General features: G+C 56.0%; 55 protein-coding genes, 2 tRNA genes and 2 rRNA genes. 32 read left to right on the top strand and 27 right to left on the bottom strand.

Going from position 1 to position 56,223, the window contains the following annotated elements; genetic code table 11:
• Window positions 1–6: 6 nt before the first annotated feature.
• Window positions 7–999, bottom strand: a complete 993-nt coding sequence (locus tag ACLQMU_RS05620) for a 2-hydroxyacid dehydrogenase (RefSeq protein ID WP_422148484.1) — start codon at window positions 997–999, stop codon at window positions 7–9.
• Window positions 1,000–1,071: 72 nt separating this feature from the next.
• Complete coding sequence (locus ACLQMU_RS05615) at window positions 1,072–1,587, bottom strand: hypothetical protein (protein ID WP_422148483.1); 516 nt, start codon at window positions 1,585–1,587, stop codon at window positions 1,072–1,074.
• A 667-nt stretch (window positions 1,588–2,254) separates the two neighbouring features.
• On the opposite strand from ACLQMU_RS05615, the gene ACLQMU_RS05610 reads away from it, so the two are divergent.
• From ACLQMU_RS05610 to ACLQMU_RS05600, 3 genes are all read left to right on the top strand, one after another.
• Window positions 2,255–3,364 carry a PEGA domain-containing protein gene (locus tag ACLQMU_RS05610; RefSeq protein ID WP_422148481.1) on the top strand — a complete coding sequence of 370 codons (1,110 nt, stop codon included), beginning with the start codon at window positions 2,255–2,257 and terminating at the stop codon, window positions 3,362–3,364.
• A 195-nt stretch (window positions 3,365–3,559) separates the two neighbouring features.
• Window positions 3,560–4,762 carry a pyridoxal phosphate-dependent aminotransferase gene (locus tag ACLQMU_RS05605; RefSeq protein WP_422148480.1) on the top strand — a complete coding sequence of 401 codons (1,203 nt, stop codon included), beginning with the start codon at window positions 3,560–3,562 and terminating at the stop codon, window positions 4,760–4,762.
• 151 nt (window positions 4,763–4,913) lie between these two features.
• The gene (locus ACLQMU_RS05600) at window positions 4,914–5,867 is read left to right on the top strand and encodes a UbiA family prenyltransferase (protein WP_422148479.1); all 954 of its coding nucleotides are present in this window, start codon (window positions 4,914–4,916) and stop codon (window positions 5,865–5,867) included.
• Here ACLQMU_RS05600 and ACLQMU_RS05595 read toward each other — a convergent pair.
• Window positions 5,864–6,646: a helix-turn-helix transcriptional regulator gene (locus tag ACLQMU_RS05595; RefSeq protein WP_422148478.1), complete on the bottom strand. Its 783-nt coding sequence runs from the start codon at window positions 6,644–6,646 to the stop codon at window positions 5,864–5,866. The two genes, ACLQMU_RS05600 and ACLQMU_RS05595, sit on opposite strands and share 4 nt — an antisense overlap.
• Window positions 6,647–7,581: 935 nt before the next feature.
• On the opposite strand from ACLQMU_RS05595, the gene ACLQMU_RS05590 reads away from it, so the two are divergent.
• A complete protein-coding gene (locus ACLQMU_RS05590; RefSeq protein ID WP_422148477.1) occupies window positions 7,582–8,742 on the top strand; it encodes a PAS domain S-box protein in 1,161 nt (386 codons plus the stop codon).
• Window positions 8,743–9,035: 293 nt separating this feature from the next.
• On the opposite strand, the gene ACLQMU_RS05585 is transcribed toward ACLQMU_RS05590, so the two are convergent.
• Window positions 9,036–9,377: a hypothetical protein gene (locus ACLQMU_RS05585; RefSeq protein WP_422148476.1), complete on the bottom strand. Its 342-nt coding sequence runs from the start codon at window positions 9,375–9,377 to the stop codon at window positions 9,036–9,038.
• A 161-nt stretch (window positions 9,378–9,538) separates the two neighbouring features.
• Here ACLQMU_RS05585 and ACLQMU_RS05580 point away from each other — a divergent pair, with 161 nt between their 5' ends.
• Both ACLQMU_RS05580 and ACLQMU_RS05575 read left to right on the top strand, forming a co-directional pair.
• Window positions 9,539–10,750 (top strand): YcaO-related McrA-glycine thioamidation protein, encoded by a 1,212-nt coding sequence (locus ACLQMU_RS05580; protein WP_422148475.1) that lies wholly within the window; start codon window positions 9,539–9,541, stop codon window positions 10,748–10,750.
• Window positions 10,713–11,366 carry a TfuA-related McrA-glycine thioamidation protein gene (locus ACLQMU_RS05575; RefSeq protein WP_422148474.1) on the top strand — a complete coding sequence of 218 codons (654 nt, stop codon included), beginning with the start codon at window positions 10,713–10,715 and terminating at the stop codon, window positions 11,364–11,366. The genes ACLQMU_RS05580 and ACLQMU_RS05575 overlap by 38 nt, the downstream gene beginning before the upstream one ends.
• Window positions 11,367–11,725: 359 nt before the next feature.
• Here the strand turns inward: ACLQMU_RS05575 and ACLQMU_RS05570 are convergent, their stop codons facing one another.
• From ACLQMU_RS05570 to ACLQMU_RS05545, 6 genes are all read right to left on the bottom strand, one after another.
• Window positions 11,726–12,322, bottom strand: coding sequence for a CDP-alcohol phosphatidyltransferase family protein (locus tag ACLQMU_RS05570; protein WP_422148473.1), 597 nt, complete (start codon window positions 12,320–12,322; stop codon window positions 11,726–11,728).
• Window positions 12,319–12,831 carry an adenylate kinase family protein gene (locus tag ACLQMU_RS05565; protein ID WP_422148472.1) on the bottom strand — a complete coding sequence of 171 codons (513 nt, stop codon included), beginning with the start codon at window positions 12,829–12,831 and terminating at the stop codon, window positions 12,319–12,321. The genes ACLQMU_RS05570 and ACLQMU_RS05565 overlap by 4 nt, the downstream gene beginning before the upstream one ends.
• Window positions 12,828–13,883 (bottom strand): pyridoxal phosphate-dependent aminotransferase, encoded by a 1,056-nt coding sequence (locus ACLQMU_RS05560; RefSeq protein WP_422148471.1) that lies wholly within the window; start codon window positions 13,881–13,883, stop codon window positions 12,828–12,830. The genes ACLQMU_RS05565 and ACLQMU_RS05560 overlap by 4 nt, the downstream gene beginning before the upstream one ends.
• Window positions 13,855–15,006: an aspartate aminotransferase family protein gene (locus ACLQMU_RS05555; protein ID WP_424039244.1), complete on the bottom strand. Its 1,152-nt coding sequence runs from the start codon at window positions 15,004–15,006 to the stop codon at window positions 13,855–13,857. Before ACLQMU_RS05555 ends, ACLQMU_RS05560 begins: the two co-directional genes overlap by 29 nt.
• A gap of 112 nt (window positions 15,007–15,118) precedes the next feature.
• Window positions 15,119–16,036: a glutamine-hydrolyzing GMP synthase gene (guaA, locus tag ACLQMU_RS05550; protein WP_422148469.1), complete on the bottom strand. Its 918-nt coding sequence runs from the start codon at window positions 16,034–16,036 to the stop codon at window positions 15,119–15,121.
• Between the two features lie 14 nt (window positions 16,037–16,050).
• Window positions 16,051–17,631 (bottom strand): CTP synthase, encoded by a 1,581-nt coding sequence (locus tag ACLQMU_RS05545; protein WP_424039246.1) that lies wholly within the window; start codon window positions 17,629–17,631, stop codon window positions 16,051–16,053.
• Window positions 17,632–18,105: 474 nt separating this feature from the next.
• Here ACLQMU_RS05545 and ACLQMU_RS05540 point away from each other — a divergent pair, with 474 nt between their 5' ends.
• Window positions 18,106–18,849, top strand: a complete 744-nt coding sequence (locus ACLQMU_RS05540) for a tetratricopeptide repeat protein (protein WP_422148466.1) — start codon at window positions 18,106–18,108, stop codon at window positions 18,847–18,849.
• A 351-nt stretch (window positions 18,850–19,200) separates the two neighbouring features.
• Here ACLQMU_RS05540 and ACLQMU_RS05535 read toward each other — a convergent pair whose 3' ends face one another.
• A complete protein-coding gene (locus ACLQMU_RS05535; protein WP_422148465.1) occupies window positions 19,201–19,617 on the bottom strand; it encodes a PaaI family thioesterase in 417 nt (138 codons plus the stop codon).
• Window positions 19,618–19,793: 176 nt separating this feature from the next.
• Between ACLQMU_RS05535 and ACLQMU_RS05530 the strand changes: the two genes are divergently transcribed.
• From ACLQMU_RS05530 to ACLQMU_RS05510, 5 genes are all read left to right on the top strand, one after another.
• Entirely contained in the window at window positions 19,794–20,024 is a 231-nt protein-coding gene (locus ACLQMU_RS05530) for a hypothetical protein (protein ID WP_422148464.1), read from the top strand.
• A 98-nt stretch (window positions 20,025–20,122) separates the two neighbouring features.
• Window positions 20,123–20,830 (top strand): dolichyl-phosphate beta-glucosyltransferase, encoded by a 708-nt coding sequence (locus ACLQMU_RS05525; RefSeq protein ID WP_424039249.1) that lies wholly within the window; start codon window positions 20,123–20,125, stop codon window positions 20,828–20,830.
• Complete coding sequence (locus ACLQMU_RS05520) at window positions 20,827–22,641, top strand: tetratricopeptide repeat protein (RefSeq protein ID WP_422148462.1); 1,815 nt, start codon at window positions 20,827–20,829, stop codon at window positions 22,639–22,641. The genes ACLQMU_RS05525 and ACLQMU_RS05520 overlap by 4 nt, the downstream gene beginning before the upstream one ends.
• Window positions 22,622–23,911, top strand: coding sequence for a BREX system ATP-binding protein BrxD (brxD, locus tag ACLQMU_RS05515; protein ID WP_424039251.1), 1,290 nt, complete (start codon window positions 22,622–22,624; stop codon window positions 23,909–23,911). Before ACLQMU_RS05520 ends, brxD begins: the two co-directional genes overlap by 20 nt.
• Window positions 23,912–23,959: 48 nt before the next feature.
• Window positions 23,960–24,493 (top strand): hypothetical protein, encoded by a 534-nt coding sequence (locus tag ACLQMU_RS05510; protein ID WP_422148460.1) that lies wholly within the window; start codon window positions 23,960–23,962, stop codon window positions 24,491–24,493.
• Window positions 24,494–24,536: 43 nt separating this feature from the next.
• On the opposite strand, the gene hisD is transcribed toward ACLQMU_RS05510, so the two are convergent.
• On the bottom strand, window positions 24,537–25,820 hold the full coding sequence (hisD, locus tag ACLQMU_RS05505) for a histidinol dehydrogenase (RefSeq protein ID WP_422148459.1): 1,284 nt from the start codon (window positions 25,818–25,820) through the stop codon (window positions 24,537–24,539).
• 106 nt (window positions 25,821–25,926) lie between these two features.
• Window positions 25,927–27,054: a putative sulfate/molybdate transporter gene (locus tag ACLQMU_RS05500; protein ID WP_422148458.1), complete on the bottom strand. Its 1,128-nt coding sequence runs from the start codon at window positions 27,052–27,054 to the stop codon at window positions 25,927–25,929.
• A 337-nt stretch (window positions 27,055–27,391) separates the two neighbouring features.
• Between ACLQMU_RS05500 and ACLQMU_RS05495 the strand changes: the two genes are divergently transcribed.
• The 3 genes from ACLQMU_RS05495 (at window position 27,392) to ACLQMU_RS05485 (ending at window position 28,662) form a co-directional block, all read left to right on the top strand.
• A complete protein-coding gene (locus ACLQMU_RS05495) occupies window positions 27,392–27,592 on the top strand; it encodes a hypothetical protein (RefSeq protein WP_422148456.1) in 201 nt (66 codons plus the stop codon).
• Window positions 27,593–27,604: 12 nt separating this feature from the next.
• Window positions 27,605–27,790 carry a hypothetical protein gene (locus ACLQMU_RS05490; RefSeq protein ID WP_422148455.1) on the top strand — a complete coding sequence of 62 codons (186 nt, stop codon included), beginning with the start codon at window positions 27,605–27,607 and terminating at the stop codon, window positions 27,788–27,790.
• An 83-nt stretch (window positions 27,791–27,873) separates the two neighbouring features.
• On the top strand, window positions 27,874–28,662 hold the full coding sequence (locus ACLQMU_RS05485) for an MBL fold metallo-hydrolase (RefSeq protein WP_422148454.1): 789 nt from the start codon (window positions 27,874–27,876) through the stop codon (window positions 28,660–28,662).
• A 5-nt stretch (window positions 28,663–28,667) separates the two neighbouring features.
• On the opposite strand, the gene ACLQMU_RS05480 is transcribed toward ACLQMU_RS05485, so the two are convergent.
• Both ACLQMU_RS05480 and ACLQMU_RS05475 read right to left on the bottom strand, forming a co-directional pair.
• Window positions 28,668–29,741, bottom strand: coding sequence for a response regulator (locus ACLQMU_RS05480; protein ID WP_422148453.1), 1,074 nt, complete (start codon window positions 29,739–29,741; stop codon window positions 28,668–28,670).
• Between the two features lie 70 nt (window positions 29,742–29,811).
• Window positions 29,812–31,005 (bottom strand): hypothetical protein, encoded by a 1,194-nt coding sequence (locus ACLQMU_RS05475; protein ID WP_422148452.1) that lies wholly within the window; start codon window positions 31,003–31,005, stop codon window positions 29,812–29,814.
• A gap of 164 nt (window positions 31,006–31,169) precedes the next feature.
• Between ACLQMU_RS05475 and ACLQMU_RS05470 the strand changes: the two genes are divergently transcribed.
• Complete coding sequence (locus tag ACLQMU_RS05470; protein WP_422148495.1) at window positions 31,170–32,825, top strand: ATP-dependent DNA ligase; 1,656 nt, start codon at window positions 31,170–31,172, stop codon at window positions 32,823–32,825.
• A 4-nt stretch (window positions 32,826–32,829) separates the two neighbouring features.
• Here the strand turns inward: ACLQMU_RS05470 and ACLQMU_RS05465 are convergent, their stop codons facing one another.
• The 3 genes from ACLQMU_RS05465 to ACLQMU_RS05455 form a co-directional block, all read right to left on the bottom strand.
• The gene (locus ACLQMU_RS05465; protein WP_422148451.1) at window positions 32,830–33,972 is read right to left on the bottom strand and encodes a hypothetical protein; all 1,143 of its coding nucleotides are present in this window, start codon (window positions 33,970–33,972) and stop codon (window positions 32,830–32,832) included.
• Window positions 33,973–34,041: 69 nt separating this feature from the next.
• Entirely contained in the window at window positions 34,042–34,311 is a 270-nt protein-coding gene (locus ACLQMU_RS05460) for a hypothetical protein (protein WP_422148450.1), read from the bottom strand.
• Between the two features lie 5 nt (window positions 34,312–34,316).
• The gene (locus tag ACLQMU_RS05455; protein ID WP_422148449.1) at window positions 34,317–35,459 is read right to left on the bottom strand and encodes a glycosyltransferase family protein; all 1,143 of its coding nucleotides are present in this window, start codon (window positions 35,457–35,459) and stop codon (window positions 34,317–34,319) included.
• A 231-nt stretch (window positions 35,460–35,690) separates the two neighbouring features.
• Here ACLQMU_RS05455 and msrA point away from each other — a divergent pair, with 231 nt between their 5' ends.
• Together msrA and ACLQMU_RS05445 are read left to right on the top strand one after the other, a co-directional pair.
• Window positions 35,691–36,173 (top strand): peptide-methionine (S)-S-oxide reductase MsrA, encoded by a 483-nt coding sequence (gene msrA, locus ACLQMU_RS05450; protein WP_422148448.1) that lies wholly within the window; start codon window positions 35,691–35,693, stop codon window positions 36,171–36,173.
• A 402-nt stretch (window positions 36,174–36,575) separates the two neighbouring features.
• Complete coding sequence (locus ACLQMU_RS05445; protein WP_422148447.1) at window positions 36,576–36,839, top strand: hypothetical protein; 264 nt, start codon at window positions 36,576–36,578, stop codon at window positions 36,837–36,839.
• 396 nt (window positions 36,840–37,235) lie between these two features.
• Here the strand turns inward: ACLQMU_RS05445 and ACLQMU_RS05440 are convergent.
• Window positions 37,236–37,309, bottom strand: a tRNA-Val gene (locus ACLQMU_RS05440).
• Between the two features lie 170 nt (window positions 37,310–37,479).
• Here ACLQMU_RS05440 and ACLQMU_RS05435 point away from each other — a divergent pair.
• Complete coding sequence (locus tag ACLQMU_RS05435; protein WP_422148446.1) at window positions 37,480–37,809, top strand: DUF4389 domain-containing protein; 330 nt, start codon at window positions 37,480–37,482, stop codon at window positions 37,807–37,809.
• A gap of 419 nt (window positions 37,810–38,228) precedes the next feature.
• On the opposite strand, the gene serA is transcribed toward ACLQMU_RS05435, so the two are convergent.
• Window positions 38,229–39,833, bottom strand: coding sequence for a phosphoglycerate dehydrogenase (gene serA, locus ACLQMU_RS05430; protein WP_422148445.1), 1,605 nt, complete (start codon window positions 39,831–39,833; stop codon window positions 38,229–38,231).
• Window positions 39,834–39,978: 145 nt separating this feature from the next.
• Here serA and ppsA point away from each other — a divergent pair, with 145 nt between their 5' ends.
• From ppsA to ACLQMU_RS05400, 6 genes are all read left to right on the top strand, one after another.
• Window positions 39,979–42,267, top strand: a complete 2,289-nt coding sequence (ppsA, locus tag ACLQMU_RS05425) for a phosphoenolpyruvate synthase (protein WP_422148494.1) — start codon at window positions 39,979–39,981, stop codon at window positions 42,265–42,267.
• Window positions 42,257–43,354, top strand: a complete 1,098-nt coding sequence (gene mfnA / locus ACLQMU_RS05420) for a tyrosine decarboxylase MfnA (protein WP_422148444.1) — start codon at window positions 42,257–42,259, stop codon at window positions 43,352–43,354. The genes ppsA and mfnA overlap by 11 nt, the downstream gene beginning before the upstream one ends.
• Window positions 43,347–43,895, top strand: coding sequence for a hypoxanthine/guanine phosphoribosyltransferase (gene hpt / locus ACLQMU_RS05415; RefSeq protein ID WP_422148443.1), 549 nt, complete (start codon window positions 43,347–43,349; stop codon window positions 43,893–43,895). The genes mfnA and hpt overlap by 8 nt, the downstream gene beginning before the upstream one ends.
• A complete protein-coding gene (gene dph2, locus ACLQMU_RS05410; RefSeq protein ID WP_422148442.1) occupies window positions 43,873–44,832 on the top strand; it encodes a diphthamide biosynthesis enzyme Dph2 in 960 nt (319 codons plus the stop codon). Before hpt ends, dph2 begins: the two co-directional genes overlap by 23 nt.
• Window positions 44,829–45,452 (top strand): METTL5 family protein, encoded by a 624-nt coding sequence (locus ACLQMU_RS05405; protein ID WP_422148441.1) that lies wholly within the window; start codon window positions 44,829–44,831, stop codon window positions 45,450–45,452. Before dph2 ends, ACLQMU_RS05405 begins: the two co-directional genes overlap by 4 nt.
• Before the next feature lie 115 nt (window positions 45,453–45,567).
• A complete protein-coding gene (locus tag ACLQMU_RS05400) occupies window positions 45,568–45,747 on the top strand; it encodes a hypothetical protein (protein ID WP_422148440.1) in 180 nt (59 codons plus the stop codon).
• A gap of 91 nt (window positions 45,748–45,838) precedes the next feature.
• On the opposite strand, the gene ACLQMU_RS05395 is transcribed toward ACLQMU_RS05400, so the two are convergent.
• Both ACLQMU_RS05395 and ACLQMU_RS05390 read right to left on the bottom strand, forming a co-directional pair.
• On the bottom strand, window positions 45,839–46,582 hold the full coding sequence (locus ACLQMU_RS05395; protein WP_422148439.1) for a TylF/MycF/NovP-related O-methyltransferase: 744 nt from the start codon (window positions 46,580–46,582) through the stop codon (window positions 45,839–45,841).
• Between the two features lie 306 nt (window positions 46,583–46,888).
• Entirely contained in the window at window positions 46,889–47,344 is a 456-nt protein-coding gene (locus ACLQMU_RS05390; protein WP_422148438.1) for a hypothetical protein, read from the bottom strand.
• A gap of 146 nt (window positions 47,345–47,490) precedes the next feature.
• Here ACLQMU_RS05390 and ACLQMU_RS05385 point away from each other — a divergent pair, with 146 nt between their 5' ends.
• Entirely contained in the window at window positions 47,491–48,804 is a 1,314-nt protein-coding gene (locus tag ACLQMU_RS05385) for an MFS transporter (protein ID WP_422148437.1), read from the top strand.
• 20 nt (window positions 48,805–48,824) lie between these two features.
• Here ACLQMU_RS05385 and ACLQMU_RS05380 read toward each other — a convergent pair whose 3' ends face one another.
• Window positions 48,825–49,487 carry a hypothetical protein gene (locus ACLQMU_RS05380; protein WP_422148436.1) on the bottom strand — a complete coding sequence of 221 codons (663 nt, stop codon included), beginning with the start codon at window positions 49,485–49,487 and terminating at the stop codon, window positions 48,825–48,827.
• Window positions 49,488–49,650: 163 nt separating this feature from the next.
• Between ACLQMU_RS05380 and ACLQMU_RS05375 the strand changes: the two genes are divergently transcribed.
• The 4 genes from ACLQMU_RS05375 (at window position 49,651) to ACLQMU_RS05360 (ending at window position 52,693) form a co-directional block, all read left to right on the top strand.
• Window positions 49,651–50,289: a DUF2115 domain-containing protein gene (locus ACLQMU_RS05375; protein WP_422148435.1), complete on the top strand. Its 639-nt coding sequence runs from the start codon at window positions 49,651–49,653 to the stop codon at window positions 50,287–50,289.
• Window positions 50,290–50,400: 111 nt separating this feature from the next.
• On the top strand, window positions 50,401–50,847 hold the full coding sequence (locus ACLQMU_RS05370; RefSeq protein ID WP_422148434.1) for a hypothetical protein: 447 nt from the start codon (window positions 50,401–50,403) through the stop codon (window positions 50,845–50,847).
• The gene (locus ACLQMU_RS05365) at window positions 50,844–51,281 is read left to right on the top strand and encodes a hypothetical protein (protein ID WP_422148433.1); all 438 of its coding nucleotides are present in this window, start codon (window positions 50,844–50,846) and stop codon (window positions 51,279–51,281) included. Before ACLQMU_RS05370 ends, ACLQMU_RS05365 begins: the two co-directional genes overlap by 4 nt.
• Before the next feature lie 122 nt (window positions 51,282–51,403).
• Window positions 51,404–52,693, top strand: coding sequence for a hypothetical protein (locus ACLQMU_RS05360; protein WP_443673598.1), 1,290 nt, complete (start codon window positions 51,404–51,406; stop codon window positions 52,691–52,693).
• Window positions 52,694–52,875: 182 nt separating this feature from the next.
• Here the strand turns inward: ACLQMU_RS05360 and ACLQMU_RS05355 are convergent, their stop codons facing one another.
• On the bottom strand, window positions 52,876–53,703 hold the full coding sequence (locus ACLQMU_RS05355; RefSeq protein ID WP_424040259.1) for an SDR family oxidoreductase: 828 nt from the start codon (window positions 53,701–53,703) through the stop codon (window positions 52,876–52,878).
• Between the two features lie 234 nt (window positions 53,704–53,937).
• On the opposite strand from ACLQMU_RS05355, the gene ACLQMU_RS05350 reads away from it, so the two are divergent.
• Together ACLQMU_RS05350 and ACLQMU_RS05345 are read left to right on the top strand one after the other, a co-directional pair.
• Window positions 53,938–54,825, top strand: coding sequence for an alpha/beta fold hydrolase (locus ACLQMU_RS05350; RefSeq protein WP_424040261.1), 888 nt, complete (start codon window positions 53,938–53,940; stop codon window positions 54,823–54,825).
• A 314-nt stretch (window positions 54,826–55,139) separates the two neighbouring features.
• Window positions 55,140–55,523: a class II SORL domain-containing protein gene (locus ACLQMU_RS05345; RefSeq protein WP_422150511.1), complete on the top strand. Its 384-nt coding sequence runs from the start codon at window positions 55,140–55,142 to the stop codon at window positions 55,521–55,523.
• A 189-nt stretch (window positions 55,524–55,712) separates the two neighbouring features.
• Here ACLQMU_RS05345 and rrf read toward each other — a convergent pair.
• From rrf to ACLQMU_RS05330, 3 genes are all read right to left on the bottom strand, one after another.
• Window positions 55,713–55,834: ribosomal RNA gene (gene rrf, locus ACLQMU_RS05340) — 5S ribosomal RNA — on the bottom strand.
• 94 nt (window positions 55,835–55,928) lie between these two features.
• Window positions 55,929–56,000: transfer RNA gene (locus tag ACLQMU_RS05335), tRNA-Cys, on the bottom strand.
• 84 nt (window positions 56,001–56,084) lie between these two features.
• Window positions 56,085–56,223 (bottom strand): 23S ribosomal RNA (locus tag ACLQMU_RS05330); the annotation flags it as partial.

The following is a 56,223-nucleotide window of genomic DNA, read 5'->3' as shown; positions in this document are numbered from 1 at the left end:
AACCCGTCACGCTTCCGTCAGGCCCGGTCCCGCTGTTCGCAGCCGAGCGGGTGCATTGGCAAGGTACAGCGGCGTCTCACCGGCTTTGTATCTCCTGATATTCTCCGCGAACGCCCGGGCGATGCCTTCGTAGGATACATCGGTCACACCGGCAATATGGGGGGTGGCAATCACGTTCTCGCGAAAGACCGGGTGGGTCATGTCTACGGGTTCTTCCCAGAAGACATCGAGACCGGCACCTGCGATATGCCCGCTTTTCAGGGAGGAGAGCAGGGCGTCCGGGTCGAGCAGGCCACCTCTCGCGACGTTGACGATAAATACCCCGTTCTTCATGGCGGCAATCTCCTTTGCGCCGATGAGGCGGAACCGATCCGGGGTGTAGTTGATACAGAGCGCGACATAATCGGCTTCCGCGAGCGCTTCATGGAGCCCGGCAAGGGAGAAGGAACGGGCGATCTCCACACCGGGGACGGTCCGGCCGGGGTGATCGTCCACCGTGATGATCCTGGCCCCGAACCCGGCGAGCCGCCGGGCCAGTTCCCTTCCTACCCCGCCAAGGCCGACGATGCAGACGGTTTTTCCGGGCAGTGCCTGGCCGGGCGGCGACCCCCACGTGGCCTGAACACCCTGTTTTTGCGTGCGTACGATCTCGTTCCATCTCCGGGAGAGCATGAGCATGAGGAGGACCGCGTGCTCGGCGACCGATGCGGCATTGCCGGACTCTTCGCTCGGGATGCGTGCGACCATGACACCATTCCTGGTCGCAGCTTCGATATCCACGGTCTCGAGCCCGACCCCGTACTGCTGGACAAGACCGAACGTGCCCTGCCGGATGAACGCCTCGTCCACCCGGCTGACGAGCGGCACGACCACGTCGGCCTCTGCGACATGGGCGCCAAGTTTGTCGGGGGGGAATGCGAGGATCTCATCGTCCGGCAGGAGTGCGGCGAGCCTCGTGCGGGCCTCGGGGAAAGCCTCACCGCAGAACAGGATCTTCATAGGTACTCTTGGTAGGCATTCCCGGGTGATCAGTGCATCGGTTGGCGGGAACTTTTAAGGAGGGCAAACCTCTTATTGCAGTGCCGGAACCGTTTTAGCCCATGCCTCGACCCGTTTCTTGGCTGCGTCGTCCTTATAGGCGGAGATTGTGATCCGGTCGCGGGCGACACTGAAAAACCAGAGCGTATCGTCCGGGTCGTGGCACTGGAGGGTCACGGAGAACAGGTCGGCAGCGGGGGCGTGTTTTGCCTTCCCGCGGTGCGCCAGTGCATTTGCGGTGTTCGAGACAACGGCAGCGATCCCGTCCTCGTACCCTTCGAGAGTATCGTAGATCTCAGAGCCCGAGCCTGTCTGGAGGCGGCCGGCACCGATGTACACGAACTTCGCGGTATACATCTCCCGGATTTTCTCGACCGGCGGGTGATTTTTGCGGCCGGTCATGTAAGGAGTGCACCCGAACGGGTTTTTCATAATGACGGACTGGACGAGCGCAGTAAACACGCTGATGTCGGGAAAAGGCGTGGGGAGGTAAAGGACGGCGCTTCTCTTCTCTGTCTTCTGGTTGAATGCGGCCACGGTAATCAGCACGGGTTTTTCATGGAGCGGGGGGGCCGTTTTGTTCCCTGCCGCCTTTTGCGATAACAGATAAACGGCTGGTTGTATTACATAGTTTCCGGTCACTTTTCCGGAGCGCCCGGAGCACCCGGCTCATCTCTGAAAACTGCACCTTTTGCGGGGCAAAATGAGGGGGGGGTCACACCAGAAATGGCATGACCCCCCATGGTTTTGGGAATGGATCCGGCCATTACGGGAGCATATCGATCCCCCTTTTTCCGTCCGGTTCAAAATATGTCCAATGCGGAAATTTACAGGGAAAATCAGGACCAAAGTATGCTGAGCTGGCGGACCCGGGATCGCGGAATTTGCATGGCCCGGGCCGGTGTCCCAAACAGGGCATGACCCCCCTCATGATTTTGGGATCCCGGGCTTATTTTTCGTGGCATTTTACGATGTTAAAATAAAGATTATCGAGGCTCAAAAATGGCATGTGCTGATGGGGGGGGGGTCGTGCATGATCCAAATGAGGTCCCCCTGTATGCCCCTCACCTGGCACTGATGACGATGCTTCCGGTACTCGCGGTTGCCACCCTCGTGTTGTAACGCACCCGGCAGGGATGCCCGAGGCTGCCCCGCAGGCCCCCGTAAACAAAAACTCATATCATACTCTTTTATTACCTACCGCAGAATACCCAGTATGGTTATTCTCCACCTGAACCAACGATTCCTGCTCGTTATCGGGGTCATTCTGGTCTGCCTCGCCGCCGGTGCTGCACCGGTCGCAGCAGACAGCACTGCTCAGTTCCTTGTGTATACCACCCCCACGGGGGCCTCGGTATGTTTCGACGATCACTGCGGGTATTCTTCAGGAGACAGCTACACCTTTTCGCCCAACACCTGGCACACCATAACCGTCTCGCTGGACGGGTACCAGACCTGGAGCAGTTACAACAATGTCGGCAGCCCGGGAACGACCGTGATCAACGCAAACCTGGTACCGAACCCGCCCCAGTACGGATGGCTGGAACTCTACCCGTCCGGGGCGGATATTTACCTCGATACGAATTACTATGGAAACGGTGAGCAGACGATCACGCTTTCCCCGGGAACCCACGCCCTTCTCCTCCAGAAGCCCGGTTATTACGATTATAAGGAACAGGTAACGATAACCGCCGGCCAGACGTTTGTCGACAGTCCCGTGATGACGCCGTACACCCAGTCGTCCGGCTATGGCGATCTCCAGATCCAGTCGACCCCCCCGGGAGCGGCGGTCTACGTGAACAGTAATTACAAAGGGACGACCTATACGAATGACCCCGTGTATGTCACCCAGCTGGCGCCGGGAACCTACACGGTCAGTCTCTCCATGCCGGATTACCAGACCCATACCGAAACTGCCGTTGTCCAGGCCGGCATCATCAACGATATCTGGGCAACCATGGTGCCCGTGACCGCCGGCCCGACTCCTGATACCACCGGGCAGATCAGCATAGGCTCTATCCCTGCAGGGGCGGGTGTCTATCTCGATAACACCTACAAGGGAATCACTCCGATGGTCCTTGCCGACATCCCTGCAGGGAACCATACGCTCATGCTGCGCCAGGCCGGGTACCAGGACTGGACATCGACCGTAAACGTTGTCGGCGGCAGCTATACGCAGGTATCCGGGACGCTCATCCCCGGTACCACAACAACGACGACCTCCGCTACCGCCCAGCCTACAAAGGCCGGGCTTTCTCCCTTTATCGCCCTTGCCGGTGTGGGATGCTGCGGGGCGTTTGTACTCCTGAAAGGAAAGAAAGAGTAATTCCATTTTTTTAATTTCGGGAAGCTTGTGCACCAGATGATCATTTTCTTAAAGCGATGGCACACGTGATATCGGTCCCGCGTTTTATTCCCGGGGCGGCACAGCATCCGACATGTTCGCCGTAGTTCCCTCATGGCGGACAACTCCCGTGACATGACATGATACCTTATTTCTCCGGAAACCAACGTGTACCTGATGCCCACTACCCGACCAGATCCGGTTATGCTGCCCAAAAAACCGATGTCCGGCACGTCTCTCTCCTCCCACTCCTCGCGGGCCGATTTCTTTTCCGAATCCGTGATCCGGGAGATGACCCGGCACGCGCTCGCCCACAATGCGATCAACCTCGCACAGGGCTTTCCCGACTTTCCCTGCCCGCCGGAACTCAAGGCCGCTGCCTGCGCCGCCCTCAATGACGATTTCAACCAGTACGCGATCACGTGGGGGGCGCAGGACTTCCGTGAGGCCATCGCCCGGAAAGCAAAGGCGTACAACGGGATGGCCTTCAACCCGGAGACGGAAATCACGGTTACCTGCGGGTCGACCGAGGCGATGATGGCCTCAATGCTTGCCCTGATCAGCCCGGGAGACGAGGTGATCGTGCCCGAACCCTTTTACGAGAACTACGGGCCCGATGCGGTCATCTCGGGCGCTGTCCCGCGGTACGTCCCGCTGGGCGACGGGGCAACTATCGATGAGGAGGCGTGGAAGGCCGCGTTCACGGACAGGACACGGGCGATCATCATCAACACGCCCAACAACCCGACCGGTAAAGTCTTCTCCCGGGACGAGCTTCGGTTCATCGCCGATCTCTGTAGAGAGCATGACGTGATCGCGATCACCGACGAGATCTACGAGCACATCCTCTACGACGGGAACCGGCATGTCTCGATGGGGTCGCTTCCCGGCATGGAGGACCGCACCGTCACCATCGGCAGCCTCTCGAAGACCTATTCCGTGACCGGCTGGCGGGTGGGCTACGCCCTCGCGGATGCCGGGCTCTCGGGACGCATCCGGAAGATCCACGATTTTCTCACGGTCGGTGCACCAGCCCCGCTCCAGCATGCGGCGGTCGCTGCCCTCAGCCTGCCGGCGTCGTATTATCGTGAGCTGGCCCGGGACTATGACCGCCGGCGGAAAATCCTGTATGAGGGCCTTGCAACGGCGGGCTTTGACTGCCGGCTCCCTCAGGGTGCATATTATATCTTCACCGATATCTCCGGGTTCGGCATGACCGACGTGGCATTTGCCCGCCACCTGATCGAGACGGTAGGAGTGGCGGCAGTCCCGGGCAGTTCGTTCTGCCATGACGGGGGAGCAACGAAACTCCGGTTCACCTTCTCCAAAAAAGACGAGACGCTCCACGAGGCGTGCCGGCGGCTGGAACATCTCGGGTAATCGGGAACTACCGGTATGGTCACGGGCGTGCATGCCAGGTACACGTCCGGCAGCATTTTCAGGAGCGGACGACCCCGGTAATGGGGATCCCCGCGACCCGGATGCTCGGTGAGAACGTAGTCTGGACCCGGGTAGTCAGGCCATCCCCCCTTTGGTATCCCGATGTATTTATACTGCAAATAAAAATAATTTTAACGTCGCTAAAAATTATGATGAGGTTGTAATAAAATATCAGGGTAAAATTTTTTATGATGTGACACTCTTCAGTAAACCAACCCTGCGACTTCTGAACTCATCAACGGTTGTCGCAATCTCGGGAGGACTCCGGCTGCACATCGCCTTCCTTCTCGCCGGTCTCGCTGTCAGCATACCGGAATATTGCGCAGGTGCATTGATCATATACTCAACGTATACTCTCGACCGTGCACTCGAATGTAAGGAAGACCAGATAAATAAAAGTGAATTATGCGGGGCGGATAAAAAAACCGGCCTTATCGCATGTGTCCTGTCCTTTCTCATCGGAGCGTTCCTCCTTGCACGGGATGGAATTTATTTCGCACCGTTTTTTCCCTTCGTTGTGGGGTATCTCTATACCCATGGTATCCGGATCGGGTCGTACACCCTCAAACTCAAAGGAAGTGTGGGTGTAAAGAATATCGTTATTGGCATTACGTGGGGAGGAACGATTGCCCTCATCGTAAGCCGGTGGTGCAATAGTGTTGTGACTGTTGGGATCATTTTCCTGTTCTTTGCAATGAAAATATTTGTCACGTCATGCGTGAATGATTTCAAGGATGTCGAAGGGGATGCAGCTGCCGGTATCCGGACCCTGCCCGCCTGCCTCGGGGAAAAAGTAACAAAAAAAGTCCTGATCCTGATACTGCTGGGACTGCATGGCGTCATGCTGTACGCATTGTTTGCCGGGATTATTGGCGATGAATGGATTGTATTGTTGTTTGGCCTGGCCCTCACCATCGCATTCCTGATGGTGTATTCTTCATCATTTGAACACAAATCCCAGATTTACTACCGGAAACTGAGGGAGTTGGTTATCAGCTGGGAATATGTCTTTTCCCTGGCACTCCGGGCATGTATTCCCGGTTAATCAACGGTCTCTACTTTTTCCGACTGCTTCAGGAAGTACGAGAAGATGCGCTCACCCCACGCGAGAGCAGAGGGATCACGACTGATCACATCATTCTTGGAATCAAATACTCCATTGTTATAAAACAAGGATAACGAAAAAAACGAATCAGTTACCGTAAAAGAGAATTTGATATCTTGTTTCGATACATAGACGCTCGATGTCTTTAATTTCAGCCCCTTCTCGAGGATATCTGGATATTTTTCTTTTATTATTTTAAATACCCCGGGTGTCAGAATTAATGACGCTTCGACGCCTTTTGTTGCAAGATCCAGGAAAAAATTCGGGTACCGCGGATGAACGGTATGGGAGATACCTTTTATGGTTTTTGACTGGGCGATATTGTTGAGGAAGGTGTTTATATCGAAAATCTCTTCATCTGAATTTTCAATGATCCGGTAATCGCCAAGATCCCTGATATCAAGAAGGATTTCATCGGGTAACACATCGATATTATGGTCGTGCCAGTATTTTTTGTTCTTATCAAAAATATCCATGGTCCTGATAAGGGGTACCATGTGGGTGGAAAGGATCCTTCCCATCGGCGTAAGAGAGAAGTTTTTGCCATCTCGTTCTATCAGGTGTTCTTCTTCGAGAATCTTCACCTGGGGAAGCATACCTGTCGACGTGACCTTGAGAATCCGTTTGATCTCGTCCCATTCCTTTGGCCCGCTGCTCAGGAGAATCAGGAGGTTCCGCCGTTTATCTGATGCCGAGATGATACTCAGAAGATCGCTCATATTTCCACCGGTCTTGTGATTGTATTATTGTCATAAGGTAAAGAATAACCTCACGGTCTAGACATTATATTCCCGTTATTGGTTCTTCGCGACGGCAAGGAGTGCATCGGGTACCCCACGATTATGGGAAGTGTCCGGAAAGTCCTCGTTCCTGGAATCCCTCCCGCCAACCGAGGCCCCCGGCGATGATTCTGGGTCCTGAATGAACCACCGGGTAACTTTCCATCAACAGCAGGGAAGACGTTTTTGTTTTTTCCCGGTCACGAGAAACCCGGTTGCCAGGTCTCATTCAGCATCCGGTTTATCCCGTCTATCCTCATACCATGATGCAGGCAGTGGTAAGCGGGACAGCCCCCGGCCGTGAGCATTACCCATAAGCGGGATGACGGTGTTTTAGCTGATCCCTGATGAACATATCCGGGAAAGTTCCCTGACGCGTACGAAAATCCTGAGTCGAACATGACTCCGGGAAGTACATGATCCTTCGCATCAGACCTGTCCGGCGCGATGGGCTTCCTTTGTAACCGGACTGCATCGAACATTTTTGTTATAATGGCGTAAAAATTTTTAATGCTGTTAAAATCTTACAGACGGGTAATAATATACTACTACCCTGCCGATACTGGGTATCGTGTGTGATTTACGAATAGGGATTGCAATCTCCTCCACAATAAATCACACACGTCCCTTAATTGTGTTCCATCAGGGCAGGAATTGAGAATCGCGAAAACCGTTCCAAGAAATCCGGTAGTCAGAATTTTCATACAGTCTTTCTTTCAGTATGTGGCACAAAGGATTTTATTCGAAACGGATTCTTGAGCGGTTATGATTCACGATGCAATCCCCCTGTCCTCGCAGATACCGGCAAGGGTTGAAACAGGGTAGTACAGGTTCTGGGATCCCGGCGATCCGGTAAGGGAATTTTAGGATATGGTATGATGACGACAACGAAACCGAAAAAAAGTGATACAGGAAAAAGTGGTGACCCCGTATCACCCCGCGCAGATCCGTCAAAGGATATCCTTGCGATCTGGGGCACAATTGTCCGGACGACTTCGGTTCCCCAGTTTCTCATCGATCAGGACCACCGTATCATTGCCTGGAACAAGGCGCTGGAGCAATTGACCGGGATAAAGGAAGAGGAGATGATCGGCACGTCACAGCACGGTAAAGCGTTCTACGGTGTGAAGCGGCCCTGTCTCGCAGATCTTCTGGCTGATGAATTATTCGGGGACCTGACGCTCTGGTACCAGGACACATGTGAGGAGTCAGCATGTGTTGACAATGCGTACGAAGCTACCGTTTTCTTCCCCCATATGGGAAACGGGGGAAAATGGCTGCATGTTACCGCAGTGCCGGTCAGGGACAGCACGGGAAATGTCGTCGGGTCCGTTGAAACTATTGAAGATCTTACCGAGCAGAAACTGCTGGAACGTGCGTTAAAACTCTCCGAGCAAAAGCTCCAACTCATGAATGGCATTGCATGGCATGAGATCGAGAATAAGATTACCAGTGTCCGCGGGTATGTTGAACTTTCAAAAAAGAGCGTGAAAAACGAGAACGACATAATGTGTTTCGAAGCGGAAGAAACTATCCTTAAACAGATTCATGAACTGCTCCGTTATACGATGGACTACCAGAAGATCGGTATGCAACCCCCCCGGTGGGTGAATGTAGCAGGGACAATCCGTTCCATCCTGTCACTGATGGAGAACGGGTCGCTACGCATGGATCTTGATGTGGATGCACTGGAACTGTTCGGTGATCCCACACTTGAGATGATGTTTTCCTATCTCATTAAAAATACCGTGAAAAACGGGAAAACCGCACCGGAAATCCGGATCAGTTTCACCGAAATTCCCGAAGGTCTCCGGCTCGTGTATGAGGACAATAGTACCGGTATCCCTTTCACGAGGAAAACATCTCAGTTTAAAGGAAACATCATCAAAGCCGAAAGTTTTTGCATGAAATTTGTCCATGATATCCTCGAATATTCCGGTATGGGCATCAAAGAGACCGGAGATCCCGGCAAAGGTGCACGGTTCGAGATCACAGTACCCCATGGGGCGTACCGGTTCACAGGTCACCCTAACTGACGATAGATGACAGAATCAGACGATTTTTGTCGTTGTTCATAACGATGGTCTCAGCACACACTATCGGTTTTATTCCCTGCAAGGCGGATGCTCTCACCATACCTTCGCCCCCCGCCGGGAAATCTTCCCACCCGGCCCGTTCTTACTTCTTTTCTGTTCTTTCAATCTTGTTCCATGATCGAGTATCCGGTTCTCCCTGATGAGCGGGCGCAGGCAAAGAGTCCCGGCATCAACCGGAACCCCCATTATGAACGACTTCCGGCCGCATGGGACCGGGGCACCGGAACATGCCGTCATATCCCGGCGAGCACCCGGTTCATTACCACGACAGCCGCAAGCCAGATCCCCAGAGCCCCGCCAAAACTGGGAACGAGCGGGTAGCGTGCCATGAGGAGGTAGAGCACAAGGAGGAAGAGCAGGGTTGGGATGGCAAACCAGAATGCGCCCATGACCAGCTGCCGTGTTGTTGCCTGCCCGGCCTCGGACCAGGTAAAGAGGATTGCAAGCGAGGTGATGATCGGGGCCGCCACAAGGATACCCCCGTACTTCGGGCTGGCCTGCTCGGAGAGAAATGTCACACCGATAATGACGCCCCCGCCGATGAGGAATTTCAGGATGATATAGGTATAATCCATAGCTCATACCACCGTTGCCGCGGGTAGATAATATACCCAGGGGCGATATTCAACCCGGTCCCTTCGCCCCTTTTGCCCAAAGATGAACATGTATAAACCACAATAACGTGAAACCTCATTGAAAGAACCGTTTCGTCCGCACGGCAGCACACGGTGACCCCATGCACATATCCTCCTGCAAGAAGACCTACAACCACGAGACCCAGCGGGCAGTGCCGCTCGCAGAAACCCTCGCACGCATCGAACCGAAAGTCCCGGCCGCAGGCATCACCCGGGTCGCCGACATCACCGATCTCGACCGGATCGGCATCCCCGTCTTCTCCTGCATCCGTCCCACCGCAGATGACGGGGCGATCACGGTCTACAACGGCAAGGGGGCAACCGTCGAGGAATCGCGGATCTCGGCGATCATGGAAGGCATCGAACGGTACTCCTCGGAAATCCATGACCGGAACATCAGGCTCGACACCTTCGAGATGCTGGACGGCCGCGAGCCGGCCGTCAACCCCAAAGACTTCATCCTCCCCGCCGACACGGAAACCGGGCACGTGCTCCCCTGGGTCGAGGGCTGGGATATCGCAAATAACGAACCGGTGCTCGTGCCGGCGCAGGCGGTCTTCCACCCGCTCCCGAGAAACTTCCGGCAGATCTTCCGCACCTCCACCAACGGTCTCGCCTCAGGAAATACACTGGAGGAAGCCATCTTCCACGCGCTCTCGGAAGTGATAGAGCGGGACGCGTGGTCGCTCGTCGAGGCTACCCGGGACACCGGCCCAGCGGTAACCGGTGTCAGCGATCCTGTTCTTGCGGAGATGCAGGAGAAGTTTGCCGAAGCACAGGTCGAGGTTACCCTGCGGGACATCACCAGCGACATAGGCATCCCCACCATGGCAGCGGTGGCAGACGACGTACTCTTAAAAGACCCCACCCTGCTTACCATCGGGATCGGCACCCACACGAGTACACGGATCGCCGCGATGCGTGCGCTCACCGAAGTGGCGCAGAGCCGGCTCACCCAGATCCACGGCGCACGCGAAGATACGACGACCGCAGGGCTCAGGAAAAAGATGGGTTACGACCGAGCTAAACGGATCAACGGGTACTGGTTTAAGGACAACGGCACGGTTGATTACCAGACCCTCCGGTCGTTTGACAGTGACGATTTTGCAAAAGATATCCAATTTGCCATCGGGGCCCTGAAAAAACAGGGACTCGATCGGGTGATCGTCGTCGATTTGACCCGTGAGGAGATCGGCGTGCCGGTCGTTCGGGTTATAGTCCCGGGCCTCGAAGTCTATGCGATGGACCCCGAACGGCGGGGTGACAGGGTAAAGCATGCCAAAAATCATCGTCTTTCTCGGGCCAAGCCTTGATCTCCCCTCGGCAAAAAAGATCCTCGACGCAGAGTACCGGCCGCCGGCAAAGCGTGGCGACATCCTCGACGCGATCGCGGACAAGGCGGATATCATCGGCCTCATCGACGGCGTCTTTCACCAGGACTGCGCTGTCGCCCACCGGGAGATCCTTGCTGCGGTGAAAAAAGGTATAAAAGTAATCGGGGCATCCAGCATGGGGGCACTCCGGGCCGCTGAGATGGACACGCTGGGGATGGTTGGCATCGGGAAGATCTACCGGATGTACAAAGAGGGCACCCTTGTCTCCGACGACGAAGTGGCGCTTGTCTTTGACCCGGTTTCGGGGTATTCACTCTCCGAGCCGCTCATCAACATCCGCTGCACGCTCAAAAAAGCAGAGGCGGCCGGCATCATTACCCCGGCGGCGCAGGCGGCTCTCCTCGCTGCCGCCCACGCGATTTTCTATCCACAACGCACCTACCCGAAGATTGTGGCCGTCGCAGGTGACGCCCTTGATGCCGCAACAAAAGAGCGGTTCCTCGCCTTTGCCGCTGCCTCCCCGGCTGACCAGAAGAGGGAGGACGCGATCGAGGCGCTCGCGTATATCCGGGATCTCGGAAAGAAAGGCAAGTAAGAGCGTTGCAACGGGTATTTTATTTTGAAAAATGGGCCTGCCCGTGATACTAAATTATTGCCAAATGTGATAATGAAAAATTTATAATCTCCGCTCTTTCGCAGTCAACGGGGAGTTATTTAATAGTAACTTTTATAAGGGCTCCCCGCCTCAGGGCCCCTCCGGGGCACGGCAGGGCAAGGCGGTTTTGACACCGGCTGTAGTCACTGAACCGCCGCGGGGGCGTCCCTTCGGGACGGCGGAGTCCATCGCAATAGGGGGTTGGGGGCATCAGCCCCCCTCAACTTGTTTGCCAGGGTCAGATTTGCTCTTCAAAACAGCGAAGAGCCGATTTTTCAGGACTCGCAAAAAAGGGTGGCTTATTCCATCTTCCGCCACACGTAGGCGAACCGCTGGAAAGCGGTGACGTGGCCGAAGACCCCGAAGAGGAGGAGGAGCCAGCCGAGCAGGTTCAGGCCGTAAATGGTCATGGGGAAGAAGATAAAGAGAATCCCGACCACCATGATCAACACGAGCCGGTCGGCCCTGCCAAGCACCCCGGCATACACCCGTCCCACACCCACGGCCTGCGCCTGCGTGCCCAGGTACGAGGACATCAGGACACCGGTGAGCGCGAGCACCCCGATCGGCCAGGGCACAAGGCCGCTCGCGAAGATGCCGGTGATTATGAAAATATCCGCGTACCGGTCGACGGCGTGGTCGAGGAAATCGCCCCGCAGGCTCTGGTTCTTCATTTCCCGGGCGACAGCACCATCCATTGCATCGCAGAATGCATTTACGGCAACCGCCAGGACCGCCCAGATCTCCAGCCGGAAAAAGAAGAGGATGCCGGCCGCGGCCGATGCCGCAAGGGCGGCGATCGTCAGGATGTTCGGTGTGATCCGGCACCGGATGGCAAACCGCACGAGCGGGTCGAAGTATACTTTCACGTGCGGGCGGTACTGGTCGAGCGTCATGATGACACCCCGGCAAATGCCGACCAGTCCAGTGTCCCGAACGAGGCAGGGATCTCGCCCCGGTAAAACTGCTCGATCGCATCTGCGCAGGCAGCAGGGGTTTTACCGGTCGTGTCCAGTTCGAAGATCTCATCCGGCTCGTACTCCTCCACGGTCTCGATCAGGCAGACGTCAAGGGCTTCGGCGTCCCGGTTCTCCCTGATCTTTTCCTTTGAATAACCACGGGCGCTCAGCCGGGCGGCAAGTGTGTCGGGCCGCAGACGCAGCACCACGATCTTATCACAAGGCAGCAGGTGGGCAAAGTGCCCCTCGACAAAACCGTCAAAGTGCACGAACTCGTCTCCCATCCGGTCGGTATCGATGATCTGTGTGTCCCGATCAGGGTCTTTTCCCTGAACGTAGGGCTGCACGATATCCGTGATATGGACCACCCGGTACCCCCGGCGGGCCAGTTCGTCGGCCACGGTCGATTTCCCGGTCCCCGGCGTCCCGGTGATGCCGCACATCATAAGGCGTTTAACTCCCGGATAAACAACTCATTCTCCCAGTCTTCTCCGACACTCACACGGATATAATGGTCGGCTAGGCCAGTAAAACTTCTGCACGAGCGCACGAGCACGTGGCGTGCGGCAAGTTTCTCCACGATTTCGTCGCCGGTGTGCGGCGCCACGTCCACCATCACGAAGTTGGCATCCGAGGGGAGCACCGGGAACTTCAGTTCAGCGGCAAAACGCTTCCGCCACACCTGAACCTGCGCGATGTACCGGGCGGCGTGCTCCTTATCCTGGAGTGCCGCCGCTGCCGCCGCTGCCGAGACCGAGTTCACTGTGAACGGTGTGCCGGCCCGGCAATAGAACGGCTGGAGCCACGCGGGTACAAAACCGTACCCGATCCTGATGCCTGCAAGGGAGTGCACCTTCGAGAACGTCCGGCCGATCGCGAGATTCTCGTATTTCCTCATCAGGGGCAGGTAATCGATGCCCGAGAATTCGACGTACGCATTGTCGAGGAAGAGCACCCCGCTGATCCCATCGAGCACCCGCTGCACCTCATCAACAGGTGTCACGTTCCCGGTCGGGTTGTTCGGCGTGCAGAGCACGACAATCTTCGCATCTTTTCCTGCCCGCACGAGCGCATCGGTATCGACAGAGAAATCAGTGCGGCGCGGGACGGGCACAACCTTCGCCCCCTGCGCCTGAGCAGCGAGACCATAGAAAGAGAAGGTGGGCGCCGAGATCGCCACCGCCTCCCCGGGATCGACCAGTGTCCTCATCAGGGTCTCGATCACCCCGTCCATCCCGACGCCGGTCACAAAGGAATAATCCCCGTAATACGCCCGGAGGGCAGATACCAGCACGTCCACCCGCTCATCGGGATACCGGTTCGCTTCAGAGACCGCTTGCTGCGCTGCCGCTACTGCTGCCGGTGACGGGGGCTCAGGGTTCTCGTTACTCGCAAGCCGTGCGACGCGACCGTTGCCCGGACAGTGTGCACCACCTCCCGCCTTCTTTGCAAAAACATATCCGCCCTGCCTATAGCATGACCTTACCAAGCGCTCCATCGATCACCTTCACCGCACGGTCGATTTCGGCATCCGAGATCACGAGCGGCGGGACGAGCCGCAGGTTCCCGTCAGCCGCACAGTTCACGAGCACGCCGTTTTCGGCACATTCCCTCTGCACAACAGGGCATTTGTCCCCGACTGTGATACCAATCATCAGGCCGCGTATACGGGGATTATATCGTGCAAGTCCTGTGCGGAACAGTTCCCCCTTGCGAGCGATGTCCGGCAGGATCTGCTCCAGCACGCCAATCGTCGCAAGGCCTGCCGCACACGCAAGCGGCCCGCCGGCAAAGGTACTGCCGTGCTCGCCTTTGGTGAACTCCAGCCCGTCACGGGCGACGAGCGCACCCATAGGAAAACCGCTCGCGATCCCTTTTGCAAGCGTCACCATATCGGGCTCCACCTTTGTGTGCTGGATCGCCAGCCACTTCCCGGTCCGGGCCATCCCCGTCTGGACTTCATCGACGATCATGAGGGCGCCGGTCCTGTCGCAGGTCTCGCGTATGCCCTCGAGGAAGCTGTCCTTGGGGATGATGACGCCGGCCTCTCCCTGGATCGGTTCGACGATCACTGCGGCAGTGTCGCCATCGACTGCCTTTTTCAGGGCATCGGTGTTCCCGTACTCCACGAACGTTGTCGGGAGCCCCAACGGTTCGAAGGGCTCGCGGGCCGCCGGTTTGTGGGTCACCGCAAGCGATCCGATCGTCCTGCCGTGGAACCCGTGGGTGAAGGCAACAAATTTTTTCTTTTTTGTCCTGACCCGGGCGAGTTTCAGGGCACCATCGCTGGCCTCGGCTCCCGAGTTCGCAAAGAAGGCCTTTTTCAGTCCCGTGATCTCCACGATCTTTTTTGCGAGGTCTCCCTGGTGAGGGATATAATAAAGGTTGGAGCAGTGGATAAGCTGGTGCGCCTGCTCGCAGATCGCTTTGACTACGGCCTGGTTGCAGTGCCCGGTGCTGCAGACGGCAATGCCGGCAACGCAGTCGATGTATTCCTTTCCGTTGCCATCCCAGACTGTGGAACCTTTCCCACGGACAATCGCCATGTCCCGCGAGAAAGCGGGCATATAATACTGGTCATCGAGCGCCTCGTACTGGCTGGTAATATCGGTATTTTTCATGGGTATCACACGAGTTCAATAATTTTGGGTTTTTCCTATCCTTTTTCAGAAATACGGGCATATAGTCCTGACCGCCCCCATAATTCCCGGACAATTTAATGGATCGTGGGGGTTATTCGTACTCGATAGTCGCCGGAGGTTTCGGGGTGATGTCGTAGACCACCCTGGCGACGCTCGGGATCTCTGCGGTGATCCTCGCGCCAATTCTCGTCAGATCAGCGAACGGAATCTCGAGGGGATCGGCGGTCATCCCGTCACGGGAGTTCACGGCACGGATCGCGACGATCCACCCGTGGATCCGGTTATCCCCCTTCACCCCGGTCCCGAGACCGACGAGGGCGGCAAAGCACTGCCACGGGTGGTACTGTTCGACGATCTCGGACTCGGCGATCCAGTTGGCCTCCCGGACCACCGCGACCTTTTCCCGGGTGACCTCCCCGAGGATCCTGACTGCAAGGCCAGGCCCGGGAAACGGCATCCGGTGCTGGATCTCCCGCGGCAGGCCTAGGGCCCCGGCCACATCCCGCACCTCGTCCTTGTAGAGGTCGCGGATCGGTTCGATCACTTTCGTAAACGCTGTCTCAAGAGGCATACCTCCGACGTTGTGGTGGCTTTTGATGCCCCCTTCGCTCTCGATCCGGTCCGGGTAGATCGTGCCCTGTAACAGGCACGTGGCTCCCGATTTTTTTGCCTCCCGCTCGAAGACCCGGATAAAGCGTTCGCCGATTGCCTTGCGCTTTTTTTCAGGATCGGTAATCCCGGCAAGCGCGGCAAGGAATTCGTCGCCAGCGTCGACCACCTGGAGCCGTATGTTGCTAAAGACCGTTTTTATCCGTTCAGTCTCACCCTTGCGCATCAGGCCGGTATCGATGTAGATCGGGATCAGATGGTCGCCGATCGCCCGGGCGGCAAGCGCGGCGCAGACCGAGCTGTCGACCCCTCCCGAGAGCGCCATCACGACCTTTTCCGTGCCGGCGGCGTTCTTGATCTCCTCGATTGCCTGTGGGATGAATTTTTCTGTCCTGACCATACCTGTCCGCCTGCCTATTTTGTCCGCTTGTTTGCCCTGCACGCCTCGACAAACCCTAGATAGGGTGGTGAGGGCCGGGTCGGCCGTGACCTGAACTCGGGGTGGAATTGCGTTGCAAAGAAGAACGGGTGGGCGGGGAGTTCAAGGCACTCCATCCGGTTCCTGTTGGTGGCCGAAAAGACCAGTCCCTCCTTCTCCAGCTTTTCGATATAATGCGGGTTTACCTCGTACCGGTGACGGTGGCGTTCGACAATCTGCTTCTGCCCGTACAGTTTCATCGCAAGGGTGCCGTCCCGGATATCGGAAGTGTAGTCCCCAAGGCGCATCGTGCCGCCCAGTTCCGTCACGCTCTCCTGCTCGGGGAGGAGCGCGATCACATGCGAGCCTTCCCCGAACTCCTCGCTTGTGGCATCCGCAGTGCCGCATCGGTTCCGTGCAAATTCGATGGTTGCCAGCTGGAACCCGAGACAGAGCCCCAGGAAGGGCACGTTATTCTCGCGGGCAAACCGGATTGCCTCAATCTTGCCCTCGATGCCGCGCTTCCCAAAACCACCCGGGATGAGAATGCCATCGTAATCCTTGAGCTGGCAGCGCTCATACCGCTCCGCGTCCAGCCACGCGATCTTCACCTCGGTGGAGAGTGCCCGGCCGGCATGCTTGAGCGCCTCCTTGATGCTGATATAGACGTCCTCGATGCCATACTTGCTCACGATCGCGACCGTCACCCGGTTCGTGTATTCTTTTGTCACGAGCCGGTACCACGAGGGATCGGTCTCTTTATCCTCAAGGCCGAGGATAGTGGAGAGGACATCAGCGATACCCTCCTTTTCCATCTCCATGGGAACCTCATAGGTATCGCCGGCGGTGGCAGCCGAAATGACTGCACTGATAGGGAGATCGCAAAACGCCGAGATCTTGCGCTTGGTGTTGGCGCCGATTACCCGTTCGCTCCTGCCGACAATGATATCTGCGTGAAGCCCGAGTTCCCGGAGGGCCTTTACCGAATGCTGGGTGGGCTTGGTCTTTAAGTCCCCCATCGCATCCTCGGGAACGAGGGTTACATGGATCAGGACATAGTCGTGCGCAGGAAGATCGCCCCGCATCTGCCGGACTGCTTCCAGGAACGGCATGCTTTCGATATCGCCGACGGTGCCTCCGACCTCGACAAGACACACGTCTGCGTTCGTGCCATCGGGAAACTCCTCCTCGGCCGCCTGCTTGATGCACGTCTTGATCTGGTCGGTGATGTGGGGGATGATCTGGACGGTCTCTCCAAGGAAATCGCCCCGGCGTTCCTTATCGATAACCGTGCGGTATACCTTACCGGTCGTGATATTGTGAGATGCAGTAAGCTCGATATCGAGGAACCGCTCGTAATTGCCGAGATCGAGATCGACCTCGCTTCCGTCCTTGAGGACAAAAACCTCCCCGTGCTGGGCGGGGTTCATCGTCCCTGCGTCTATATTAAGGTACGGGTCGATTTTTACGGCCGTGACCCGGTATCCCCGGTTTTTCAGGATACGTCCGACTGAAGCAGCCGTGATCCCTTTTCCCAGGCCGCTCATAACACCACCGGTGATAAAAATGTATTTCACGTGATCTCCCCGATTGCATACCATTTGAGCCGCATTCCCTATTATTATTATCTTAACGACGGGATAGAACGGCCGGTCCGGGCTCTTAAAGCAAAAGGAGGTAAGATCTCCAATACCAGGGTCAAAATAACCCGCGTTATACCCAGGAGAAACTAGTTACCTGTGGACATACTAGGTATCTCTGACCATTTCAGGAGATGTACGCCATCTTTGTCGGGATTGCGCTCAGGCTAATCTTTGGGGCAAGCGGATCTGCAGCATTGTTTCCTCCCGGGTACCGGGAAATGCCGGTCCCGGAGGATCTCCGCAATACCTCCGTTGTCACGAGTTTCATGCCTGCCTCGGAGGCATGCCGTGGTACCACCCTTCTTTTTTATATAGTACCTGCATTGAATGGAGCGATGCCCCACCGGTATAACCACCCCGCATTCGCGAAAGCAAGATTGATGTCAGGACAGCACCCATATACCGGGTATGAAACGAGGGCAGATCCTTGGAATCCTGGCACTTCTTCTGGTATGTGCCATAACGGTCATTCCCGCCATGGCAGCAAACGTGAGTGTGACCACCCCCACAGCTCACGATGCAGCCACGGATTACTACAACGATGCCGAGTATGCACTGGCAGCCGGGAACTACACTAATGCGATTGCACTCTACGATCAGGCGCTCGGATCGAATACGACAATGATCAAACTGAGCAATGCGCTCTTTTCTACCTATCAGGATAAATCCTATGCGCAGATGCAGATGGGGAACTATACCGGCGCGATAGCGACCCTCAACGCCGGCCTTGTGGTGTATCCCAATGATGAAAATTTCCTGAATAACAAAGGCTACGCCCAGTACAACCTCGGGAATTATGCAGATGCAGTGACCTCCTATGATCAGGCGCTGGCCAGTGATGCGAACTTTACTCCTGCGCTGATCAACAAGGGAGACGCACTGGAGAAGATGGGAAACTACCAGGACGCCGTAACGGCCTATAAAGCGGCGCTCGCAAGCGATCCCAACAATCCCGACAACACCTCAGCAATCACGAAGCTTGCCGCAGCAGAGAAAGCCGCCGCTTCCGCCCCGCCGGTCACCCTTATCGTTCTCGCTGTCGTTGTAGTCATCGTTGCCGCCGGTGTTGCGTACTATGTCACGAGAAAGACACCCGTCGGGGGCAAGACAGGGGAAGAATCAGATAAAAAAGCGGGCAAAACAAAGAAGTGAGTTGAAAGTAAGCCGGTTTTTTCTTTTTTAGGTCTTCTAAAAAACCCGGATTTTTCCATCTTTTAAAATACCTGTCGATTGAGGGAACTGTACCCGGGCCTTCCGAAGATAGCTCGCCCCTTAAAAAAGGGCTCCGTAGAAAAGAATGTGCACCGATCGAATTCGCCCCGGAATTATAAAACCTGCAAAATCTTCGGATCTCTTTCTTCATGGCCCATCCGGGGCACGGCTGGGCAGGAAGTTTTTTCTTTTTGTTACGCCGCCGCGGGGCTTCCTGCCGGGTGCGGTGGCAGCCATCGTCATATGGTGGGGAGAAACGATCTCCTCATGTTGCTGGATCGCTTTTTCATATCATTTGCAGGCCATCAAGGCAAACGAGGCTGTCGTCCGGGAAAGTACTGTCTTATCTGTATCATCAACCCGGACCTCTCCCTCGCAGAACGCGACCCGCCGCCCTTTCCGGATCACCCGTCCCTCAGCGAGGATCACGCCGTCCCGGATACCTTTGATGAAGCTCGTGGACTCAGAGATGGTCGCGATTCCTTCGGTCATTTCAAGCATCGGGTAGAGCGCAAGCGCCATCGCCTCATCGGCAAGCGCCACGAGCATTCCCCCCTGCAGCCAGCCCACGCCGTTGTGCATATCAGACCGGACTGCCATTTTCAGGATTGCCCTGCCTTCCTCCATAGTGACAACCTCGATCCCTGCCAGGCAGAAGAAAGGATTTGCGTATTTCCCGTCCTTTCGTATGTTATCCAGATAGGTCATGGTACTCCGGGGGACATGTCTGGAACGGGAGGGGATTAAGGTTGCCATAACAAACGGGATGACACCTGGCTTAAGATAGATAAAACCCCGGTCGCAAAGTGCGCGTCATGCGGATGTGCGACGGCGTCAGGATATTCCCCCATCATTTAATATCCGGCATTCCTGAAGTATGTACCATGGAAGATGCAGAACTCAAAAGCATGTTCACCGATCTGATCTGGCTGAACGCGCTGATCGCAACCGAACTCATCCAGGTGACCGAGAACACCTCCGCCATCCTGCGCAAATCCTCTCCTCCCGAGACCTGCCTTAAGGATCACCAGGATCTCCGGGCAACTGCGCTTGCCATCGCGGAGAAATATCATAAGGAAACGGCACTCGCCCGGCACCTGGGAAAACACCAGTAATATTATTGGCACTCTCCACCCAATGGTACAGGATTATACCGCTGCCGGGCCGGAAGTTACCGGGGCGGCAACATCGGATCACCACGTTACTGCCTGCCATGTCCCCCACCCCCGTTCTCAGGTACAGCCTGGTCATCCCTGCTTATAACGAGGAAAAACGGATTGCGTGCCTTTTTGAGTCCATTACGCAGTTCGACGGGGAGCTCATTGTTGTCTGCGACGGGAGCGACCGGACAGCGGATGTTGTTGAGGCCGTAGCAAAAAGCCACCCGTCGCTTTCCATCCGCTGCCTGCGCTTTTCCACCCGGCTCGGCAAGGGCGGCGGCGTGATTGCCGGGTTGGCTGCGGCACAGGCGCCGCTCGTGGGCTACGTTGACGCGGACGGCTCCACCGGGATTGACGAGATATGCCGTCTTTTCGGGAAGTTATCCTCTTTTGATGCCGTCATCGGCTCCCGCTGGGTACCGGGTTCGCGGCCCGTGATCCGGCAAAGCTGGCTGCGCCGGCTGGAGAGCCGGGGTTTCAACAGGGTTATCAGGATTTTGTTCGGGCTCTCCTTCCACGATACACAGTGCGGGGCAAAAGTCTTTAAAAAATCCGCGGTCGAAGCGGTACTTCCCCACCTTATTGCGCGGGGTTTTGAGTTCGATGTCGAGCTGATCTGGAGGTTGTCGCGGGCCGGGTACCGGATCGAGGAGATTCCTATCGCATGGCAGAACAAGGGAGATTCCCGGGTCCGGAAAGGGGACATGGTACGGATGCTCACCGGTCTCCTCCGGATCCGGCTCCACCCGGGCACGCCATGACTCCGGTAACTGCAGACGACGGGAAAAAAGAGGCTTTCAGGCTATACAGCGAGGGACGGTACCGGGAGTCGCTCGCGTTATGCAACCGGCTGCTTGAGTCGGCCCGGGATCCCGCCCTTGAAATCCTCGCCGCCACCAACCTGTTCTCCTGGGGAAAACTTGAGGACGCAGAGGTGTATTTCCGGGATCTCGCCCGGAGGATGCCGGAGTCATCCCATATCCACAGCTATCTTGCAAAGGTGCTCGAACAGGAAGGTAACGATAGTGCGGTTGCAGAGTACGCAGCAGCGGTCCGGCTCGATCCCGGTAACCAGGACGCCCTGCGCAGCTATGCGGCAAGTCTCATCGCACGAAAGGATGAACGGGGGGCTCTCCCGGTTTTAAAAAGGCTCTGCACGCTCGGACAACGACCCGATGATCTCCGGTACCTGACCGCCGCACTCACCCGGACAGGGCGGGCAGAAGAAGCCTGTGCCCTGAACCAGTCCCCCAAAGGCGTGAAACTGAAAAGCCGGGAATATGCCGAGGCTCTTTGTGCAACCGGGAGGTACCGCGAGGCGGCTGATGAGGCACAGGGGCTCTACGATGAAACGCACGACCCTGCGACCCTCCGGTTGTGTCTTGCCGCACGGGCCCGGGCGGATCCTGCCTTTGATCCCGGAACCTACGCATCGGTTCTCAAAGAAATTCCCGATCCCGGTATTTTTCTGGATTATGTGAACCTTTTACAGGACCGGGGAGAATATCTCCGGGCGCTTGCCACCGTAAAAAAACTGATCGCACTTGACAAAAAGCCGCAGCACCGGCTCATCGCGTGCGAACTGTCTGCGGCGCTGGGCGACCATGTAAACGCCCTGGCCGATTATGAGAGCCTGATCCGGGACGAACTGGATGCTCCCTGCCCATCAGACGCTCTCAGGCAGATCCTCAGTTCATACCGTCATTATATGATGGCGCAGCTCCCGAAGGGAGAAGATCTTGAGCGGTTTCTCGCACGGGTGTCCGGGGACACAAACGTCATCTGTCTTGCAGAGACCGCACAGATGTATTGTGAACTGGGGGAGGTCGATATGGCGCGTTCCTGGTACTACCGGGCGTACCGCGCCGATTACTTAAACGGCGGTCTTCCCTATGCAGAGTTCCTCGCTTCATTAGGAAATGACCGCGAGTGCGAGAAAGTCCTGCTCTACATCCTCGCAAATGTCGGGAGACTGGCAGATCTCAGCCGGGTCGCGGCGGCCGTGACAAAAAACGAGAGAACGCTGCTTCGGATGCGACGTCTTACCGGAGAATTGATCCGGCGCATGGAGGAGCGGCGGGATATGCTGGGATCCGATGACCGGGAATGCCTGGCCGTCGCGTACCGGAGCGCAGCCACCGATGCACTGTCACGCGAAGACTTTGCGGCATGCATGGAGAACTGCCTCTGCGGTATTGATGTGCTCCCAGCATACCCCCGTGAATGCAGAACAGACGATTTTCTCATCCTGGTACACCGAACAAAGGAGCAGATGCTCACAGACAGTCCGGTTATAAAGGCGCCGCGATCGGAGAAACCTGCCGCTGCACGGCAATCCGTGGAAGCGTTGACGGAAGTCATGGCGCTCTCCGTTCCAGAGCAGAAAATTCTCGCATTTCTTGTCGCCCACAAGAGGGCGAGCGAAACTGACCTGCGCCGGCTGCTGGGTACCCGCAGGGTCGCCGGGATCGTAAATATCCTGATCCGGAAGGCAAAAGCACAGGGAATTATGCTCCTGGAGAAAAAAGGAATGAGTGCAGAGGGGGAAGTCTATGAATACTGCGGAGCCTGACCAGACAGACCGGCACCGGCACGAAAGTCTCAACATCATAAACGCGCTCAGGCGGGGGACCGTCCCGGCTGAAGGCCTTGAACGGATCGTGGTCGGGCTTGATATGGAGGAGGGCGTGATCGCGAGGCAGCTGGAGTATGTTGCGGAAGGAGGAGGCGACCTCAAGTTCATCCGGGGGGACTATGGAAGCGGGAAGACATTTTTTGTCGCCCGCGCCCTTGAGATCGCCACCGGCAAAGGCTTTGCCACCGCCCATGTGTTTGTCTCCCCCTCAGCCCCGCTCTCAAAACCAAAAGCACTCTACCAGCAGATCTGTGCCAATCTCAGGACAAATGAGACAGAACACGCGCTCAAGACCATCGTTGACAACTGGCTCTTTGCTATCGAAGAGCGGTTGATCTCGGCAGGCCGGGGGGGGGAAGGCGAAAGCGCACTCGAAACGGCCGCGGAAAAAGAGATCGAAACGGCACTGGCCGGTATCAGCGAAAAGAACACCGCCCTGGCTGCAGCGCTCCGCACGTACTACCGGGCCTACAATGCCGGTGATTTCCCGATCGCTCAGGCGGCCATCGGCTGGATCGCGGCAGAACCCACCATCGGGCGCGACTTCAAACAGAAGGCAGGTATCAAAGGAGAAGTCGATGATACCATGGCGTTTCTCTTCCTTTCAGGGCTTGTCGAGATCATCCACAGTGCGGGATACCAGGGGCTTGCGATCGCGATCGATGAACTGGAGACCACGCAGGGGCTCCAGCGGAACCAGCGGGAGAGAAGTTACCAGACACTAGCCCGGATAATAGATGCTCTTGACGGAGGGCGGATGCCGCACTGTTACTTTTTGTTCACCGGCACCCCTGCCTTTTTCGACAGCTCGCGGGGCATACGATCGGTGACACCGCTTTACGACCGGATCAGCGTTGTTGAGAGCGGTACATACAAAAATCCCCGCCAGCCCCAGATCCACCTCTCCCGTTTTGATACCGGCAAACTCGAACTTGTAGCCCTCAAAGTTATCGATGTGTACTCGCAGGCCTACCGCGAGGTGGACCGGGAGAGGGTCTCCCACCGGTTCATACGGGCCATGATCAAAAAGATCACCGGCCGTTTTGGTGGCCGGGTGGACGTGATCCCGAGAATTTTCCTCAAGGAATTTATCGACGTGCTGGACAAGTGCGAGATTTACGAGGATTATAACCCGGCCGATGCCTATGAGTTCGAGGCCGGGGACCTCAGGGAGGAAGAGGAAGCGGTCATGGTTGTGGAGTTTTAAAACCACGCGGTGATACTGTTTTATCGTTCCAGCAAGAAGGGTACTGGTATGCGCGGGTGGATCTGTCTTCTGGCAGTTACCCTTCTCTTTTGTGGGGGGATTTGCCCGGCGGGAGCGGAAAATGTCACCATCAATGCCACTCCCACGGTGGCGCACATCGGGGACATGGTCACCCTCAGCGGCACGGTCTCGGGTATCCGTACGATTGCCGTCTACCTCTTTGTCGCCGGCCCGGATCTGGATTCCCGGGGTGTCACGCTGGAGAACCTCAATATCCCGGCCGGGCACGGTCTTTTTACCACCGCGCCGGTGGACATGAATGACGGTTCCTGGAATTACTCATGGGACACATCAAGTATTCTCGGCAACATGAACCCGGGAACCTACACGGTGTACGTAGTAACCTCACCGATCGACCGGGAACGGTTCGGTCACAGCAGCTATGCCAAGGCGGATATTACCTTCCTCCCCCCGGAGAAGGAGCCCCCGCCAATCCCCCTTTGCCCGGGTATCGCAGTTGTGGCGCTTGCGATATCGATCATCGTCGGGTCCTGTTCTATCCGCCGGCTGAAGAAAACGTAAGGAGAAATTGTCTGGACCGGCGGGAGAACCTGGTCCTCTGTTTTCAGCACCCGGAATTGCTCTTCCGGTTCCCTGTTTTCTCCTGCCGCCGTACATGCACGGACCGGGCGTGGGCGGTAAGTCCCTCAGCCGTGGCAAGAGTTTCGATGATGTCACCGATACTGTCCAGTCCTTCTCTGGTGAGAATCTGGACCGAAGAGGTCTTGCAGAAATGGTGCACGTCAAGGCCCGAATATTGCCGGGCATAACCGGCGGTCGGGAGGACGTGGTTGGTGCCTGACGCATAATCCCCGCAGGCAACCGGGGTGTAGGGCCCGATAAATATCGCCCCTGCATTTCGTATACCGCCAAGGACCGGGAGGGGATCGGCCACCTGGATGGAGAGGTGCTCGGGTGCGACAGCATTTGAAATTGCGACCGCTTCCGCCAGGTCCTCGGCGACAATATAGCCGGAGTTTTTGAGCGCCTGTGCAATAATGTCCTTACGCGGGGCGTGTTCTGCCTGCTTTTTGATGTCGGCGCCAACACGCTCGGCGAGAGCGGCAGAGGTGGAGATGAGGAGACAGGCTGCATGTGGATCGTGCTCAGCCTGGGCGAGGATATCGGCGGCAACATACGCCGCTACCGCTCCCTCGTCTGCGATCACTGCGATCTCACTGGGACCTGCGGGGAAATCAATCTCGGCATACTCACGGAGCATCATCTTTGCGGCGGTTACGTACACGTTGCCCGGTCCCACGATCTTATCCACCGGATCGATGGTCTCTGTCCCGAGTGCCATCGCGGCTATCGCCTGCGCACCCCCACACTGGTAGATCTCGTGCACGCCGGCAATATCGAGAGCGACAAGAGTGAGCGGCTGGATCGGCGGCGGGGAACAGCAGCAGATTTCAGGAACGCCGGCGATTCGCGCGGGAACCGTGCACATAAGGGCGGTCGAAGGATATGCAGCACGGCCACCGGGCACGTATGCTCCGACACGGGAGAGCGGGGTTGTCTTCACGCCGAGGGTAATGCCGGGCTCAATCTCGTTGAGCCAGAGGCCCCGGGGCAGCTGGAGCTCGTGAAACCGGCTGATCCGTACCTCCGCCTCCACGAGGCATTCGGTGATTCGTGCATCGACCTGCTCGTACGCTGCCTCACGTGCATCCTCATCAACTGCAATCGTATCCAGATGCACCTTGTCGAATTTTTCGGAGAGTTCGATAAGGGCCGCATCCCCCCCCAACCTCACTTTCTCGATAATCTCCTGTACCGGGCCATGGACTGCATCCAGACGGGACGTACGCCGCGAGACCCAGGTTTCGACATCAACCGCGCTCCACATAGCAGAAAAACTCGGCGGGAAAGGTTGTTAAGGTTTTCGTTATCCGGGCCTGATTCAACCTGCAAATATGTTCATAGACGCAAACCGTATTCGAATCCCTACGGATTCAGATGACCGGGCCTTTGGATACCGGCTTCCTTTTTACCCCAGCAAGAAGGTACGCGGCTATCAGGCCGACGATAAATGCGACCGTCATGGATACGGCAAGGGCAAGCAGCCCGATAAGGCCGGTGATGAAGAGAGAATCGGTCCTGATGCTGTGCCGGGCCATCTCGATACCGACAAAGACGAGGAGGGCGCCGAGGACTCCCACCGCTACGATGGAGAGCACCTGGGGGGAGGAAAAGAACAGGGCAAGGATGATAAAGATCAGGCCGGCGATGATGCTTGCCCCCCCGGTCCGTGCCCCGTAGCGGTACTGTCCGGCAAGTCCGCCGGCCCCATGGCACATGGGAAATCCGCCGAATGGCACCGACACGATGTTCATGAGGCCGATAGTTGTCGAGAGCATCTTTGGGGGCACGTCCTTTTCGAACAAATCTTTCGTCAGCAGGGAGGTTGCAAGGATCGCATTTGCGATGGTGAGCACCACCTGCGGCAGTACGAGGGTGGAGAGGGCGGCGGGAAAATCCGTCGGTACAGGAATTACCAGTGCTGGCGGGGGGATCAGGCTGAGGGGGGGGATTCCATGCAGGATGATCCCGCCGATTACACCCACCGCAATAACACAGATTGATGAGAGATCAGGGATGCCCCGGTAGCGGACAAAGAGAATAAACACCATGATGATGGCGATACCGATGACGAAAAAGATAGAATCCGTGATCACAAAATCTATGGACGCCTTAAAGAGGAGCAGGGCGAGTCCGAGCTGGATACCCCGTACGACACTCTGAGGTACCCATTTCTCGATGACCGAAAAACACCGGCCGTAGCCGAGTACCAGAAAAATAACACCGAGAATGAGACCGGCGGCCGCTATTTCCCCGCTCCCGATTCCACCGGCGATCACAATTACTGCGATCGCCTTCATCGGTTCAAGAGGGATGGGCAGCCGGTAATAGAGCCCGGTAAGGATGAACCAGACCCCGAAAAAGAGGAGGATATAGCGTGGATTGACATCAGATACCAGCGCAACGGCAAGTATGAGAGGGATGATCGTCCCGAAGTCGCCGAGCGATCCGGCAAACTCTGAGATCGTGAACCGCAGGGAATTGGATTGTTTATCGGTCACCCACTCACCCGACTTGAACTACAATCCATAGCTGTTCTTCCCGTATAACGGTACCAACGTTCTCGCCGTTAATGGTCTTTTCCCTGTTTTTTAACAGGATACACCTTTCAGGGATGTCGAATTCCTGACAGAGTGACTTGGGGTGAACCATTTTCCGTGTTCGCAAAAAGAGGGCTGCACTTGCTTTCTGCAGGGCTGACCCGTCTTTTCCGCGAACCCCCCTCAACATTCCTTCATGTAACTGATGTGGCATTACGTAAAGCAGGGACTTTCTCACTCACCTGATGACAGGCCACCCATATTCAATAAATTTATCTGTATCCTGCCGTAACAGTCAATGGAGTGCATCATGACTGACCTGCTCACGGATCTACTTATTTATATTGGTATTGGGATCATTATGTCCTCGATCGGGATGATCATCGGACACCAGCTCCTGACAATCTATTACTCGAAGCGCTTTGTAGTGCTCGCCAAAGAATGCTCCGATACCGATTCCATTGTACCGATCGTAGACGAGCTCGCGAAGGAGACGTGAGGGGGATATCCGATGGTCGACGTTGCAAGTTATACCCTGATTGGCGTCACGTGTTTCTGTTTTGGTCTCATCGTGAGTTTCCAGATTGCCCATATCCAGTACTGCCGGAAGCTGACGATTCTCGTGCGGCGCTCCATCTCCACGAAGACCATCGCCCCGGTGCTCGCAGAGTATGAAGCAATAAAAGCGAAAAAATAACTCCGGATTTCTTTTTTATTCCTTTCTCTGGTGCCGGCAGGATGAAAGCAGGTTAATACAAAAAAAGCCTATGGTAGGGAGATATGCGGTGTACGATTCTTGCGAGCGGGAGCAAGGGCAATTGCACATATATCGGGGGCTGCGACAGCGCCATCCTCGTTGACGTCGGTCTGAGTGCAAAGGAGACTCTGTACCGGCTCACGCAGACAGGCTGTGCTGCCGATACCATCGACGCGATTATCGTTACCCACGAGCATGTGGATCATACCAGGGGCCTGGACGTGCTCGCACGAAAACTGGAGTGCCCGGTCTATGCCACCGGGGGCACGCTTACAGATTTTCTCTGTCACCGGCGCACGTCGGATAAAACGCTCGAGACACACGCTTGCCGGTACGACAACCAGTTTGTGGCCGGAGGATTCACAATCTCACCATTTGCCACTTCCCACGACGCAAGAGAGCCCTGCGGATTTATCATTGAGGAGAACGGGAAAATGCTGGGGTACTGCACCGATACGGGCATCGTCACCCTCCATATGCTGGATCTGCTCCGGCGCTGCGACGGTATCGTGCTCGAAAGTAACCATTGCCCGGAGATGCTCGCAAACGGGCCATATCCCGAGTCCCTGAAACGGCGGATACGCTCCAGCCGGGGACACTTGTCAAACCCGGCGGCCGCCGCAGTGCTGCGAATGCTCGGAAAAGACGTGCCGCAGGTGGTTCTCTCCCACTTAAGCGAGATCAACAATACGCCGGACCGTGCCCGGGCGAGCGCACGCGAGGGCTTCGGGCTCTTCTTCGAAGAAAAGTGCCTGATCGTGGCGACCCAGAAGGGTTCGACACCGGATATCCCCCAGGAAATCCGGTTGTAAGTGCGTCAGGACAGAAACGCCCGGGCAAGCGATTCCTCAAGTTCCTTGAAGCCGTACGGTTTTACGAGGGCGGCTACGAACCCTCTGGCGGCGAAACTGACGACCATGGGGTGGGTGGCATATCCGCTGGAGATGATCGCCCGAACGTTGGGATCGAGCACCTGGAGCCGGGGCAGGGTTTCCTGTGCCCCCGACCCGCCCGGTACAGTGACATCCAGGATGACCGCGTCGAACGGCTCGGCATCAGTTTGGGCTTTTTTATACAGATCGATCGCTTCATCACCGTTCTCTGCCACAGTAACCTGGTGGCCCAGAAACGAGAGCATCTCACTTGTAGCCGAGAGGATTGCTGCCTCGTCATCCATCAGAAGGATCCTGTACGCTGCAGCAGTATCCTTCTTATGAGCGCCAGTACCCCGGGGAGGGCTTGCCGGGACATGTGCACTGCGTTGTGCACCAGCCTCTGTCTCAGGTTCCGCCGATGACGTAAGCAGCTGGCGTGACTGATCCCGCGCCCGCAGCACGCTATCTTCAGCACCATTTAAGTGCTCATATAATCGATCCCCACTGACGTCCGAGCGGCGTGAAAGCTGGATATTCGCAAGCGCTGAACTGAGCGAGTTGTTGATGTCATGGGCGATCTTTCGAACCATCGCGCCGTCGTACTCCCGTTTACTGCTACCGTTCACGCTGGCACCCTGCTCGAGAGAATGCCGGTAAACTGCAGCATCGATCACCTGCCGGAACTGTCTCGCGCCAAACGGTCGGACCAGACACCCGTACGGTACTGCGGTGTTTTTGCGTGGGACCGGGATATCATTATCGGAGGAAGCGACAAGAACCACCGGGGTGTTACAGAGCATCTGGAGTTTCTTTACCACCGCGGGGATACTCATGTCCCCGCGAAGATGAGTATCTATCAGCACGAGATCCGGATGCTTTGCCTCTGCCAGCGCGAAGGCCTCTTTTCCTGAAGACGCCCGTGCCTTCACCCGATACCCTGCCGTCTTTGCCTTGGACGCGAGATCGTCCGCATCCGCTGCCTTACCCGCTGCGATAAGGATTCGCACTACTGCCATAGAAAAGCCTCCTGCCGTCCCTGACGAATCGTTCTGCCTTCGTCCACACCTATCGTCATATGTCTTCCCATTATCGCGCCTCAATTTTGAGCAGTTTCATACAGTACTGATCGATGGCATCAAATATCGCCTTCTTTGCACGCATGACCGTTTTAGCATCGTCCGACTGAAAATCGTTCGCCACGTACTCGAGCAGAGTCACAAAATAGTGCTGGGGGCCGAATCTTTTTTTGATCTCGTCCATACAAGCGGACATCTCGACCTTCTTGCCGCGCATCATCTCAAACGCGTAGTCCAGCAGCACAGGTGCTTTTGCAGGAATGTTCTTGCTTACAGCAAGTTTCCGGAACCTGATATAGGTGTCCATCCGGCGGGTGATGATCGAAAGTTTAAGGCCATAGTAAATTGGTTCAAGGTCATCGGGATACTGCTGGGTCATCTGATTGACGACCCCGACAACACCGCTGGCGTCGCGGTTCTCGAGTTTGAGTTTGTAGAGCTCGCGCAGGAAGAACATATCGTTGTAAAACCGCCCGATCGCGATATTGAGGAGCTCCTCTTTTATGTCGCGTTTCCCGTCCCGGGACGCCTTTTCGATCCCGATGCGGATAAACTCGCGCTCGCCGGGGAACCAGTCGATCGCCTGCTTGATCATGAACCAGAAGATCTTGTTGATCCGGGGGTCTTCGGCAAGTTCGAGATCCTGAAGACGGTTTATCGGAGGGTTGAGATGGACGAGTTCGATCATCTGTTCCCGTGCGGCAAGTAGCATCTCGTTGGGGCGCTGGGACTCCCTGCCTCCCTCGACCGGCGTCTGCCGGGTGGAAAGGACGAAGTAACAGTAGGCAATCGCCGGGCAGATCAGGACATCCATGGACCGGTAATTATTGAGCTGCTCGGCAGCTTCCGCGTACTTTCCGGTGTTGATCATCTTCATGCCAAGCAGGATATCGTAGACTGCACGGCCACGGTTCCCGCGCTTGTTACTCAGGGCGTAGTTGAAAAGTTTCTTAACAAACGGGATATCGTCAGATTGCTTCGACGCGTCGAGTACTGCAAACGCGATCGCGTCGATGAACTGGTTGTAGAGAGCGTCGCTGAGGCCGGGGAGTGCCTTATCAAGCGATGCAATAACCTGACCGAAAAAAACCGGGAGGTTGGCGTCGATTTTTTCGCTGTTAGCTCTGATATATTCGATAAACTCTCTTTTTATGAGATCCAGTCTCTGCCGGACAACGGCCTCGGGCTGCCACTCGTCACCCATAGAGATTATCCACGACCTGCGCTACATGAACTATCGGCAGGACATTAAAAATACTTTTACTTTTATGGTGAGCACGAAAAAAGCGTTACATGGTCGAAAGCGCCGTTCAGGAGTTACAGCAAATGTTAATGCTCCAAATCGCCAAATCACACAACAGAAACGTCATGCTCTTTCTGGAGTTCTCCCGGTGCTGCGAAGAGATTGAGAACCTCTCCGGGCGCCTTGACATGATCGATGTGATCGGCCGGGTCCTGCCCGGGCTTTCACCGGAAGAACTCCCGGTCTTTGTCCGGTTTATCATGGGAAAGATCTTTCCCGACTGGAGTGCACAAAAACTCGGGATCGGACCCAGCCTGCTCTACGAAGCCGTGGGCTACGTTGCCGGGATAAAAAAAGACGCAGTGATCGTGAAGATCAACAAAACCGGGGACGTCGGAGTGGCTGTGGAAGAGCTCCTGTCAAAAAAATCACAAATCTCATTATCCCATCAGGATCTTGAAATTGTTGACGTATACAACAAACTCATCAGCATAGCGGCTCGTGGCGGAGCAACCTCGCAGAAAGAAAAAGTGCGTATGGTCCAGTTGCTGCTCGGGGATGCAAGTCCCCTTGAGGGACGGTATCTCGCCCGTATCATGCTCGAAGAACTCCGTATAGGTGTCGGAGAGGGAAGTGTCCGTGAAGCGATCGCAACGGCTTTCTCGGTCGATTCCGCGCTTGTTGAGCACGCAATGCAGGCCATCAATGATCTGGGCGAAGTGGCACGCCTCGCACGTATCGGGCAGGATGCCCTCCGGGATGTCCGCATCACGCTCTTCCATCCGGTCCGGATGATGCTTGCCCAGCAGGGCTCGATCCCCGGCATGGTGCAGGAACACGGCGAGGTTGCCGCCGAGTTCAAGTACGACGGTTCGCGGTTCCAGTTCCATAAAAAAGGTAACGCCGGGAAGATGTACTCCCGCAGGCTTGAGGACGTCAGTGGGGCGCTTCCCGATGTGATCGGACTGCTGCTCGCCTCCACAGACCACGACGTGATTCTTGATGGAGAGGTGATCGCCACCAAGGACGGGAGGCCCATGCCATTCCAGTCCGTACTGCGCCGGTTCCGGCGCCGTCATGATATCGCCGAGGCACAGGAGGCCATCACGCTGGTGCCCAACGTATTTGACATCCTCTATATCGATGGGGTGACGTTAATCGATCTACCGTTCACGGACCGCCGTAAACGGCTCGTGGAGATGGTGACCCGGCAGTATGTGGCACCGCAGGTGGTAAGTGCTGATACTCAGGTCATCGGGCGGACCTACCGTGATGCGCTTGCCGCCGGCCACGAGGGGATTATGCTCAAGGTGCCGGGTTCGCCCTACACCCCGGGTCAGCGGGGAAAGAACTGGATCAAGATCAAGCCTGAAGTCGACACGCTCGATCTTGCCGTCATCGGCGCTGAATGGGGCGAGGGGAAACGCGCCCATGTTTTTGGATCGTTCCTCGTGGCCTGCCAGGACCAGGGAAAACTTATCCCCCTTTCCCGGGTCGCCACTGGGTTTTCCGACGAGCAGCTTGCCGAAGTACACGATCTCCTCAAAGATACCGTAATTTCGAGCGCCGGTAAAGAGGTGCGTTTCGAGCCGGAACTGGTCTTTGAGGTAGGATACGCGGAACTTCAGGTCAGCCCAACCTATGAGGCCGGGTTTGCCCTCCGGTTTCCCCGCTTTATCCGGCTCAGGGACGACAAGGACACCACCGAGATCGAGACGCTCGACAGCATAAAAGACCGGTACCAGCGACAGTCCAAGTCAGCGCAGGCATACCGGAAATAAACGATCAGAATGAAAAGAGCGTCCGCTGCGTGCGCATCTCGGGAATGAGCGTGCTGTGTTGCTGCCATGAGTCAAACCCGATCCGGGCGGATGCTGCGGCCACGGCAGCGTCCAGCGATTCGTAGCTGGCCGGCGGGGATGCCATTGCCTTTCGGGCCGCCTCCCGGATCACCCATGTCCCGAGCGGCGCCCAGTATTCGCCGGATATGTGACGCAGCACAATCACCCGTGCCGACCGCCGGATGCTTTTAAGGTATTCGCACATGGCGAGCCGGGCCGAGTAATATGCACCTGATATCGGCGAGTATCCCTGTTTTTTGGCCCCTTCCCGGTCCTGCACAATCGCTTCCGAATCCCCGGCCCAGAGCGTCTGTTTTCCCCAGATCTCGATCATCTCGTACCGCCAGTCCCCCGGTGCAAGAATACAGACGATCCGGTTTCCGAAAATCTCCCCCGCGAAGACCCGGTATTCTTCAAGAGGGGAAAAACGCGCAATCTCTTTTTTTAATGCCACGGAAAGAGCGTCGTCGACCACGGTGATTGCCCAGCGGGTGGGAACAAAATGCCGGTGTCGCCCGAGAAGCCCGGATGTCATGAGTTTGATGATCCCATAGACGTCGCTTCCGCCCCGGAACAGTTCGACGCAGGCTTCGGTTGCACCGATATCCGTATCCGATGTGATACGGTCCACGATCGCTTCGACGTGTGCGCTGCCCACGACATCCAGGTGCCGGACCTCCCCCGAGAGCCCCACGGGCGCGACCGTCCCGTCAAAAGTCATCGCAAAGGTGACGGGGCGGGCAAACATAACATCCACATCGATGGGTTTTGACGAGAGTGCAATCTCCTGCAGGTCACCGGTGAACTGCCGGGCAGGCGATCGCCCCCGGATAGTCCGGGCCCGGATGCCCACGATATCCCCAATCCCGAGATTGCGTGCCAGCCAGTCAGGAGGATGATCGCTGTCATCAATCAGCAGAGGGCCACCCTGGACATCCGGGTACCCGAAGCTGCCGACAAAAACTGACGGAGAGCTACCCTGATAACTGGCAGAGGGCTTCACTTCAGCCTGTGCAAGGAACCTGCTTGTGATGGGACACCGTGGCAGGCCGCATAACCCTTTCCCCTTGCACCGGATGCATTGCATCAGGCCCTCCCTGCAGATCCCGTACCAAAATCCCCGTTTCCCGGCTGTCGAACAGGGATGAAAGAATCATCAGTGCAGGACACTGGTAACCTTGACAATATGGCTCCCATCATCGCAGAACGAGATCCTCCAGCCTGCATCAAACCGTGCCCCGCACTCCGGGCAGATCAGGATCACCCGGTAGAGATCCCTGGTGGATTTCACCGGGCTCTCTTTGCCGTTCTTCCCGGCGTTTACGCTGATAAAAGAGGTATGGAACCCGTATTCGTACCCGCAGGCCGGACAGATGTGCAGTTCCTCACCCGTCTTTATCGACGTAATCTCCGCAGAAATACCCATATTCTTCACTGCTCACCGGTAGGGAGAGAGAAAGTCTTAACCTTTCCTTTTGCTGCATGCAGGGCGACTGCCTCGATAATCTCCGCTGCATTCTTCCTGCCGTTTACCGCCGCATGCTCCCGGTCAAATTTTCGGGAGGGCAGCGACAGCGTCTCGGCAATCTTTTGTTCGAGAATCTCCCTGTTAACGGTCCGGCCGTCAACTGCCGTACCTGCACCCATATCGACGATCCTCTTTGCGTTGTTCTGCTGTTCGGGGTGACCCGGGTCAACGATGATAAGAACCGGCTTTGAGAATATCAGCGCTTCGTGCAGGGTAGTCAGTCCGCCATGGACGATAGCGATCCGCGCCTCGGCGAGATGTTCATAGAGGTTGGGCACATACCCATGGGACAGATAATTGTCGGAGGATTCGGGAAGGACGGCACCGGTATAGAATACATCAAAAATGAGATCCTTTCTCTCATCGGCAATCGTCCGAAGCAGCCGGTAGAGCGGGAGCTTGTAGGGTTCCCCCCCGAAGCTGGTAAAGATCGTTTTCTGCCCGAAGTGGTACCGGGAGAGATCAACGTCAAGGAACGGCCCGGTGAAGTGATAGTGCTGGCGTTCCCGCTCCGGGATCAGGAGATTGTATTCGCTCACGGTCTCCGGGGGCGGGTAATCGGGGATGATGACCGTATCGGCCAGTCGCAGGTATCGCCGGATGAGAAAGTTGAGGGTCTCCCAGACAGGGTTCTTCCGGCCCCCGGGTCCGCTGAACCGGTTCTGGTTGGTGATAAAGACCACTGGCACATTCCGAACCCGCGCCGCAAGGACACCACCGTACATCGTGTCGCAGACCACGCAGTCGATCCGTTGCTCCCTGATCAAACGGCGGACACGCAACGCTGAGCGGATCATGTTAAGGGCGATCCATCTCGAGCACCAGAGTGTCTTTTTTAAGGAGAAAAACCCGTTTTCCCCTTCCAGGCAGACCTCGCGCTGCCCCAAAAAGACGGTGACACACCCATGGTCGTGGAAAAAATCATAGGATTTCCCGTATGCCAGATAACTGACCGAATGCCCGTGCTGCTCCAGGTAATGGCCGAGATGAATACACCGGGAGGAGTGCCCCAGCCCTTCGCCGCACACAACAAACAGTATCCGCATTTTCTTATTTCCTCACAGATCAGGTGCATGCCGCGATGGCATTAACGCCGTTCACGTGACTATGGACGCCCCGGCCGGCGGGAAGATCCTGCCTCACCCACCGGCTCATGCATATCGCAAAGGATTGTGTGTCGTTATCGATTATGATGGTTACCGTCGCTTAAGGGGATCCGTACCTCCACAAGTCTTAACAGGTATGCGAAAAAAAGGATCTCTCCGGAAGAGTCTGGTATGGCTGAGGTTCAGACCGCAACATTCGGGGCCGGCTGTTTCTGGGGTGTCGAAGCCGCATTCCGTAAGGTACCTGGCGTTATATCCACAGAAGTGGGATATGCAGGGGGAAATACGAAAAATCCCCGGTACGAGGAGGTATGTACCGGACGGACGGGACATGCTGAGGCAGTACGGCTCCTGTACGATCCTGATGTGGTCACGTACAGGGAGTTGCTCGCCACCTTCTGGTCGATCCACGATCCAACACAGAAAAACCGGCAGGGGCCGGATATCGGGACAAATTATCGTTCGGTCATCTTTTACCATACTCCTGACCAGAAGCAGATTGCCGCCCAGTCAAAGGAGGAACTCGAACGTTCCGGCCGGTTTAAAAGACCGGTTGTCACTGAGATTGTCCCTGCCATGGAGTTCTGGCGGGCCGAGGAGTATCACCAGCAATACCACGAGAAGCATGGCGGGGCAGGATGCCGCCTCATATGAACAGATTCGCAAAGCACACATACTATCGGTAACGCTCGTAAACAGTCAATGGATCATACTAGTGTAAGGTATACAACGATCACAGGGGAGACCGGACGGCCCCTTGAATGAACCACCTCTCTTCAGCCTCAAGAGCGTATCACATGAATATGAATGATGCGATGATGAACGGGAAGCACAAGGCAGCCGGTGCTACAGAGAACTTCTGTTACCGGGGAGATAGAGCGTAATATCCCCGTATAACCCGGGCCTGAGCCGGCAGGAGGATAAGGACTGTTATGGAGGTGACGGGGCTCAAGAGAGTACGGCCTCATAATTGCTCCTGTTTTCAAAGCTTGCGTTTCCGGTCAGCCGTAGACAAAACCGGAAAACAGATATTCCCGGAGATACTCATCCGGATCCATGGATCTTGCTGCCATTATCCAGATGATCGCCATCCTGCTCGAATGCGCGGTCGTCGTTATCGCCGTGCTGATCGCGACCCGGAACAACAAAACATACGGCTGGCTTATCGCGATAACCTTCGCGCTCTTTGCCCTTTTTGACATCGTCCGCATCTTCATCCCGTATGATTTCCCCCTTCTTTATTCGCTGATACTGTTTGTTGCCTGCGCCTCGATGCTGTACGCAGTGTGGCTGATGTATAACGAAACCCGGAAAAGCTGACAGGAAACCTCTGCAGGGATCCCACAAAAACAAAAGAAAATACCCCGACCAGAATCCGTTAAGGAGCACTGCAATCCCGGTTTCTGGAAAAATTTTGTAAAAAATAGCTCTGGTGAAACCCATGGTTTCCAACAAATGGTAAAAAACACATAGTGACGGAGGGAACAGTACCTCTCCCCCCAGAACCGTCCCTGCGCAGTGAGATAATGCTGCATTACTTTCTGAAGAATTATCGCACTGGTATCGCACCGGGGGTTCCCCAAGGGTGTGGGAGCGAAAGGCAACATGTGGCGATGCCTTAAAAGAGGGATCAAGTGAAACTGTCTGATGATTTCTCCAAAGCCCGATAAACCGCCTCTACGCACAAAGAACAGGATCTTAAAAGAAGCATCGGTATGGGCCCGCTGAGATTCGAACTCAGGATCTCCGCCATGTCAAGGCGACGTCATAGCCAACTAGACCACGAGCCCGCGAAGGGATGATGCTCTATAACATCTGTCATCCTATTATTAAAAAATAGTGCACCCGTGCCACGAACCATTCCTCACCAGGAAACTGATTTGCCCCCTATACTGCAAAAATAATTTCATTCTACGTTTGATTTATCAACCCCGGCTTCAAAGAAGGAATCTGGTATATCATGACCGATGGAACAAACCCCGCCCCAACCCAGCTCTTCACCTACGTGCACGATGCAAGCCGTCTTGAGCTGCTCATCCGCATTGTCTACTGGATCCTGATTGGAATCGTTGTCTGGGTCTATGGGATCATCACCTTCATCTGCCTGTTCATCCAGTGGTTTCACATCCTGATCCTTGGCAGCCGGCACGAAGGTCTCTCCAACTTCGCCAAAGGCTACCTGGAGTATCTTGTCCATGTGATGAATTACGTCTACATCATAAACGATAAGCGCCCCAACATCCTGCCGGTGACCGTCAGGATCTTTGAAGAGGAAATACAGACTCCCTAATCCCGTTCACCCACCAGGAGCTGGTACGAACGTGAGTGTGTTCTCCTCTGTACAGCCATGCGTACTGTTTCCGGCCCGGGTCCTTTTTTTCGAACTAAAACGTTAAAACTCCGGATTTTTTCCGGTTCGAAAGATTGTGTCGGCCCGGGAGATCCGGTTTTTTTACATAAATCCGGAACCGCCGGAAAACTTACGACGGAACAAGGGAACGCGAGTAAGTTGTACAGCCGATTATCGGATAATTATCCGATAATCGGATGATGAACTGACACCATTTTTTCGCGCTGAAAATTTTTTTGCCCGTAATTTTTCCGGCATGAAGCCTGTTAGTCCTCCACGTTTCCGGCAATGGGAATGATTTCCCGGACCATGGCTTGTGTTCCATCTGCAGGGTTTCGGCAAGACAAAAAAGGGAAATATCAGATCTTCTTTGAAGAGATCTTGGCAAACGTCGCAGAGAAGATGCCCGGCATCGAGCGGATCTCTTTCATTACATCCTCTGGTACCTCGCTGTCCACGTTCAGGACCATGAGCGCCTCTTCACCGGGATTGATCCGGCCGACCTGCATTCCGGCAATATTGATGTTGCACTTCCCAAGGATCGTAGATGCCCTCCCGATCACGCCCGGCTTGTCCAGGTGCCGCGAGACAATCACGTATCCCTCCGGGATCAGGTCCATCGTGTACTTATCGACCGATACGATCCGGCTGCGGCCCTTCACGAATACCGTGCCGCTGACCGTCTCCTCGGTCTTGTCGGTCTTTACCCGGATCGTGATCAGGTTCTTAAATCCGTGGGCTTCCTCGGTCACTGTCTCGCTCATCGCGATCCCGCGCTCCTTTGCGACAAACTCGGCGTTGACAATATTGACCGGCGTCTGGAGGATCGGGTCGAGCAGGCCCTTTAAAACGAGCCGGGTCACAAACTTCATGCTTCCCGCGTAGGCAGAGAGCTCCCCGCCATAGATGCACTCGACCGATGCGAGCCGCCCTTCAACGGTCTGGATCGCAAAGCGCCCCATCTTCTCCGCAAGCCCGGCGAATGGTTCGAGCACCTCGGCCTGCTCGGTCGGGACGATCGGTGCGTTTACCACGTACTTTGCGGAGCCGCCATTGAGGACTTCGATGCACTGCTTTGCCACCGAGATCGCCACGTTCTTCTGCGCCTCGACCGTGCTCGCGCCGAGATGAGGGGTCACGATCACATTGTCAAGCGAGAGAAACGGGGACTCGAGCGGCGGCTCGTTCTCAAACACATCAAGCGCTGCGCCGGCAACCTTTCCGCCCCTGATCGCGTCACAGAGCGCAGCTTCGTCGATGATTCCGCCGCGGGCGCAGTTGATGATCCGCACGCCGTCTTTCATCGTTGCGATACTTTTCGCGTTGATGACGTGCTTCGTCTCCTTGATCAGCGGCGTGTGCACGGTGATCACGTCAGCAACCCGGAAGAGTTCCTCAAGGGACATGACCCTGACGCCGAGCTGGGCGGCACGCTCCTTGGAGATGAACGGGTCGTAGGCAACGCATTTCATATCCATGGCGTTTGCCCTTTTTGCCACCTCGCGGCCGATCCGGCCAAAACCGACGATCCCGAGCGTCTTCTCGTTGAGCTCGACACCCATGAACTTCGAGCGTTTCCATTCCTTCTTTTTCAGGCTCGCATTCGCTTGGGGAATGTTTCGTGCGAGCGAGAGCATCATCGCCATCGTGTGCTCGGTTGCTGCAAGGGTGTTTCCCTCGGGTGCATTCGCCACGATAACACCCCGCCGGGTTGCCGCATCGACATCCACATTATCCACGCCGACACCGGCACGACCGATAAACCTGAGCCTCTTTCCGGCCTCGATCACTTTTGCGGTGACCTCGGTGCCGCTTCGCACGATCAGGGCATCGTACTCGCCGATAACCCCGCAGAGCTCATCCTCCTTAAGATCTGTTTTGACGTCAACCGTACACGCCTCTTTGAGGATCGCAAGCCCTTCTTCCGCCAGTGGATCGCTGACGAGCACTCTCGCTTTTGCCATAAAAACCCATACAATATCTGCGCAATACCTAATCAGGGTTATTCTTGGTTCCGGTAAAAAGGGGCCGCAGCGATACCCCCGGAGGATGCACCGGCAGATGATAATACTTAAACAGGGGGGAGGTGAGATCATAAGTGGTGCGAGCATGAAAGATGTGCCCAATATACTATGGCTCGAAGAGATCAGGAAGGAGGATATCTCGTCGGTCGGCGGCAAGGGAGCGTCCCTTGGTGAGATGGCTTCGATCGGCCTTCCGGTGCCCCCGGCATTTGTGGTCACCGCCCAGGCGTTCCGGAGATTTCTTGTCGAGACCGGCCTTGACCAGAAGATCTTCAAGGTCTCTGAAAATATTGACGTGGAGAATAATGCAGCTCTCGAAAAGGCTGCCGAGACCATCAAGGCACTGGTGATAAAGGCAAAGATGCCGTCAGCGATAAAGGATGACGTCAAAGCTTCGTACAAAAAGATGGCGACAAAAGACCTGATCGTGGCCGTGCGATCGAGTGCCACTGCTGAAGACCTTCCCGATGCAAGTTTTGCGGGCCAGCAGGAGACTTATCTCAATATCAGGGGCGAGGCGGCGCTCCTTTCGGCAGTCCAGAACTGCTGGGCCTCGCTTTACGGCGCACGGGCGATCTATTACCGGGCAAAGCAGGGATTTGAGGAAAGCACGGTCAATATCGCGGTCGTCGTCCAGCAGCTGGTGCATTCGGAAAAGGCAGGTGTTATGTTCACCTCCCACCCGATCAGCGGCGAGCCGCTCACCATTATCGAGGGCTCGTGGGGTCTGGGCGAGGCGGTCGTATCCGGCTCGGTCTCTCCGGACCACTACATCTTCGACCAGCGGACGGAGTCAATCGGAGAAAAGACAATCGCAAACAAGAAGGTCGAGATCATTCCTGACGGGTCCCACGGTACGAAAATGGTTGCCGTTGATGCGGCACGGCAGGATGCGCAGGTACTTTCCGACGCGGAGGTCGCAAAGCTGGCGATGTACGGCAAGATCGCCGAGAACCATTACGGGATTCCGCAGGACGTTGAATGGGGCATTGTTACCGGGACGATCTATATCCTCCAGTCCCGGCCGATTACAACCATCGGGAAGAAAGAGGCAAAGGGCATGTCTGGACAGAACAAGGATGCAAAAATTCTCTTAAAAGGCCAGGGAGCGGCGCCGGGTATCGCGACCGGTAAAGTGGTCATCATCCGGGATGCAAAGGACACGGGTGCAGTAAAAGAGGGCGATATCCTCGTCACCCGCATGACCAATCCCGACATGGTGCCGGCGATGAGAAAAGTTGCCGCCATCGTAACGGATGAAGGAGGTATGACGTGCCACGCGGCCATCGTGAGCAGGGAACTGGGCACCCCTGCGGTGGTCGGGACAAAGACGGGGACCCAGCAGCTTAAAAACGGGCAGCTCGTCACCGTGGACGGCGAGATGGGACTTGTCTACGAAGGTGCAGTTGGCGGCATGGCACAGGCAAAGGCAGGCGCAGCCGTACCGGCGGCACCTGGAGGCGGCGCACCGATCATCACGGCGACAAGCGTGAAAGTGAATGTCTCGATTCCCGAGGCTGCAGCCCGGGCTGCGGCAACCGGCGCTGATGGTGTCGGCCTCCTCCGGATCGAGCACCTGATCCTCGGCCTCAACAAGACACCCGGCTGGTTCATCGCAAACCACAAAGAGGAGGAGTTCGTAAAAGAGCTCTACGATGGCATAAAAATCGTGCTTGATGCATTCCCGGGGAAGACCGTCTGGGTGCGTACGCTCGATGCCCCGACCGACGAATTCCGGAACATGCAGGGCGGCGAGAGCGAGCCCCTCGAACACAACCCGATGCTCGGCTGGCGCGGCATCCGGCGCGACCTCCAGAGCCCCGACCAGTTCCGGCTCCAGGTCGAAGCGTTCAAGCGCCTCTGGAAGGCAGGGTACGAACACCTCGGCGTTATGTTCCCGATGGTGTCCCATCCCGACCAGTTCATAAAAGCAAAGGAGATGATGCGGGGCTGGGGTGTCGATGTGGAGAACGTGACGCTCGGGATCATGATCGAGATCCCCGCAAGCGCGATCATGATCGAGGACTTCCTCAGGGCCGGCATCAAATTCGCCTCTTTTGGGACAAATGACCTCATCCAGTATACGATCGCTATTGACCGGAACAACGAGAATGTGGCCGATATGTACCAGCCCCAGCACCCGGCGGTCCTTTCCCTGATCCACAACTCAATACAGCAATGCCGGGCCTATGGCGTGGAATGCTCAATCTGCGGACAGGCAGGTTCAGACCCGAAGATGGCGATCTGGCTTGTGGAACACGGGATCACCAGCATCTCTGCAAACATCGATGCCATTGCAAAGATCCGCGAAGCGGTCGCGAAGACCGAGAAACGCATCATCCTTGAAGCTGCGAGAAACCGCGATGCTGAGTAGAGGACTCACAGAAGCCGACCTCTTCTCTTTTTTATCCTCCAGGAAGAGGGAGAATATCGATCACCGGTATATCTTAAGCTCCATGTGCACGCTCCCGCACCCTGTCGCCGTTATGGCACACTGCATGTTCATGGAAACCAACCTCGGCGACCCCGGACTTTTTCCCGGTACGGCGTCGCTGGAGCGGCTGCTCATAGAACGCTTCGGCACGCTTTTCCACCATAAAGAGGCCGGCGGATATGCAACCTCAGGTGGCACCGAGTCCAACATCCAGGCGCTCCGGCTCGCAAAATCTCTCCGGCATTCAACCCATCCGAATGTGGTCGTCCCGGAATCCGCCCATTTCTCGTTCAAGAAGGCCTGCGACATTCTCTGCCTTGAAATGCGCACCGTACCGCCCGGCCCTGACCGCCGAATGTCAGCAGATGCAGCAGCGGGACTGGTGGACAAAAATACTATCTGCATGGTCGGTGTCGCCGGCACCACCGAGTACGGGATGGTCGACCCCATCACAGAGCTTGCGAAGATCGCGTGCCAGCACGACATCTTCCTGCACGTTGACGCAGCATTTGGCGGTATGGTGATCCCGTTCCTGGATAAACCCATCCCCTTTGATTTTGCCCTGCCCGGCGTGACCTCTATTGCCGTCGACCCGCACAAGATGGGCATGAGCACCATCCCGGCTGGCTGCCTGCTCACCCGGGAACCGGACATGCTTGACGCGCTCAACATCGACACTCCGTACCTCACGGTGAAAAAAGAGTACACACTCGCAGGCACCCGTCCGGGGGCACCGGTGGCGGGAGCTCTTGCCGTACTCGACTATCTCGGCGTTGTGGGAATGAAGGCAGTCGTTGCCGGCTGCATGAAGAACACAAAGCGGCTCATCGCTGGCATGGGAACGCTCGGCATCGAGCCGGCCGCCACGCCGGACGTGAACGTGACGACGTTCGTCTGCGATCGGGCCCCTGATCCCTGGAAGGTCTCCTGGACCAGGAATGGCCACCTGCGGATAGTCTGCATGCCGCACGTGCACCGCGACCGTATCGAGGCATTTCTAAACGATTTTGGTGATATGCATGCTTGACAGACTGGTAGAATCCCTTGAAACCTGCCCGATGGTGAAACGGGGCGAGTACAACTACTTTATCCACCCCATCACCGACGGGGTCCCGCTTGTTGAACCCGCACTGCTCCGCGACGTGTGCAGCGCGATGATAAAGGTGCTCGACTTAAACGGTGTCGACAAGATCGTGGTCGTCGAAGCGATGGGCATCCACATCGGTTCGGTGCTCTCGGTGATGACCGACATCCCCATGACGATCATGCGCAAGCGGGTGTACAATCTTCCCGGAGAGGTAGCGGTCCACCAGAAGACCGGCTACTCGAAAGGGGAACTGTACCTCAACGGAGTGTATAATGGCGACCGGGTCGTGATCATCGATGATGTGGTGAGCACGGGAGGCACCATGCGGGCGCTCCTTGCCGCGCTGGAGATTGCAGGTGCGGAGATTAAAGACGTCTGCATCGTGATCCAGCGGGGCGATCCCGATATCGGGCGGCCGTACAAGTCGCTCGTGAAGATCGATGTCACCGACCGGGTGCATGTGGTTGAGCGACATATCTGACCTTGCCGGTAAACTCCGTAAGCGCGGTGCACACCGGATCGCCCTCCAGTTCCCTGAAGGGCTCAAGCGGCAGGCTGCGACCATCTCTACCGGCCTGATAGCCGAAGGGTTCGAGGTAATCATCAGCGGCGATCCCTGTTTCGGTGCCTGCGATCTCGCGCTCGATATCGTGACCTGCGGTGACGCCGATGTGCTCGTGCATTTCGGGCACGCACCTGTCGATGACAGGGAACACGTCATCTTCGAGCCGTGGACGGTGGATTTCGACCCGGCTGTCCTTGAAAAGGCCCTGCCCCTCCTTAAACAAAAGACGATCGGCCTTGTCACCACAGTCCAGCATGCCCCGCTCATTCCGGCGATGGAATCGCTTCTTGCGTCTCACGGCTATATTGTCAGGGTTGCAGATGGCACCGGGCGCGCTCCGCTCCGGGGGCAGGTACTCGGGTGCAGTTTTGCCGCCGCAAAATCGAACGGAACTGACGAGATCCTGTTTGTCGGGACCGGTGTTTTCCACCCGATCGGCATCGCCCTTGCCACAAAGGCCCGGGTGATCGCGCTCGATCCACTTTCAGGCACTGCACAGGAAGTCAGCGCCAGCGCCGATGCGCTCCTGCGCCGGCGCTTTGCGGTGATGGAAAAAGCCCGGGGGGCGCAGCACATCGGTATTATCGTAAGCACGAAAAGCGGCCAGCAGCGTCGGGCACTTGCAGAGCGGCTCGCCGCACTTTCGCCCGGGGCAGTCATTATCACCATGCGCGAGGTGAGCCCGGACGAACTGCTTAACCTCGGGTTCGACTGCTACGTGAACACGGCGTGTCCCCGTCTTGCCTACGATGACCAGGTGAGGTTTGGAAAACCCGTCCTCTCCCCGCAGGAGTTCGAGATCCTTTGTGGCGTCCGGACCTGGGACGATTACACGATTGACGAGATCTCATGAAACTCAGGCAGCTGGAGATGGCACTGCAGCGCTGTGCCGGGTTTGAAAAACCACGTGCCGCGTGGGAGCAGTACCAGACACCGCCTTCCCTTGCAGCCCGGCTTCTCTATGATGCGTACATGAATGGTGATATTGAAGGAAACGTGGTCACGGATCTCGGGTGTGGGACCGGGATTCTTGCCATCGGAGCAGCCCTGCTCGGGGCCCTGACGGTACGGGCTGTCGATCTTGACCCGGCGGCCATCCATATTACCGGGGAGAACGCCATCCTGCTCGGTGTTAACGTGGATTGTATCGTGGCCGATATTTCCGGGAAAACCTCCGTCCTCGCCGAACAGATTGGCCCCTGCGATACCGTCATCATGAACCCGCCCTTTGGCGCCCAGAAGCAGAATGTGCATGCCGACCGGCCGTTCATCGACTGCGCCCTTGCAATCGCACCGGTCACCTATGGTATCTTCAATGCCGGCTCGTCGCCGTTTGTTGAGGCATACATCGCGGGAAGGGCCAGAATTGCCGGACGGGTCAGCGGAACGTTCCCCATAAAACGGTCGTTTGCCTTCCACACGAAAGAAGTTCAGGATATCGCCGTCGAGATCCTCAGGCTGGTGCGGAGCTGAACTTCTTTTGTAGTTCCTGCAAAAGAATGCATGACCTGTTTTGCCCTGAAATCTCCCCGGGCACCACCATTTATATGATGTGATTAAGAGAGATTATATCCGGAGATTCTAAATTATGGACAAGACAGGAATTGCGGCATTGATTGTGGGAATTGTACTGGTGGTGCTTGGCGGTTATGCAATCTGGGCGTTCCTGCCCAAAGTGATTGAAGCAATCGAGGGCCTGATTGGCATTGTAGTCCTCCTCGCCGGCCTGATGCTCATCATCTTCGGGATCCTGATATTCAAGGAATAATTTTTTTTTATTTTAGTTTGTTTCGCGGGACACTAATTAGCCGGTGGAACGGATCGCTCCCGGTTGGCCAAAAAAGTAAACGGATCTGGAGTTATACCTTCACGACGATGCACTGCGAGGCCGCAGTCTCGACCACGGGCTCGGGCTTGTCGGCGAAGTACTCATCCACTGCTTTTCGTACCCCTGGCGCCGTAAGATAGTCATGGGATACGATGACACCTCCCGCACTCATCCGGGGGTAGAAAAATTCGAGGCACTTCTTCGTGCTCTCGTAGGTATCAACATCGAGATTGACAAAAGAGAACCATTTGTCTTTCACCGGGTCCGATGTGTCGGGGAAGATACCCTTGTACATGAAAACGTTTTTCTCATGGGAAAGATAGGTCCTGACATGGTCATAGGAAGCAGCAAACTTTCCCTCGTAAAAGGGCCAGACCGCATCTACCTCGTCCACTCTGGGCAGGCCGGCAAACGTATCGAAGAGGTGAAGAACCCGGTCGCCCTTGGCCGAACAGATGATCTTGGCTGAACCGCCTTTGTAGACGCCGACTTCCGCAATGTCGCCGGGAACCTTCTCGGTGATCTTTGCGGCCATGTAGATCTGGTAGGCTTCGATATCTTCCAGGAGGAGGTCGGTATCGGAACGGATCTTCCTGAGTTCCGATGCGAACTGCTTGCGCTCCGCGCAGCCATAGTGTGAGAGTCGTCCCCGGTTCGCGATATCGTATCCCATAAACGGCTCAAAAACAGCCAGTTTCCTGAATTTTAACAGATATTTGCTTGGTGCTATCGTATCAAAATAGCAGATAAGATTTTTCTTGGGAAACAGACTCATATCCGGTTATTTTTGTCGTATTGGAATTTAAAGTGTTGAGATGCGCTGGCGATCGTCTTGTTTTCTTTGCGAAAACGGGTCGAATGGGAATGGGCGGGTCGCAGCGTCCGAAGAAATTATCATGGCGGCAGAGCAGGGGTAGCGATGAGGACACGTTCGGGATCGATACCGATGGCAGTCAGGAGCCCGGAGAGAGCAGGCCCGATAACAAATGGCCACACAAAATGGCGGGAATTTTTTATCGCAGGAAAAATCCTGCATATACGTAAACGGGAGGATAAAGTGCTACCGCTACTGGTGCGTGTTTTACCGGTTCTGCTCCTTTGACCGTTCAACCGGATCAACATCCACGTCGAACTCGTCCAGAAACGGCATCAGCCCCGTGATAAATGGTGTGGTTTTGCCGGTCGCGGGATCGCGCATTTCGCCGACTGCCGCTATCTCTATCATGAGGGGGAATGCCTCAAGAGTCCGGGCAAACGATGGGTCGTTCTCTTTTGTAAACCGGAGAAAACCTGCGATCGTGACATACGGGCGCTCGTACTCGGGTACATCCCGGAACTCTTCCTGAATCTCGGCGAGCGTGCGGGTAACAGCAAGGTCTTTTTCAAAAAAGAGGTAGATGCCGATCCCGTAATCACGGCCGATCGCGTCCAGATCGCGGATATCGATGATCCTGCCGCGCTCGATCCCGATCGATGCCAGTTTTTCAGGGAATGCAGTGCCCGGGAGTGCCTCCCAGGCAGCATCGGTATCGTTCATACAAAAGGGTGGGGTGCGGGGATTTGTATAGCTGATCCCCGGGACAAACCGCCCGTACCTGAATCGCGGTTACCCGGATAGGGATCAGATCGGACCCGGGGCGCATTTCAACAGGCATAATGGGGGAAAGAATCTACCGGTTGTACGTGAATACCCGTGGAAACCAGGAAATCGGGGCACTGACCCTCCGGAAAGTAAGCGTCCGGCTGCTGCCGTTTCTTATTCTTCTTTACGTGATCGCCTACCTGGATCGGGTGAACTTCGGCTTTGCAGCACTGGAGATGAACAGTGCGCTGGGGATTTCAAGCGAGGTCTTCGGCTTCCTGTCCGGGATATTTTTCATCGGTTACCTGCTTTTCGAACTGCCGAGCAACCTGATCCTCCAGAAGACAGGCGCCCGGATCTGGATCGCCCGCATCCTCATCAGCTGGGGGATCGTGGTGATTGTAACGGCGTTTGCCACCGATGCACTGCAGCTTGCCGTGCTCCGTTTTGTCCTCGGGGTTGCAGAAGCCGGGTTCTTCCCGGGCATCCTCCTGTACCTCACGTACTGGTTCCGCGGGCGGGAACTGGCAAAGGCAGTGGCTCTCCTGATGACCGCGCTTGCCATCTCCACGATCACCGGCGCCCCCATCTCGACGTGGATTCTCGATTCCGTCCATTGGTGGGGTATGGCCGGCTGGCGCTGGCTCTTTATCCTGGAAGGGTTGCCCGCGGTCATCCTCGGTATCGTCACATACTGGTACCTGTCCGACCGGCCTGAGGACGCCGGCTGGCTCAAACCGGAGGAACGGGACTGGCTGTCCGGTGAGATCAAAAAAGAGAACAACAGGCGGCAGAAACAGGGAAACCATACCGGCCTCGCATCGGTCATCACTGACCGGCGGGTCTGGCATCTCGCCTTCATCTACTGCATGCTCGTGATCGCCCTGTACGGGCTTGGGTTCTGGATGCCCCAGATCATCCGGTCGATGGACACAAGCCTGTCCAACACCTCGATTGGCCTGGTCATGGTGATCCCCTATGCATGTGCAGGCGTGGCGATGATCCTCTGGTCGCGGCACTCGGACCGGACAGGGGAGCGGCGCTGGCATACCGCCTTTCCGCCGCTCGTCGGGGGAATTGCCCTTGCAGGGTCAGGGATGGTCACCTCCCCGCTTGCGGCATTCCTTTTGATCATCATTGCCACCGTTGGCATATTCTGTGCATTCGGGCCGTTCTGGACGCTACCCTCCCTCTTCCTCGCAGAGCTCTCCGCCGCAGCCGGGATCGCTGTTATCAACTCTGTCGGCAATGCCGGCGGTTTTATCGGGCCGACTCTTATGGGATATCTGACACAGGCAACCGGTAGCACGAATGCCGGGCTGGTGGTGATGGGAATCTGCCTTGCGCTCGGCGGCGCCGGTGCAGCGGCGGTCAGTACCTGGCACCGGGCGGAAAAGGACCGGAACACTCAATGAAAATGGATTATCCGGCGGGATTAGTGCCGTGACCGGGCATATCCGTATACCGCGGCCGCAGCCACAAATGCAAAAAAACTGCCGGCAAAAAGAAAACCGTCGGATCGCGCCGGTGTTGTTGGCGCCACCGGTGACGCGGTGGACGGAACCGTCGGACTGGTTTCGTTCGCCGGAGACGGGGATAGGAGCGGCGCACTGACCGTAATGCTGCTTCCGGGGACCGGGGCCCCGCCATTATCGAGCTCGGTTACCTGAAGGACGGTCATGGTTGTCCCGGCACTGGCAGGCACTGTCCCGTTGATGGCCACAGTAAACGAGAGATCACTTGTCGTCGGGTACGACAGGAGATAACCGTTGACAAACGCGGCAGTGCCGGATGCCGACTGCTGTGCCGCAGGGATACCGTTGACGATAACCCGAATGTTCCACCAGGCATTCACGAGATCGGTCTGCATCTGGAGCGTATGGGACCGGGCGAACGTGGTAGCACCCGAAGGGATAATGGTGATCGTATTCACCGCGTGTTGCCCGCTGCCCGCGACGAGCGGGGGGGCTGGTGAGAAAGATTCGTTTGTTAATACCAGCGTCGCGGCCGCAGGTGAACCGATAAGGAGTGCTACTGATATGAGGATCAGGACGGCCGCTGCTCCTGCGGATGCAGGAGATCTTCCGGGAATTGGCATACCAATGAAAGATGTACCGCCGCTCATCGTTAAACTAGTGGTAGTGGGGGAATAAGACATGAGATTTTTGATGGCGCGAGACTGTCCTGTGCCGGATTCAGCATAATAATATGGTGCCGGCTCCCACGGTACCACAATTACTCCCATGCGGACGATGAACGTAATGACTGCCAGTGATATCACAACACCCCTGGCAAAAGAGGAGATTGCTGCTGTAGCACGCCGGCTTGCAACAGCAACAACAAAGGGCGATCTTCTCAGAATGCTGGCTGAAGAGGCCGGCCGGTACACCCTTGCCGATCTCCAGGTGATCGGTGGTCGTCTCTTCATGGAGGTGGCCGGTCTGCCCGAACCCTACCGCAGCCGGGTCCGCCCGTTCTTTTGCGAACAGCTCTTCGGGGCTCACCACCGGCTCCTCCTGATGTACCGGTCGGGCGCATTCCGGCAGGTGGGCGAGCCAATCCGGGATCGGGAAACGTTCGAAAAATTCTGCGCGATGATCCCGGAGGGCTGTTTTACCTGGGACGAACATGCAGAGAGGACGCCGTTCCATTACGCCCCGCAGCACCGGCTCTTCTATTACCTTATGGCCGCATTTACGATGTTTGTTCTCGATTCCCCGGGCCATCCGGTCGGCATGCCATTCCCGGGAGGCTTTGCGGTCGAGGACCGGAACGGGACGTTCTACTGCCTGATCCGGGACCGGGAAAAAGAGGTGTTTTTCTCCATCTGCAATTTCTGCCCGGCAAAGCAGAGCGAGGAGAATGCGCCGGTGAAAAACGCGGCCAATCCCTTCCGGTGAGGGGGAACGAAACCCAGAAGGGGGCGGGGCAGGACAGGTCACTTCCCCTCTGTAAGCTGCAATATGAGGAATTCCAAAAAATATATATTGTCAACATTACAATGTTGACTCGTGTTCCTGACAACGAACGACAAGCAGTTCGGGTTCTGGGCGATGCACAGGAGCGGGATGCCCAACATCGAGATTGCCAACCGGTTCGGCATCTCCCGCCAGGCGGTATCGCGGGCGCTCCTTCTGATGGACGGGAAGATCGAGGCCACACTGCGCGAGATGGCGCAGTCAAACCAGATCGCAATCGAAAAGATCAATGCCGGGCGCGGGGTCCTTATCGGGCGGTCGATCCCCTTCCAGACCGCTGCGATCATCTTTGTATCGGAGAAGCATGGCGTACAGGTCTGGTACGAGCACGATGGCGACTGCGGCACGTGCCAGAGGTACACCGAGTGTATCGAACTGCTCTGGGACTATGCGACCGAGCTTGGCATCAGGATCGCAAAGACTGCCGACCCGACGAAGATGGCGGAGGAACTTTTTACAAAAGTGAAGGCGATGGTATGATATCGACACGCGTATCGGATACTATTCATGAATGGCTGGGCTGGTGCCCGAACCACCCGGCAGCTTCCCCCTCGAAGGTGGATTCCAGGATTTATATCATTGCTGCAATCTGTGTTCTGGTTATTCTGGCAGCAGTCCCGCTTATCCTCTCCCCGGGAGTAAGCGCCGCAGGGGATATCAAGGGCAGGGTCATTGGCTGTAATGCTACGCCGGCCCAGGTAGAAAAGATCAATGAATTATGGGGCAAGAATATCTCGATTGGAGAGTATGACGAACAGATCTGCCCCCAATATCTCGTTGATATGCCGCCTGATCTTAAAGAAATACTCTACAAAAAGCAATACCAATGGGGGTCGGGACCGGGACCTTCAAACACAACGATAGAAAACCCCTCTCCAGAGGCAATGAATGTAACACAGGTTCCCGGATTATGATGCATTCCCTTACCCGTCCGGTAGTACCCAGTGGCCATCATCATCCTCGTTTGTTTTTATTAAACATTCATGAACGGGGAGGCAAAATCACGAATTGTACGAGGGAAAGTCCAATGAGGATCATGTCTGCTGGGCTGCTATCACTGGTCTTCCTGATCTCTGTATCGTCCGCTACCGGTGTGGCTTACCTGAACACCACTCTCATCCAGCCGGTTATATCGGATAATATTACTGAACTATCAACGAACTTTGTTTTTTCCGGTGACTATTTTTCCGGTGACTATATTCTCTGGGATAACATTGGCCCTGGCGGCGGGCTTTATCTCTATTCACTTAAGGATAATTCCACCCAACTCATAGCAACGTCATCCGGTGGAATGATAATGCCGGACGGGTACACGATGTCTGATGGTACTATTGTATGGTCAGACGACTCCGGCATACTGCATGAGTATACCATAGCCCCGGTTGAATCCCAAAATATTCCGGACGCGAACACAACCGGTTCGCAAAAGACTTATTCCTGGAATGGATTTTCTGGCATACAACGATGGGAGCCGTCAATGTATGGGGACCAGGTTGTCTGGTTCCAAGGATATCCTGAAGGAACTTACAGGCCTGCAGACATCGCATTTCTGAACACGACAACAGACGTGGTGACCCTTATCAGTGAATCGCCCACCGGAAAAAACGGACTGGTGATCAACGGCGACAATGTAATCTGGTGCGCGTATGATGAGAATGTCACTGATGCCGGCACACATAACAGCCTCTTCCTTCACAATCTCGTAACCGGAAAGGATACGGTTGTTTCTTCCGACACCGGTCTCAAAGGCCAGGCAGCACTTTCTGGCAACTATGTCGGGTGGACGGATTTTGGGGACCCGCTCGCGACGCCGCGGCCTCTCACGCAAGTTCATATTTACACGATATCCTCGGGAACCGCCCAGACAGTCCCTGCAACGACAATGAACCAGGATCTGGATTTTATCACCGGTGATTATGCGGTATATTCAGAATGTCCGGCGTACAACGAGGCCGACAAGGCCACCGGTGAGGAACCCTGTCAGGCAAAAATATTCGATATCCTGACCGGGAGTATCTGGCAACTTCCTCAGTCTCATAATGACCAGACGATCTTAGGGTATTCCAACGGCCTGTTTCTTGTTGAAGATACCAGGGACGAGGCTCCGGAATTATCTTTAGTCAGAGCAGAAAACCTGCCCCCTGCCGAAACAATAACGGCCACGCCGAATCCGGGTATGTCTGAAAAAAACGTGACTTCAATGGATAATAGCACCACTCCTTCTGTGCCTCCAACGCAGACCTCACCGGGATTTGAATTCCCCGTGATGATCATTGCACTCGTTATCATCGGAGGTGTTGCGGGGAAACTGGCAGCCCCCTCCTAGAAGAATCCGCATGATCCGCTATGCATACCTACAACGGATGACTGCTATTTCACCCCCCGCACAACAGTAACATGGCAGTACTGGGCAGCGCCCGGGATGAAATGTACCTCTTGGTGCATACGCACGTACGCGAGGACACGGAGATGACCGCGCGGGGATAATGCAGGCGAATGCCGACAGGATTACAGCTCATTCCGGCCCATCCCGGTCAGGGCCTCCGCCATCTTCCAGAGCCGCTCCTGCACGCCGCGGTCGTACGAAAGGTCGGAAGACCGGATCTGACGCCGGTTGTCGAAATACCTGCCCGATATACCGGCCACATCCGGAGAACGTGCGAGCCAGATCGACGTCTGCGCACCCTCTTCCGGCGTGATGGTGGCGATGCCGGGAGCTGCGGACCGGGAGAGCTTCGTATCGACAACTCCGGGGTGCAGGCAGTTGGCAGTAACGCTCGTCCCTACGAGATTCCGGGCAAGGGAGTAGGTAAACGCCACATCGGCAAACTTCGAGAGCGAGTAGGCGTCCCAGGCATCGTATGCCGGTTCTCCCGGCAGGTTGTCCCAGTCGATCCCGTCCACGTCCTCATGTGCGCTCGATGCGACGGTGACGATGCGGGCCGCGGAGCTCTTCCGGAGGAGGGGAAGCAGGAGGTGGGTGAGAAGAAAGGGGCCAAGGTAGTTCACGGCAAAGGTCATCTCGATTCCGTCCTCAGTCACGTGCCGGTTTTTCTGGAAGGTACCCGCGTCATTGATGAGAACGTCGAGTCGCGAATAGCGTGAGATGAGATCTGTGGCCATGCGCCGGATCTGATCGGGCCGGGAATAATCGGCGATGATCAGGTCGGGGCGACCACCCCCCGCCGTTTGTGCCAGTTCCCGCTGCACCTTTTTTCCTTTCTTTTCATTCCTGCCGTGGAGGATCACCTCGGCCCCCCCGGCCGCCAGTCCGACCGCGGTAGCTCTTCCGATACCGTCCGTTGAACCCGTGACAAGTATGAGCGGCTCTGCCATGATGCCGTATACCTGGTTCAACGAGAAGAATGTATCGGATACGGTAAAGCATTCCCGGGGGTCTTGTCCCTTTGGTCATCAGCCGGGAAGCCCTTGCGGGGCGGGTCACCGGCAGTATTTTTCGCAAGGATTCCGTGAGCTACCGCGGGTTCTTTCACAAACTGGAAATTGCGCATACCTATTTATTGAGAAATGTGCATGGGGCAATTTAATAAACCAAAGGAGATAGAAACGATGCCATTCATCACCGTCGGAAAGGAAAACTCAGGAGAGATAGATCTCTATTACGAGGATCACGGTTCGGGGACGCCGGTCGTCCTGATCCATGGCTGGCCGCTCTCAGGGGCTTCATGGGAGAGACAGGTACCCGCCCTGCTGGAAGCAGGATACCGGGTCATCACGTACGACCGGCGCGGATTCGGCCATTCCAGCAAACCGGCAAAAGGCTACGACTACGATACGCTGGCAAAGGACCTGGGCACGCTGATGACCACGCTCAACCTGAACGATGCCGTGCTGGTCGGATTTTCCATGGGGGGCGGCGAAGTTGCCCGTTATCTGGGCACGGTCGGTTCACAGCGCGTAAGCGGTGCAGTGTTCGTCTCCGCGGTCCCGCCATTCCTGTTAAAGACCGCCGACAACCCGGACGGTGTCGATGGCAGCGTTTTTGAAGGGATCATGCAGGGGATTATCGCAGACCGCCCAGCATTCCTCACGGCGTTTTTCAACAATTTTTACAACGTCGATATTTTCAGGAGCAAGCTCATCAGCGAGGAGGCCATCCGGCTTAGCTGGAATATCGCGGCCATGGCTTCAGCGAAAGGTACACTGGATTGCGTTTCGGCATGGCTTACGGATTTCCGGAACGATCTTAAGAAGATTGCCGTGCCGACGCTGGTCGTTCATGGGGATGCTGACCGGATCTGTCCTTTCGGGGTCACGGGAAAGCGCACCCACGAAGCTATCCCGGGAAGCAGGCTTGTGGTAGTGGAAGGAGGGCCTCACGGCCTGAACTGGACCCATGCCGGCGAGCTCAACCGGGCGCTGCTGGATTTTCTCAGAACGCTGCCGGCGCAGGAGAAGTCTGCAGGAGCGGAAACATCATCGAAAAAAATGCACTAATCTTTTTTGAGCCCTGTAAGATCCCGGGAAATTGAAATAACCTGTCTGCCCGTGTATCATGCCGGCAGGAACCTGACGATAACTCCCGGCGGGTACTGTAACAGCACTGACGGGAACATCAGTAAAAAAAAATTCGTAACGAATCGGACAGGGTATTCTTACCAGGGGATCCTTGCCACTTTCTGAGATTTTATATATATCTTCAGTTAAGGATAGCACGTGCTAAAAAGAGGCACAAAAAACCGGAACATGAGTCAGTGCCGGGTAGCAGACCGGACGCATTCATGTCCAGCCAGAAAATGGCAGGTGAATCCATGACAGGACAGCATTCATTTGGAAACCTGATTTATACCTATGATGCCGCAGCCGGGGAAGCGCTCGGTAAGCGGGAGAGCCACACGCCGAAAATTGAGGCCCCGGCTCAGGTAAAGCCTGATGAACTCTTCAGCCTGAAGGTAACCGTGGGACCGCACCCGAATACGGTCGAGCACTCGATCCGGTGGATCATGGTGATGTTCGAAGAGGAGGGCCGTGCCTTCAATCCGGTCTTCCTCGGCAAGGTATCCCTGAATCCGGTCACAACACAGCCGGAAGTAATCATAAGCGTGAAGCTGCCAAAGAGCGGCGTCATCCATGCCCTCGAGTACTGCAATCTCCACGGCCTGTGGACAGGGAAAAAGGAGATTAAAGTCCAATAATTTTTTTTTATCCGGTGAAAAGACTCACCGGTTCCTATCAGCGATGCTGCTGACAGGACAGGGTTTTAAGTATGTATCATTCAGGTCGTGAACCTGACGGTATCGCATTGTTTCGATAATGACAGAAGAGAATCGAGAGCATTCGCTCTTTGGTGTTGCATTACAAGAAGACCGTGTAAGAAGGAAAGGTGATAGCAGCTTGGTATGGTTCCCGGGGACTCGCGTACCTCAGTACAGCATACTACGTGAGTTGGCTTAACTGCTGGGTTCGGAATGAGACCAGGTGTTTCCCAACTGCTATGGCCGCTATCACCACATGTTTTGCTAATGTTTTTTGTTTGCAGCCGAAGAACGTAGATGCCCGTTCTTCGTCAGACCGGCATTCCATTGCTGGAACCCGGTCCAAGCCAAGGTCCGGATTTGAACCGGAGTGTAGTTGATCTGCAGTCAACCGCGTGGCCGCTCCGCCACCTTGGCGACCGTGTAGGATGATACCTTATCCTGTATGTCAGGATACGATATAAGGTTTGCACTCAGAATTTCGTCTGGGTTTAGCGTGGTGAGCACTAGTGTTTGGACGTTAGTACTTCCGGACTGAACACGTCGTTGCCTTCGTGCGTACATCCGAAGCCTATCAAACGGGTCTTTTACCCATGTCCTGTAACGAAGTCTCTTTTTAGGCCGGGTTTCAAGCTTAGAT

Origin of the sequence: Methanoregula sp. (assembly GCF_052325125.1) — an archaeon.
Taxonomy (GTDB): domain Archaea; phylum Halobacteriota; class Methanomicrobia; order Methanomicrobiales; family Methanospirillaceae; genus Methanoregula.
This window is presented reverse-complemented; position numbering and strand designations above follow the sequence as displayed.

Bases quoted from the DNA above. Each gene is read 5' to 3' on its own strand.
- ACLQMU_RS05470 (WP_422148495.1), top strand. From the start codon at position 31,170: ATGCTCTTTCTGGAGTTCTCCCGGTGCTGCGAAGAGATTGAGAACCTC.
- ACLQMU_RS05375 (WP_422148435.1), top strand. From the start codon at position 49,651: ATGACTGCCAGTGATATCACAACACCCCTGGCAAAAGAGGAGATTGCT.
- ACLQMU_RS05485 (WP_422148454.1), top strand. From the start codon at position 27,874: ATGCGGTGTACGATTCTTGCGAGCGGGAGCAAGGGCAATTGCACATAT.
- ACLQMU_RS05555 (WP_424039244.1), bottom strand. From the start codon at position 15,006: ATGAAAAATACCGATATTACCAGCCAGTACGAGGCGCTCGATGACCAG.
- ACLQMU_RS05445 (WP_422148447.1), top strand. From the start codon at position 36,576: ATGGATCTTGCTGCCATTATCCAGATGATCGCCATCCTGCTCGAATGC.
- dph2 (WP_422148442.1), top strand. From the start codon at position 43,873: ATGTGGTTGAGCGACATATCTGACCTTGCCGGTAAACTCCGTAAGCGC.
- ACLQMU_RS05490 (WP_422148455.1), top strand. From the start codon at position 27,605: ATGGTCGACGTTGCAAGTTATACCCTGATTGGCGTCACGTGTTTCTGT.
- hisD (WP_422148459.1), bottom strand. From the start codon at position 25,820: ATGTGGAGCGCGGTTGATGTCGAAACCTGGGTCTCGCGGCGTACGTCC.
- ACLQMU_RS05525 (WP_424039249.1), top strand. From the start codon at position 20,123: ATGTCCCCCACCCCCGTTCTCAGGTACAGCCTGGTCATCCCTGCTTAT.
- ACLQMU_RS05475 (WP_422148452.1), bottom strand. From the start codon at position 31,005: ATGGGTGACGAGTGGCAGCCCGAGGCCGTTGTCCGGCAGAGACTGGAT.
- ACLQMU_RS05610 (WP_422148481.1), top strand. From the start codon at position 2,255: ATGGTTATTCTCCACCTGAACCAACGATTCCTGCTCGTTATCGGGGTC.
- ACLQMU_RS05480 (WP_422148453.1), bottom strand. From the start codon at position 29,741: ATGGCAGTAGTGCGAATCCTTATCGCAGCGGGTAAGGCAGCGGATGCG.
- ACLQMU_RS05400 (WP_422148440.1), top strand. From the start codon at position 45,568: ATGGACAAGACAGGAATTGCGGCATTGATTGTGGGAATTGTACTGGTG.
- ACLQMU_RS05595 (WP_422148478.1), bottom strand. From the start codon at position 6,646: ATGAGCGATCTTCTGAGTATCATCTCGGCATCAGATAAACGGCGGAAC.
- ACLQMU_RS05345 (WP_422150511.1), top strand. From the start codon at position 55,140: ATGACAGGACAGCATTCATTTGGAAACCTGATTTATACCTATGATGCC.
- mfnA (WP_422148444.1), top strand. From the start codon at position 42,257: ATGCTGAGTAGAGGACTCACAGAAGCCGACCTCTTCTCTTTTTTATCC.
- ACLQMU_RS05360 (WP_443673598.1), top strand. From the start codon at position 51,404: ATGTCTGCTGGGCTGCTATCACTGGTCTTCCTGATCTCTGTATCGTCC.
- ACLQMU_RS05460 (WP_422148450.1), bottom strand. From the start codon at position 34,311: ATGGGTATTTCTGCGGAGATTACGTCGATAAAGACGGGTGAGGAACTG.
- ACLQMU_RS05530 (WP_422148464.1), top strand. From the start codon at position 19,794: ATGGAAGATGCAGAACTCAAAAGCATGTTCACCGATCTGATCTGGCTG.
- ACLQMU_RS05390 (WP_422148438.1), bottom strand. From the start codon at position 47,344: ATGAACGATACCGATGCTGCCTGGGAGGCACTCCCGGGCACTGCATTC.
- ACLQMU_RS05565 (WP_422148472.1), bottom strand. From the start codon at position 12,831: ATGATGTGCGGCATCACCGGGACGCCGGGGACCGGGAAATCGACCGTG.
- ppsA (WP_422148494.1), top strand. From the start codon at position 39,979: ATGAAAGATGTGCCCAATATACTATGGCTCGAAGAGATCAGGAAGGAG.
- ACLQMU_RS05620 (WP_422148484.1), bottom strand. From the start codon at position 999: ATGAAGATCCTGTTCTGCGGTGAGGCTTTCCCCGAGGCCCGCACGAGG.
- ACLQMU_RS05455 (WP_422148449.1), bottom strand. From the start codon at position 35,459: ATGCGGATACTGTTTGTTGTGTGCGGCGAAGGGCTGGGGCACTCCTCC.
- ACLQMU_RS05380 (WP_422148436.1), bottom strand. From the start codon at position 49,487: ATGCCAATTCCCGGAAGATCTCCTGCATCCGCAGGAGCAGCGGCCGTC.
- ACLQMU_RS05355 (WP_424040259.1), bottom strand. From the start codon at position 53,703: ATGGCAGAGCCGCTCATACTTGTCACGGGTTCAACGGACGGTATCGGA.
- ACLQMU_RS05465 (WP_422148451.1), bottom strand. From the start codon at position 33,972: ATGCAATGCATCCGGTGCAAGGGGAAAGGGTTATGCGGCCTGCCACGG.
- ACLQMU_RS05570 (WP_422148473.1), bottom strand. From the start codon at position 12,322: ATGACGCTCGACCAGTACCGCCCGCACGTGAAAGTATACTTCGACCCG.
- ACLQMU_RS05585 (WP_422148476.1), bottom strand. From the start codon at position 9,377: ATGGATTATACCTATATCATCCTGAAATTCCTCATCGGCGGGGGCGTC.
- ACLQMU_RS05495 (WP_422148456.1), top strand. From the start codon at position 27,392: ATGGAGTGCATCATGACTGACCTGCTCACGGATCTACTTATTTATATT.
- brxD (WP_424039251.1), top strand. From the start codon at position 22,622: ATGAATACTGCGGAGCCTGACCAGACAGACCGGCACCGGCACGAAAGT.
- msrA (WP_422148448.1), top strand. From the start codon at position 35,691: ATGGCTGAGGTTCAGACCGCAACATTCGGGGCCGGCTGTTTCTGGGGT.
- ACLQMU_RS05580 (WP_422148475.1), top strand. From the start codon at position 9,539: ATGCACATATCCTCCTGCAAGAAGACCTACAACCACGAGACCCAGCGG.
- ACLQMU_RS05590 (WP_422148477.1), top strand. From the start codon at position 7,582: ATGATGACGACAACGAAACCGAAAAAAAGTGATACAGGAAAAAGTGGT.
- ACLQMU_RS05535 (WP_422148465.1), bottom strand. From the start codon at position 19,617: ATGACCTATCTGGATAACATACGAAAGGACGGGAAATACGCAAATCCT.
- ACLQMU_RS05605 (WP_422148480.1), top strand. From the start codon at position 3,560: ATGCCCACTACCCGACCAGATCCGGTTATGCTGCCCAAAAAACCGATG.
- hpt (WP_422148443.1), top strand. From the start codon at position 43,347: ATGCTTGACAGACTGGTAGAATCCCTTGAAACCTGCCCGATGGTGAAA.
- ACLQMU_RS05560 (WP_422148471.1), bottom strand. From the start codon at position 13,883: ATGGAGCGCTTGGTAAGGTCATGCTATAGGCAGGGCGGATATGTTTTT.
- ACLQMU_RS05395 (WP_422148439.1), bottom strand. From the start codon at position 46,582: ATGAGTCTGTTTCCCAAGAAAAATCTTATCTGCTATTTTGATACGATA.
- guaA (WP_422148469.1), bottom strand. From the start codon at position 16,036: ATGGTCAGGACAGAAAAATTCATCCCACAGGCAATCGAGGAGATCAAG.
- ACLQMU_RS05435 (WP_422148446.1), top strand. From the start codon at position 37,480: ATGACCGATGGAACAAACCCCGCCCCAACCCAGCTCTTCACCTACGTG.
- ACLQMU_RS05540 (WP_422148466.1), top strand. From the start codon at position 18,106: ATGAAACGAGGGCAGATCCTTGGAATCCTGGCACTTCTTCTGGTATGT.
- ACLQMU_RS05575 (WP_422148474.1), top strand. From the start codon at position 10,713: ATGCCAAAAATCATCGTCTTTCTCGGGCCAAGCCTTGATCTCCCCTCG.
- serA (WP_422148445.1), bottom strand. From the start codon at position 39,833: ATGGCAAAAGCGAGAGTGCTCGTCAGCGATCCACTGGCGGAAGAAGGG.
- ACLQMU_RS05520 (WP_422148462.1), top strand. From the start codon at position 20,827: ATGACTCCGGTAACTGCAGACGACGGGAAAAAAGAGGCTTTCAGGCTA.
- ACLQMU_RS05350 (WP_424040261.1), top strand. From the start codon at position 53,938: ATGCCATTCATCACCGTCGGAAAGGAAAACTCAGGAGAGATAGATCTC.
- ACLQMU_RS05510 (WP_422148460.1), top strand. From the start codon at position 23,960: ATGCGCGGGTGGATCTGTCTTCTGGCAGTTACCCTTCTCTTTTGTGGG.
- ACLQMU_RS05365 (WP_422148433.1), top strand. From the start codon at position 50,844: ATGATATCGACACGCGTATCGGATACTATTCATGAATGGCTGGGCTGG.
- ACLQMU_RS05405 (WP_422148441.1), top strand. From the start codon at position 44,829: ATGAAACTCAGGCAGCTGGAGATGGCACTGCAGCGCTGTGCCGGGTTT.